Raw genomic sequence first — 57,671 nt, forward strand, 5'->3', positions numbered from 1 at the left:
GCTTTATGGCTTTATGGCTTTATGGCTTTATGGCTTTATGGCTTTATGGCTTTATGGCTTTATAACCGTATGATTTTATCATTTTATAATTTTCTCACTACTCCCCAATGTCACCTCATCTCCATCTTATATACCTTCTGAGGCCGCCCTTTCGTACCATTCTGGCGGTGATAGAGGACTGCCGCCATTCCGTACCGGACCATACTGTCCAGCATCCTGTTGGCGCTTCTCAGGGTGATATGAAGAATTCCGGCCAAATCCTGGGAGGTAAATTCCACGTCGCCCAAAATTTCATTAGCCTTTAAAATTTTCTGGATTGTCAGTGTCGAAAAACCGGTCTGCTCCGCCAGTTCCAGTATCTGCGGGGATACATCCTCCGAAAAAGTCACCAGCTTCCCTTCTCCGAACAGCCCAATTTTTTTGCGCTCCTCATTGATCAGATAACTGGTATAATCCACCGTATTCTGCGCCTCTTTCATCGCGTAAAGACCATTGGAAACGGCATTTTGCAGGCTGTCGCCCATGCCGTAGCCAATGCATACGCGCAAATCGCTTTTATCTTCTATACTCTTCTTCAGGGTACAGGACTTAAAGCCGCAGGTGATTTTCTCCAGGGCATGATAATTCGTAAATACCTGGATATAGCCTTCTTGCTCCTCAATGATAAAATCGCAGAGATTTTTCTTACTGAATGCCATCAGGCTTCGTCTGACCTTCTCCATATTCTCTTCGTTAAACGGATCCGGGCGGATATCGATCACGGCCGGCCTGTTTTTTTCCAGTTTCCTGATTGTAATGTCATGCATCAGCAATTCATAGCTCTTCAGGATGTCGTCATGATTGCAGTTGATAAAACGGCAGTTCACCCCGGCCTTCAGGATATCCGGCACGATCAGGCTGCGCCTGGACAGGGAATATTTGATCTTTCCGCTCTTCCAGAGTTCGATATGCCTGTTTCTCGTCTCTTCCAGGGTCTTCCACATCTCTTCCGGCTGCATATTATCCATATATTCCTGATTTTTAAGAAACCACTCCTCAAAATTGCCTTTTTTCATCATCTCAATCAGGCTTTTTTCATTTTGAGGGCAGAGATAGTCACAAAAATCAAAATATCCGTACCGGAGTTCAAAATCCTGATACTCAAAAATCGCGCGGTTAATTTCCCTGTAGAAATTGCTGATTCCGCATTCAATGTTCCGGATCGGTTTGTGTTCCGGGTAGGCGCCCTGGATAATTCTCATCGGCGCCGTGCCTCCTGCCAGGAAACCGTCATACTGCTCAGAAATCCTTCGGTAAAGGTCCACGATATGTTCGTATGTATAATATGCATAAACATCCGTCACGCAGGAAAGCTCCATCTGTTTCAGCGCTTTTTTATAAAATGGTTCCAGGTATGGCGTTGTCAGTAACGCAATCTTCATTTTTTCCCTCCGTTCACTGCTATTATTATTCTAGCATAGCATTTCCAAATTGTCTATTTAGGCGGTTTTCGTTGTTTTTAGGTTATTTTAGGACATTTTGTAATTTTTATATAAAATACTCTTGATTTATTACTTTTCTTAGGATATAATTCACCTTATTACAAGACGTCTTTAAATAGCCATAAATATTAATTATTCATTTTGTACAGGAGGATACAACATGCAGCTCATCAGTATTGCCATAACTCTGGCAGTCGTGGTTTTTGTTGCCACGATGATTTTAAAAAAATACAAACCACATGCAATACTTCTAGGCGGCGGCATTGTTCTGCTGCTCTGTGCCCAGTTTCTGGGCATCAACAGCATCATCGCCGACGTAGAAAACAGCACCGGTTTCTGGCTGTTCGACGTTTTTGAATTAATGCGGGTTACCCTGCAGAAGGATGCGGGTTCAACCGGAATGATCATCATGGCCGCAGGAGCATACGCCATGTTCATGAATCATGTGGGCGCCAGCTCCGCCATGGTCAAAATCTGCACCAAACCGCTGAAACATCTGGGTTCACCCTACATCGTGCTCGCCCTTACCTACACCGTAGGACAGTTTCTGAATATTTTTGTACCCAGCGCGGCCGGCCTCAGCGTTTTACTGATGGCCACCGTTTATCCGATTCTGATCGCCCTGGGCGTAAGCCCGCTGTCCGCGGCGGCCGTTATCGCCTCCGCAGCCTGCCTGGATCTGGGCCCCGCTTCCGGCGCTTCCAACATGGCCGCACAGGTGGCCGGTCTGGATCCGATGACATATTTTATCAAGTATCAGGTCCCGATCATGATCGTGGTAATTCCACTGGTCACAATCGCCCATTATGTGGTGCAGAAGTATTTTGACAAAAAGGACGGCTTTGTCGTAGAGAAAAAAGAACTGGTTGAGAAAGAGGATGAGGACGGTGTTCCGAAGTTCTATGCCATCCTCCCCCTGTTCCCGCTCGTCCTGCTGCTTCTCTTCAACGACCTTGTCATAAGTACTTTTAAGATGAACGTAGTCACCGCAATGATGATGGGCGTCTGTCTGACAATCCTGCTGGAAATTATCAGGAAGCCGAAGAACATTTTTGATTCCGTTAAAATCATCGATGTGTTTTTCAATGGAATGGGCAAACAGTTCGCCAGCATCATTACCCTGATTATGGCAGGTGAGGTTTTTGCCGAGGGTCTAAAACGGATGGGGATGATCGACCTGATTATCGAAGGCGCCCAGAATATCGGCTTCGGTCCGATTCCCATGACGATTGTTATGGTGGCGATTATCGTTGTCTCCTCCATTATTATGGGTTCCGGAGCGGCGCCCTTCTATGCCTTCATTGCTTTGGCTCCGACCGTCTCCGAATCCTTCGGCATCCATCCGGTCATTATGTGCCTCGCCATGCAGCTTGCCACGGGCATGGGACGCAATATGTCCCCGATTTCGTCCTGTATGGTGGCAACCGCCGGATGTACCAATGATAAAGTGCTGTCAATTGATCTTGTAAAACGCACCATGATCCCGATGTTGGTGGGCACGGTGGGCCTGATTCTGGGCGATGTGATTTTCTTCTTATAATAAACAGATACGGAAAGGAAAGAAAAAATGATATATTTTGATTATAATGAATACATAGAGCAGTTAAAAGAACTTGTTAACATAGACAGCAGCAGCTATGATCCGGAAGGCACCGATCGGGTTGCCGGTCTGATGGCGGCCAAATATGAGGCTCTGGGCCTCACGGTCACCCAAAAACGGTTTGACGGCCGCGCCGGTTACTGTCTGGAGGTGAGAAATTATCCCGGCATCGAGGAAATCGATGTTTTAATGACCGGACATATGGACACCGTTTTTCCAAAAGGAACCGTTGAAAACCGCCCGTTCGCCATGGATGCTGAAAAAGCATACGGCCCCGGTGTCATTGATATGAAATCAGGTCTGTTAAACATGTACTACATTGTGCGGGAGCTTGTCAAAAACAATACCGGCCTGCGCTTATGCCTTGCTCTTAACAGTGATGAGGAAATTTCCTCCCGCTATTCAAGTCCCTGGATCAGCAATCTGGCGAAAAAGGCGAAATGCGGCCTGGTGTTTGAACCGGCCAGAAAAAACGGCGCCATGGTAAGCGATCGGAAGGGACTCGCCCGTTATAATATTGATTTCAAGGGTATTTATGCGCATGCAGGCGTCAACCCCCAGGACGGCGCCAGTGCAATTCATGAAATGGCGGAGTGGATCACCCGTATCGTTCCGCTGAACGACTATGAAAGCGGCACCAGTCTGAATGTCGGCGTCGTGAGCGGCGGCATGGGTGCAAACACCGTGGCCGATAACGCCCGCTGTGAGATTGACATCCGTTTCTCAACCATCGAGGCATGCCGGAAAATCGAGGCCGCCTTCGATCACCTGAAAGAAACGCCTTTTACCCCCGGCGTCAGGGCCACGGTCACCCGCGTCGGTTTCCGTCCTCCCATGGCATCCACCGAAACCTCCAGGCGAATGATGAAATTCATGGAGGAAGAGGGAGCCGCATGCGGTGTCGACGTCCATTTTGTAAGGACCGGAGGCGGTTCTGACGGCAACTTCATTGCATTCGAGGGCTGTCCCGTCATCGATGCCGTGGGACCGGTCGGGGACGGCGCCCATGGGGATAAGGAAATGATATGGCTCAACACAATCCTGCCCAGAACCGAGATGGTATACCGGACAATGATCCGTCTGGAAAAAGAGGGCTGCTTCAACTGACAGACAAAAACCGGGAAGGATATCTTCTGCGATATCCTTCCCGGTTTTGACTATTGCTTTTGACTATTGCTCTACCATATAGATTCTACTTTTCTTGCTCTTACAATTATAATATCGGGAATTTCTTTACTCCCAAAACATTCCTCATAAAAACCATCAATCACAAATCCATTTTTAAAACAGAGATGAAAGATATCCTGCAGGGAACGGTGATAATAGCATTGCTCCCGTGGCTGTCCTTTGATTGCTTCACCGTAATAACCGTGCGGAGTCATATATTGTTCCGTCAGTGTAACAAAACAGGGATGCTGGGTGGCAAAAACAAAAATGCCGTTTTCGGAAATCATCCGATTGACACAGTGAAACAGTTCTGTAACCTCCGGAATATCCATAATTGCCATATTGGAAACCGCCTTGGTAAATGGTTTCTGCCGTTTCAGCGCCATCAGACTGCTTTCACTCGATGCATCTGCAACACAAAATTCAATCTTATCGCAGAAACGCGCCTGCCGTTTTTTTGCCAGCTCAATCATTTTGGGCGAGTAGTCAAAGGCTACGACACTTACCCCGCGTTCCGCCAGATATGCGGAATAATTCCCATTTCCACAGGCTATATCTAAAATAAAATCATCCGGCTGAATCTCCAGCAGCTCATTCACTTTGGGCCGCACTGTTTTTCTGTGAAACTCATTCGAATTGTCTCCCATCGCGGTGTCCCAAAATTCTGCATTTGCTTCCCATGCCTTCAGGCTGTCTTCCAGTGTGTATTTCATCCTTATTTACCTCAAATCCCGTTTTGCTTCAGTATAACACAGATAAAACCGGAAATGAAACACTAAACGGGAGGGGTATCTTTTCAGATATCCCTCCCAGTTTCACATGCTCCTGCCACTCTATTCCCAACTGAAATCATATACATTATAGAATGACCACGGGCTGACGACAACGCCTTTCAGTCCCTTTTTAATTGCAATATTGTTAAATCCGCTCACCGTTGGGATAACCGGCACATCTTCGCTGAGTTTGATGAGCAGTTTTTCATAGATTGCGGCCCTGTCGTCCTCGTTAAGGGTGATGCGGGCCTCTTCCAGATACTGATCAGCCAGCGGATCGGCGTACTTGCTGAAGTTCTGGACTTCAATCTGAGCGGAATGGATGGTCGGATACAATGTTTCATCGACCGTCGGGGCCGTATAGGTGCCGCTGCCTACAATCAGGTTGGCCTCGCCGTTTAAGCAGGCTGCCTCATAGGCGGAACGCTCCATCTGGGAGATTTTCAGCTCTATGCCGATTTCAGCCAGGGAGTTCTGGAGAATCTGGGCAAATTTGGAATCCTGCGGGGAATAAAGGATAGCCGTAAGCGGCTCGCTTCCGTCGATTCCCTCCGCTGCCAGCAGCGTCTTTGCCTTTTCCAGATCGTAAGGATATTTTACCACCTTATCGGTATATCCCAGGTAATTTTCCGTCACAAAGGTATCCATAATCATGCCGTTGCCGTCAAGAATTCCGTCCAGCATTGCTTCTTTATCGATTGCATAGCAGAGGGCCTGACGTGCTTTTACGTTGTCAAACGGCGGCTTTTCCGTATTGACCTGGATAAAGGAAAGACCGAAGGTCGGTCCCTGCAGCATTTCCAGCTTCTCATTTTCCTCGATACGTTTTACGCTGGACTGCTGCACCAGAATATAGGTATCGATGTCCCCCGCCTCCAGGCTCAGAATCGCCGAGTTCGGATCCGTGATCACGCGGTACTGTAAATTCTTAATCGGCGCCGCTCCCAGATGGTAATTCTCATTTGCCACCATTGTAAGCAGTTCGCCGCGCTTCCAGTCAACCACCTTGTATGGCCCGGTCGTTACCGGATTGTTGAAAAATTCACTTTCTCCCTGAGCCTCATATGCCGTCTTGCTGAAAATACCAGCCGTCGGAAGAGCCATGGAGAATAAAAATTCCGGGTACGGTCCGTCCAGCGTCACTTTAACATGACTGTCATCCACTTTATCAACTGCCGTCACGCGGGCAAAGCTCGGCACTGCCAGCGGTTTTGTCATACCTCTCTGAAGAGAGAATACCACATCGTCCACGGTCATATCGCTGCCGTCGGAAAATTTGACCCCCTGCTTAATCTGGAAAACGTATTCCGTTCCGTCATCGGAAATTTCCCATGACTCGGCCAGACACGGCCTTATCTCATATGTCTCATTGTCCATTCTGAGAAGCGGATCATAGAGAACCGTGTTAACGCGCATTCCGTTTCCGTCCAGGTTATTATGTGTGTCAAGGTTGGGCGTATCCCCCGGCTGGCCCATTATAATTGTGTCCTTTGCAGTCCCCTCTTTCACCGCTGCCTCACCGCTGCCCGTTTTTGCCTGGCATCCTGCCAGAGATAATGCCATTGCCGCTGCCAAAACGATTGAAATAGCTTTTTTCATGTCCCTCTCCTTTTCCTGTCACTGTCTCAGTATTGCTTATTAAATTTTCCAGGTTCCCCGTTCCATCAGCACCACGGAGGTTCCATTACCATCCTCGGCCGTCACTTTAAGTTCTTCCGAGCCTATCATGAAATCCACATGAATGCTGCACTGGTTCAGCCCTGCATTTTCCAGCTCCTCCTCCGTCATCGACGAAGCCCCCGGCACACCGCTGGTAAGCGCACGTCCCAGAGCCATATGGCATACCGCGTTCTCATCCAGAATGGTATTATAGTAAATCGTCCCGGTCTGATAAATAGGGGAAGTGACTGCAACCAGAGCCGTTTCCCCAAAATAGCGGGAGCCCTCGTCGGTCTCCAATATCCCCTTTAATGCCTCCAGTCCCGAATCCGCTCCATATTCGACCACTCTTCCGTCTTTGATTACAAGCCGCATCCCCTCAATCAGGGAACCGTTATAATTTAGCGGCATTGTCGCTGCCACCGTTCCGTTGATCCGGTGTTTATGAGGCGCTGCAAACAGTTCTTCCGTAGGAATGTTGGGAATGTATTCCCTCCCCGTCCTCTTGTTCATATCACAGCCGCCGGTCCAGCCGGAATTTTCCGCCAGCTCCACGGTCAGTTCCGTGCCCGGGCCCTCGAACCTGAGTTTTCTGAGGTTCATCGCATCCAGAGCCGTCTTTTTCTCCTGCAGACCGCGCTTATGCTCCTGCCAGGCCTGTACCGGGTCTTCCCTGTCCAGGCGCAGGATCGGGATCAGGGCCTCCCACAGCTTTTGAACCGCTTCCTCTCCCTTTAATCCGGGATATACCGTCTCCGCCCATCCGACGGACGGCAGAGAGCTCTTGACCCAGGTGACTCCCTTTGCCGACCTGGCCTTATTGTAACGGTCCCCCGACCTGGCCCGGAGTTTCCGGACCGACGCCAGCTTTTCCGTCAGCACAGAATCTGCGGCGCCAAATACGGGCGGAAGTAAATCCAGGATCGCCACGCCCTGTTCCGCATAACTGCACATGTAATCCGTCACCCACTCCGGATAGTAATCCAGATATTCTTCCCGCGAATGGAGACACCGCTGCCGGTCTTCCTCCGGATCCACATAATCGCAGCGCACATAGGCTGCGCCCGCCTCATAAGCAGTCTCCGTCACCGTTCTGACAAATTCGCAGTCCCATGGAGCCGCATTGATCACAAGCACTTCCCCCGGCTGCAAATCCAGGGCCGCCCGGATCAATACCCCGGCATATTTTCTGTAATAATCTGTATACAGAATGCTTCCCCCTCTCTTCTCCCGTAGGTTCAGACAGAAAACCTACAGTGTTTCCTCACTGTCTCGTATTATACATACGTGCATGTTTGCATTTTAACATTTCAGTCTTTATTTGTCAATTATTTTCATTCAATATCACAAGTAAACTGTATACATCATTATTTTTCTATATATTTACATGCTTTTTCTGTTTTTTTGTCTTTATATCCGGCCGTTCGTCTTTTAAAGGCAGTTCCGTTTAATAGAAACTCTGAACGCATGGAGATGAAAATGGACACAAAAATGAGAGCGGACGCAAAAAAAGAACGGACGCAAAAAGAGGCATTGTTCACCCAAACAATGCCTCTTTTTATCTATGATCAATTACACTATGTAATTATTTAATCCACGATATTCAGTTTTTAACAGCAGCGCGCCTGCCTGTCCATTCAAATCCCGTTATAACCGCCTCATAACCGGTTATTTCTATATGATTTTACTCTATGTTTTAAGCTCCGGTAAAATACTGGCGCATAATCTCCCCGATGATCTTCATCTCATCGCCATTGAGATTCTTCATCCAGTCCTTGTCGTCCCGGTCTTTTTCCTTGCTCGCCGCTATCTGATCCAGGCTGTGCTTCAGATAGTCGATATCCCTGCGGACGGTATTGTCGCCCTCCCGGTTTCTGGACGGACCTTCGTTATCGCTGTCCCGCATCATACTGTCCCTGTTTCTGCCGCGCAGCGGTACGGTGTCGGCCCTGGATGCGGAGGGCTTGTCCACGGCGGAGTTCTCTTCCTCCTCCGGACGCAGATCATCATCTTTCATATTGCGCACCGTCCTGAGCAGTTCCTCCGCCTTGGAGTTCCTGCCTCTTATATTTCTCGGAGACAGCTGGCGGGGTTCTTCCTCTCTTACCAGACCGTCTTTGATTTCATTTTCACGTGTCAGCCGTTCTCTGCTCTGCGCCGTGGCAGCCGCACGGACCTGTCCGGCCGTCTCTCTGGCCGAGTTATCTCTGGCTGCTCTCACAAATACGGAATTATCCACATATTCCAGTAAAACCGTCTCCAGCTTCTGCTGCTTTCCCGTAATATTAAAACTGCTGTCCATAAATGTAAGTAACAGGCCGCCCAGCGCACCCATTGCCGCATACAGTACAATATAGTAGGAATCCAGTCTGTACCAGTAGGACATAAAGGAACCGGCTCCACCGGCCAAAAGGCCCAGGATCGTCATCTGTAAAGACAGATTGTTCCATGTTTCCAGGGAAATGTGCATAAACTTAAACCCATACAGCTGCTTGTCCAGATACGCCTGGGTATTGACGATATTCTGATTTAAACGGTACGCATTCTCCAACTTCTGCTTCAGTACTTTCAGATTCTTGTTCTTGGTCATTGCCATGTTATCAGTTTCTTTTAATAATCTTTTGTAGAGGCTCCGTGTGATTAATTTACTGACGATTCCTATAATTCCGATCGCCGCAAGCACGGTCAATGCTTTTCCGGTTTGTAATAATTCCAGCATAAAAAGCTCCCCTTTCTTCTCCAGATTGTTCCAGATGACATTTATTATAGCCGCCAGTTCCTGGTTTGGGAAGATGAGAATGGCATAAATCGATCGTCAAATATAGCCACAATTCGATTATTAAGTTAAGAAACCCAGGCCTTATCCCGTTTATAGAAGGCCGGAAAGCGCTGCATATTGCGGGCTAAACTACGCTCTGGACACCATTTCAAGCAGAAGCCGTACCGAATGCCGGATTGCCTGCGCCTCGAATACGGGGTAATCCATTCCTGCGCTGTCGTCGGCTTTATCGGAGATTGCCCTGATTACAAGATACGGAATCTGATTGAGATAGGCCGCCTGCGCGATAGCCGCTCCCTCCATCTCCGTACAGCTTGCGTCAAATGTCTCGATCAGCCATTTCTTCTTATCTTTATCCGAAATAAACTGATCCCCGCTCACAACGCGGCCCTTAAACGCCTGAATATCGGGATTCACTTCCCGGTTACACTGAAGCGCCAGTTCAATCAGTCCCTCATCCGCCTTAAATGCAAAGGTATCGACTCTGGGAATCTGTCCCTTCTTATAACCAAAGCCGCTGGCATCCATATCGTGCTGCACCGCATCGGTGGAAAGTACGATATCGCCGATATTGATCTCGTTCCTCAGGGAACCCGCAATCCCGGTGTTGACAATCGCGTCAACATGGAAGCGGTCGGCCAGAATCTGGCTGCACATGCCCGCATTGACCTTGCCGATACCGGAGCGGACCACTACCGCGTCCTTCCCGTTCAGTTTTCCTTCATAAAAATCCATGCCGGCCACGGTTGTGATCGCGACATCCGTCATCTCTTCTTTGATTTTAGCAACTTCCTCATCCATTGCGCCAATAATTCCAAACATTACAATTCCTCCATCTCGTTCTTATTTACTCCGGTTTTGTACCACAATCTTCATTATATAAGCGCCTGCTTTGTCACAGACGTCTTGTCCTTCGCATATCTGATCATTATAATGTATTTTTACAATCTTGACAATTCCTTTAGCGCGGGGCTATAATCAATTGTTACCGTTCACAACGGATGTATTCGGATGTATTCCGCAAAACGTGCGGCCGAACACGGGGCGAACCATAACACTGATGCGGAGAAACGGATTTTAAAACCGTTCCTTGCTGCACAAACCGGGTTTTTCATTCAATTATGGAAAGATGCCCGCAGAATGCAACCAGGCCTTAGTTATAATCGTAATATACATAATTTCATGCGGCTTTGCATGATTCAGAACGTAAATCGAGCGCGATAGCAACGCGTATTACAGAACATGACTGTGTCTGTTTTGACAGTCTGCAAACACAATATATGGAGGTTAATCAATTATGAATTTTAAAACGCAGGGAGTCTGTTCCCGTGAAATCAGTTTCGATGTGGAAAATAACAAGCTTAAAAATGTACATTTTATCGGCGGATGTTCCGGTAATACCCAGGGTGTGGCCCGTCTCGTGGAAGGCATGGATATCGACGATGTAATTGCCCGCACAGAGGGTATCAACTGTGGATTCCGCCCTACTTCCTGCCCGGATCAGCTCGCCAGGGCATTAAAGCAGTATAAAGCCGAACAGGCCGGACGGTAATCGTTCGTCATAGGGCTGTAAATAATAATATTTTATAGACTCATAATACATTTTCTTCCGTCGGAGACTCGTATTCACAAAGTGAATATGATATAATGGGGATACCTGATACGGCATCGCAAGGACGTATTTTCTTCTGCGACTGCGTTTGGCGGGGCACCCGGCTGGGTATTACCGGGGGAGAATCCGCGGGATTTGTACTCAGTAATTATTATCATATTTGAAGGGAGAAGTAAGAATGAACGATAAGACAATGTTTAAACTGACTTATGGCCTGTTTGTACTGACGGCCAGACAGGATGAGAAGGACAATGGATGTATTATTAATACGGCAGGCCAGGTAACGGCTGTTCCCAACCGAATCAGCGTTGCTGTAAATAAAGCCAACTATACACATGACATGATCAAAGCCACCGGGAAATTCAACGTTTCCATATTAAGTGAGGAAGCTAAATTTTCCACGTTCCAGAGATTCGGATTCCAGTCCGGAAAAGATGTGAACAAGTTTGAAGGTTACGATCAGGTAAAACGCAGTGAGAACGGAATCTATTATGTGACCGAAGGAACCAACGGATTTATCTCCGCCACCGTGGAAAACACCATGGACCTCGGAAGCCACACACTGTTTATCGCCGCTGTCGATGACATGGACGTTCTCAGCGAAGTTCCTTCCACAACCTATAACTTCTATCAGAGTAATATTAAACCAAAACCAGCCGCACCCGCTGTAAAGACAGGAAAGACCATCTGGCGCTGCCGGATCTGCGGATATGAGTATGAGGGTGAAGAGCTTCCGGCCGACTTCGTTTGTCCGATCTGTAAGCATCCTGCATCCGATTTTGAGAAAGTGATTGTTTAAAACCGTATCAATATAACAATGAAGTCCTCCGTATTCAGTCCCGGCTAATGCGGAGGATTTTTCTCTTTCTGCCGGTTGTCCCTCTTCTGTTCCGCTCCCGCCTCATCCACACCGTCCGAATCCGCGCCGCCGTCCGCCCGTTCCCCTGTTTGATCCAGTTCTTTCATTTTAAAACACAGTTCCATAAAATCTTTTGCCGGTTTGTTCAGAAATTTATTCTGATGATAAACGATATAAAATTCCCGTTTCAGGTTCACCCCATTTACATAAAACTGCATGACTTTCCCTGACTTAAGGTATTCTTTTGCCGCCTGATAGGAGATGGCCGCGATTCCCAGGTTCTTTTCGACCGCCTTCAGAATCGCCTGGTAACTTACGCTCTGCCATGCCGTGTGAAACTGTATCTTATTCATCTGAAGCAGATCGTTCAGGAGCTTGCGTTCAAAGGAATCTTTTTCCCTCATAATAAAACTGCAGTCGGCCAGCCGTTTCATTTCCACCGCCTGTCCGGCCCACGGATGCTCCGCCGCACAGATAAAAACAAGGGAATTATCCATGAAAAGCTCACTTTTAATAAAATGGTTGAACACCGGCCCTTCAATGAGGGCAAAATCCAGCTTGCTGTTTAAGATAAGCTGTTCAATCTTCGCGGAATTGTCAACGGTCACCTCAATCTCAATGTCGGGATATATTCCCTTAAAGGCCTTCACACATTGGGGAAGGAAGCTGTTGCCGATCGTCACATTACTTCCGATTCTTAAGGAGCCAAGGCAGTCCCAGTTCTTTATTTCAAATTCCATCTCATCAAACAGAATCACAATCTGTCTCGAATACTCCAGAAAGCGCCGTCCCGCCTCCGTTATCCTGAGCCGGTTGGAAATACGGTCAAATAATTTCTGCCCGTAATAGTGTTCCAGCTCCGCGATGGCAAAACTGACCGCAGGCTGCGCAATATAAAGTTCCCTGGCCGCCGCAGTCGTGCTTCCGGTGTCGCAGACCGCTATGAATATCTTAATGTGTCTCAAAGTCATAAAATCTCCCCGATCCTTCAGGCTTTCTAAATGCCGGTCCCCATACTGTTAGATGCATATCCTGATTCTATCATATTTCCTCACCAAATTAGTATACGGATTCCATATAGTCTGTATACTTTTATATTATTTTACATATAGTCCGTCAAGATATACAATATTTCCATAATTCAACACCTTCGGGAAGGAGACACTTATGGATATCCTGAATCTGGCTTCTGAAGCAGAAAACTATATCATCGGACAGCGCCGGTATTTTCACCGTTTTCCCGAACCGGCCTGGGAAGAGGTGAAGACAACACTGGCAATTGAAAAACAACTGAAAGAGATCGGTCTGGAACCGATCCGATTTGACGATATTTCGGGCGTTTATGCCTATATTCACGGCAAAAAAGCCGGTAAAGACGCTAAAACCATTCTGCTCCGGGCAGATATAGACGGCGTTTCCGTGCAGGAGAAGACCGGCCTCGATTTTACAAGCGAGAATACTGGTATGATGCACGCCTGCGGACGTGACTGCCACATCGCAATGCTGCTCGGAGCCGCAAAGCTCTTAAAGGGACTTGAGGATTCACTGACGGGCCATGTAAAACTCTTTTTCCAGGCCGCCGAGGAGAGCGCCCGCGCCTCCCAGGAATATATCAGGCGCGGGTTCCTGCAGGACGTGGATGCCATCTGTGCCGCCCATGTATACGGCGGACTGGAGGCTCCGTTTATCGATATTTCCCCGGGATACAGAATGGCCAGCGCCGACAAGTTTGATATTGAGGTAACGGGCCTTGCCGCACATGGGAGCCTCCCTCATACCGGGAAGGATGCCATTGTCGCCGCGGCGGCTATTATAAACGGCCTCCAGACCTGCGTCTCCAGGGATAACAATCCTCTGAACCCCCTCGTCATCAATATCGGCACTATCCACGGCGGGACACAGCGCAATATCATCGCCGGTAAGGTAAAAATGGAAGGCACGGTCCGGATGCACTCCGCCGAGAAGAGGAAACAGCTTGAAAAAACGCTGGAAAAAATAGTGACGGACACCGCAAAGGCCCTGGGCTGCGAGGCAAAACTGTCTTATCAGTACATGCTGCCCCCTCTGTATAATTCTCCCGAACTGAGCGTCATTGCCAATAAGGCGCTTCACAAACTTTTTGGCGGTGAGATCAGAAAAGACGTGCCCCCAATGATGGCCAGCGAGGACTTTGCCTGTCTGACGGAACACATTCCGGGCCTTTATATCAATATAGGATGCGCCAATAAACGGCTCGGATACACGGAAAATAACTACAGCAGCCGTTTTATGGTGGATGAAAGTATTCTTAAGAACGGAACCGCCCTCTGCACGCAGATAGCGGTGGATTACCTGGGCGGCGGGTTACCCGAGTGAATGACCGGCTGAAACTACAAGGAGGAAAAAGGATGGCCAGAAGACTAAAGTATTTTAATGAAGTTCAGATAATGAGAAACAACATGGAGCAGGTGAAGGACAATAACGGAGCCGTCCGGGTGGAACCGGAGGAAATCACCGTCGGAGGAAGCGGAACCTTTACCGTAACCTATACGGTTGGGGATGAGCCTATCTATATCGGCGGTGTGCTGCGCTTTACCATTCCGTTCGGCTTTACAAAGCCCCAGATTGCCATGCCCATCTATCCGGGCTACACCACGGCCGCCGTATCGCGGAAGAATGCTTCGGTTAAAACCTTTATCGTGGAAAATGACTGGTGGAAAAGAGGCCCCGACCGCTCCAAGACGGAGAATGTCTCCGAACACGTCGGCTCCCATGTCTGGGTCAGGGTGCTGGGCCATGCACTTACAAAAGGGGATCAGGTGGTTCTCACCTACGGCGACACCTCTTACACCCCTCAGGCCGCCGCCCGGTACTGCCGCACCACCGGACCGGTCCAGTTTGATGTGGCAACCGACCAGAGAGGAACGCTGGAGGCTCCCTACAGCGGCTATTATCTGACCTCGGATTCTCCCACCGTAATGGTGCATCCCGAAGCGGCCTCCTTTTTTGAGGTGTACATCCCATCCGACCTGCAGGCGGGAACAGAGGCCGAGTGTACCGTCGCAGCCATAGATTCATACCGCAATCTGGCCGAACACCATACCGGAGAGCTGAGATGCCGCCTTGAAGATACGGTTATTTATGAAGGGGATTTTGAACCGGATGACTGCGGCATTAAAAAGATAAAATTCACTCCGGATAGAGAGGGCGCCCTGAGGGTATACGCGGAAAACCGGGACGGGAGCCTGTTGGGAGAAAGTAATCCCGGGATCTGTTCTGTACAGGCGGGTAACTGTAAGGTAAACGTACTGTCAGGCGCCCCGGCAAATGAGCCCGCGGGCGGACAGACGAACGGACAGGCCGACAGACCGGCAAATGCTCAGGCGGACGGACAGACGAATGAGCCGGGAAACAGGCCGCTCCGTCATTTCTGGGGGGATATGCACGGACACACAGGAATCCAGTGGGGCCGCGGAAGCGGCCGCTCCTATTATGAGTACGCGAGAGAAGCGGCTGCCGTTGATTTCTGTGCGCTGACCGACCCCGATTCCGGCAGATACACGAACAACAACAAAACCGCCCATCTTTCTCTGAGCTGCTACATGACGGACGCACAGTGGAAAGAGATTCAGGAAATTAATAAGGCATTTTATGAGGAAGGACATTTTGTCCCGATTCTGGGCTATGAGTATCATAACGATGCCCCCAACCCGGAGTTCGGAGGCGACCGCAATGTCTACTATGAGTCATATGACGAGCCAATCCGCCGCTGTGTCGACGAGGGGAGCTACTGCCCGGAAGAACTCTGGGCGCAGCTTAAGAACCAGAATGTCAGGGCAATCACGATTCCGCATCATACCGCCAAGAAGGTGATGCTGGGAAGTTTTGAAATCCACGATGAGGAAATTCAGCGTCTGGTGGAAATCTATTCCTGCTGGGGCAGCTCGGAAGGGGAAGGATGTGAGCGGCCGATCATCGGCGGTTCCGTCTATGAAAACCACTCCGTCCAGTATGCCCTCAGCAAGGGCTACCGTCTCGGCTTTGTGACCGGCAGCGATACGCACGCGGGTAATCCGGGCTATTCCCACTGGGTATTTTCATCCGAACTGATGAGCTACCGGGGAGGCCTGACCTGCATCATGGCGGACCGTCTCGACCGGCACAGCCTGTTTGACGCACTGTGGAACCGGAGAGTCTACGCCACGACGGGTGAGCGCATTATTCTTGATTTTACGGTAAACGGAGCCATGATGGGGCAGGAAATCAACCTGTCGGAAAATCCGGTCCGCACTCTGTCGGTCCGGGTGACAGGAACCGCCGACATCGAATCCGTTGAGATTATTTCAATGGGACATACCGTTTACAGAAAAGAAGGGAGTGGAAGAGAAATCGAATTTAGCTGGCAGGATGGGAACCTGCCCGAAGCCGGATGGCTTTACTATTACGTTCGAGTATACCAGAAAGATAAGGCCATTGCCTGGTCAAGTCCAATCTGGGTAAGTTGATAAGGGGGAAATACAATGGAAAGTGAGAAAAGGAAAAGAACAAGTCAGAAAGAAGAAAGAAAAGAGTTACCTGCGTCCAGGTCGTTAATCATCTTATTAGTGTCCCTGGGAATCCTGTTGTACTGTGTTGCCATCTTAAAGGCAAATCCCGGCGTCAGCCTGATTCTTTCGGCGCTGTCGGCCGTCTATCTGGGCATGGCCTTCGGCTGTCCCTGGAAACAGTTTGAAAATGACATTGGAGACACGTTTAAAACCATGTTCATGGGAATGCTGATCATGATGTTCGTAGGAATTCTCATTGGTTCCTGGATGATCTCCGGCACCGTTCCGCTAATGATGTATTACGGCCTCAAACTGCTCCCGGCTCCCATTTTTCTGGTTGCCAGTTGTCTTCTCTGCTGCCTGATGTCACTGATGACCGGAACCTCATGGGGTACGATGGGAACGGTAGGCGTAGCGCTGATCGGTGTGGCCGAGGGCCTTGGGATCCCGGTGGCTTATGCGGCCGGTTCCATCGTGGTGGGCGCCATCTTCGGGGACAAGCTCTCTCCGCTTTCGGACACGACGATTATGGCTCCCTACGTCTCGGGCGTAGACATTATCGACCATATAAAGTCCATGCTCTATACGACCATCCCCTGCCTGATTATCTCCCTGATCCTCTATGCGGTGCTGGGGATGAAGTTCCAGGGCGGTCACATTGACAGTGAAGCTTATACTCAGATTTTAACGACACTGCAGGGTACTTTTACCTTAAATCCAATCCTTTTGCTCCCTCCGGTCGTCGTGCTGGTCCTCATCTTCCTGAGGAAACCGACGATTCCCGTCTTCGGAATCGGAATTCTCCTTGCGGCGATACTTGCCGTCACCGTACAGGGGAAGGGAATCAAGGAAGTGCTGACCGCCCTCACAAGCGGGCTCGGCATGTCAACCGGAGTTGCCCTGGTGGACTCGATGATTAACCGCGGCGGCCTCCTGAGCATGATGCCGTCGGTAGCCCTGATTATCGGAGCGGCAGTGTTCAGCTCCGCCCTGAAGGCCGCCAATGTATTCCAGATGTTCCTCGACGCCATCCAGAAATACGCCACCGGACGCAAATCGCTGCTGGGCTTCAGCTACCTCCTTCACCTGATCCTGGCATCCTTCACCGGCGTATACCTGGTAACCTTTTCCATCGTCGGACCGATACTGGGGCCGATGTTTGATAAATACGACCTGCACAGAAAGAACCTCTCCCGGATGCTGGAAGACACCGGAACCGCGTTCTCCCCGATCGTGCCATGGAGCAATATCTCCATCTTCATACTGGGCACATTGGGCGTCAGCTCCTTCCAGTACGTTTTATATGCGCCGATTACCTATCTGGGGGTTGTATTTGCGGCTATCTACATATTTACGGGATTCGGGATATTTAACAGTAAGGGGGAGATGCTGATTAAGGAGAGAAAATGACGGCCTGTATGGGGCGGCATGATCGGCAGCGGTGGGAACTTCTCTTAAAAATGCGGTATCTGCGTGTTCGATTTCCCTCTACCTGCAGAGTAGGCGGTTTGTTTTTACTGTGACACAAAGAGATTAGCCGGATAGCATACCGTTTGCTATCCGGCCATTTTGCTTTGCTTATTTGGTAGCAGGGAGCCATTCAGACACCACTGAATTCAATCTTTTTCTTTTGGAAGTACGCAGATGTCTTTTCAAAAGTCAATTGTTGGTTGATAGCCCGAGCATCTTCGTAGCTGTCGCCACTTGTTTCCTTTATCATGTTCAGAATTGCCGCTTGTGATTATCAGTTAGCCCCTCGTTAATAATTTTGCTAATAATTATTAGCAAGCAATAATCAGTAAGATATCAATAGAAACTTTTGTTGTATTTTCAAAAGTTCACCCCTATCACTTTTCCTCCTCACCGATGTTCTCCCCTGCCTGGACACAGGAATGCGCCTGTCGTTTATCTGATTACCTCTTTTCCTTTTTTCCTGAGCACCACGCCGTTTCTTCTTCCGGTGTGTTTTCCCTTTTCAACGGCCAGCTCGCCGCCGACAATAACATATTCAATTCCCTCCGGATACTGTACCGGATCGACGAAGGTTCCCTTATCGATGACCGTCTCCGGATTGAAGATACAGAGATCGGCCTGACAGCCCTCCTTCACCTCTCCCCTGCCTGTCATGTTGAAGGTCGTAGCGGGTTTCTTCGTCATCTTATAAACGGCTTCCTCCAGCGTCAGGGCTTTTTCTTCCCTCACGTATTTTCCGAGGATTCTCGGGAATGCGCCGTATACACGCGGATGCGGTTTCCCGCCTAACAGGCCGTCGGTGCATGCGTTCATCTCGGGACGTTTCATAATGCGGATTACGTGCTCCTCGGTCCCGTAGAAATCCACCATGCCCACGGCATTTTCCTCTTCATAGAGGAGGTCGAAGGTGGCGTCATACGGATCTTTCCCCCTCAGCGTTCCGAGTTCAACCAGGTTAAGGCCGATGGCGTCTTTGTTCTTATCCGTCTTAACACTGGTAACAAAGATTTGATCCAGGCCCGCAAATTCCACGAAGTTATCCCAGCCCGGGATGCCGTGTTCGATATCGTAGACCATCTTTTTTCTCAGCTCCGGATCCGCCAGACGCTCCAACACCTTGTCTGTTCCGCCGTCGTGCACCCACGGCGGGAGAATAACTCCCAGCATCGTGCTGCCCGCCACATAAGGATACTGGTCGAAGGATACGCGGATTCCCTCTTTTTTGGCTTCTTCCAGAAGTTCAATCACCTTGTCGACTTTATCCCAGTTCTTCTTTCCGCAGACCTTAAAATGGGAATAGTGGATTTTCACGCCGGACTCGCGGCCGATTTTAATAACCTCTTCCATGGAGTCCAGGATTGTGTCCGCCTCGCTTCTCTGGTGAATGACGAAAAGTCCGTCGTACTCCGCAACCACCTTGCACATCTCGATTATTTCCTTAGACTCGGAATAAGCGCACGGCATGTAAATGAGTCCTGTGGAAAGTCCTACGGCTCCCGCCTCCATTTCCCGTCTGGTGATGGCGCACATTTTTTCAAGCTCCTCATCGTTTGGAAGACGGTTCTCAAGGCCCATGGCCTCCATTCTGATATTGCCGTGAGGCACGAGATAACATTCATTGAGCCCCGGTTTCACCTCGTCAATCATCTTCAGATAATTTTCCGTTGTCTCATAATTCCAGTCAATCTGGTCACTGTCTCCGTCCAGGCCGGCCAGGTTCTTTCTCCAGGGGCTGATGTACTCCTTGGGAAGCGGGGCCATGGAAATTCCATCCTGTCCCAGGATTTCCGTTGTAATACCCTGCATGACCTTGGGGGCAACCTCAGGTTCTACCAGCACCCGGAGGTCACTGTGGCTGTGAGTATCAATAAAGCCCGGAGCCACGACAAGCCCCTCCGCGTCAATCACCTGCGCCCCTTCGGCCCCAGCCGACGCTGCGTCGATTGTCGGCGCTATTTTCTCAATTATTCCATCATTTAATAAAACATCCGCTTTATATCCCGGATTTCCGCTTCCGTCAGCGATGAATCCGTTCTTAATCAGTTTTTTCACTGTTCTCACCTCTGTTTTTTCATGGTTTCCATCATCTAATCCTGGAATGGGATATCCTGTCCTAATTTCTGGTCATATTTCTTCAGGGTAAAATTCTTCATCAGCACCACATAAATTACCACGCTGATGGCAAGGCCTGCAAAGAAGGAGTAGTCTCCCGCCAGCAGTGACAGGCCGAAGGAAAGGATCATGGTTACCACCGAACTCATATTGAAACCGCTTGTATAATGGTACTGTCCGCCTACATTGTAAAGGTCGTCCACGTTAATTGTACATTTACGTACCAGGAAATAGTCTGCCAGCATGATACCGATAATCGGCCCTAAAAGTGTCGAGAAATTCGACTGGATTACGACCAGAAAGTCTCCGCCCTGCTGTTTCCACGGCATCATCAGAAGACCGATCACGCCCGAGATAATTGTTGTCATCCAGAATTTCATTTTCGGGAAAATATTCAGCAGGATATATGCCGGAGGCATCAGGTTGGCCGCCGTATTGGTTGACCACTGTGCAAATGCAATGGCAATGAAACAGAACACAAGCACCAGCATATTGTTGGAGAACAGGCTGTAAACCACGTTGTTTAAATCCCACTCATGTGTGTAGATACCTGCCGCCATGCCAACCATCATGGCGATGATTCCGACTGCCATAAGGCCGACAAGCTGTCCCACGATGGCATTCTTGTTACGTTTTATAAGCCCTTCATTCTTATAGTTGTCACTGCGTCTGATCTGTCTTGCAAGGTCGGGGCCGTTAAGCGCCATGGTAATCCATCCGCCTGCGATACCGGAAATGGCAAATGCCATGGAATAGTTGCCCGCCGCTTTGACACCCATGATATCGGGGATGGACACCCCGTATTTGTTACATACGGTGACTACGATGGCGGCAAACATGATGCCCAGCATCGGAACCGCGATCCAGTCGAATTTAGCCATGGCCTCCATGCCGAAGAGGGCATTGACAATCTGGAATGCAGCAAAGAGAATCAGCATCAGGGTAACATTGTTAAAGGACGGGAACATGATTCCCATTATCATGTTGAGAGCGTTTGCCCCTACCCATGTCTGGAATCCGAACCAGTAAAAACAAGGGACACACCGGACAAGTCCCGCAAAGAAGGAACCCTTGTATCCAAATGCGGCTCTGCTGTATACGGCAAACGGAACGCCGTATTTTGTTCCGATATCTCCGGCCAGAACGGTCAGAACCGTAACAAGGCCGTAGCCGAGGAAAACTACCAGGACCAGCATCCAGGGGGAGAGCCCGTCTCCACCGTTGAAATACTGTGCGCCTAAACTGAATGCTACAATATTAATCGTCATACCTGCCCAAAGAATCGTATAATCCCACAGGGACAGGGTTCTCTCGCTGTCTTTTGTCGGGAGCAGTTCCGGGCTCCTTAAACTCTGTGACTTTTCGTTCTGCATAAGAAAATAACCTCCACCCATTATTGTTTTAGTTCAGACCGTATCGTTCCAGGTAAGCAGGATTTATCTTTCTCTTAATAAATTCTCCTTTGCCCTTTTCCCCTTTAAATTCCCCATTCTCAACAATGACTCTGCCCTTTGCAATCGTCATTACCGGGTAGCCCTTTACCTTAAATCCTTCATGGAGGCAGTAGCTGATGTTATTGTGAAGCACATCTTTGGAGAGCGTAACCTCCTTGTCCATGTCCACCAGGACAAGATCCGCGTCGGATCCCGGTGCGATAACTCCCTTCTGCGGATAGCAGCCGTAAACCTTCGCAATGTTGGTGCTCGTCAGTTCACAGACTTTATTAATGGAAATGCGTCCCTTGGACACACCCTCGGAGAGCATCAGCGGAAGTCTGATTTCAATGCCGCTCATACCGTTTACAACCTTTGTGAAATCCTGTTTCCAGGTTCCGTCCGGATTTTTTTCAAGGAACAGGGATTTTTCATCCACATCAAAGGTACAGTCGTCGGAACCGGTCAGCAGAATGGTGCCGTCCTTTAATCCCTCCCATAACTCCTCTGCCTCTTTTGGTGTGCGCAGAGGCGGGGAACAGATGGCCAGATGGCCGTTCTCGCCTTTGTAAAGATCATCAAACAGGGTCAGGTAGTGAGGTCCCGTTTCCACGTAAAGCGGAAGTCCCTTGCCATGGGCTCTTCTGGCGGTGCCCAGAGCTTCTCCATTGGTTGTATGTACAACCAGCAGTGCATTTCCTACATACTCCTGAAAATAGACGGCCCGGGCAAAGGCCTCGGCCTCGCAGAGCACCGGTTTGCATTTCGCAAAATTTACCCAGCTTAAGTCGTTTTCCGCCATGCACTTTTCAATGTTGGTCTCGGCAATCGCATTGCTCTCACAGTGGACCATCGGAAGGCCGTTTACGGATTTTGCCTTTTCAAATACTTTAAGCATTGTCTCGTCGTCACTCATGACGCCTTCTTTTTTATAGGTCATGAACATTTTAAAGGTCGGAATTCCGTAGTCGGCCATCTTTTCAATATCGGCAATCGCCTCCGGCGTGGATTCCACAAACTTGCCGTGGACGCTGTAGTCAATGGCGGACTCCTTCATCTCATCGGCCCTTGCAAGCGCCTGTGTATACGGAGAATCGCCTTTTCCCATGTTGGCAAAATCCATATACATCGTCACGCCGCCGTATGCGGCGCTGACACTCTGCTCATAGAAACTGTTGGCGCCAAGGCAGCCCTGGAACGGTGCCTGGCAGTGCATGTGCGCCTCAATGACGCCGGGCAGGACGTATTTTCCTTCTGCGTCAATCACCCGTTTTCCTTCGGACTCATCATATGTTCCAAGGCCGGCAACCGTTTTTCCGTTGACGGCGATATCGCATTTTACTGTGGATGACGGAGATACTACATAACCATTTTTGATAATCAAATCATACATAAAATAACCCTCCTCAATACTCTTCACCTCTGCCTCAAAACTGCAGATTGTACTTTTATTTTAAAAGCGCTTCCATAACCCCATAGTAGCACTCTGTTACTTTTGTAAGCTGTTCAAGTTCAACGTACTCGTTCAGTGTATGGGCCAGATTTTCTTTGGACGGCCCGAGGCCAAATGTTTTAATGCCCGCCTCACCGGCGTAGTGGCTGCCGTTCGTGCAGAAATTGTACTGTGTGATTTCAGGGGTAAATCCCTTTTCCTGCAGCTTTTTATAGACATCCTGAACAAACTCGTCGTCCTTGTCATATAACCAGCCCGGGAAGAACCGCTCGCCCTCGATCTCATTGCCCGTATGGCACTTTTCTTTCCCCAGTGCATAGGAGGCCTTTGCCTTTAACTGCGGGTCTTCCGCCATCAGTTTATCAAGCAGTTCATTGATGGGGGCCAGGACGCTCTCTTTCGTCTCGCCTACGAGAAGACGTCTGTCGTAGGTTGCGCGGCAGTACTCCGGTACTACGGATGCCCCGGGATACGGCGCGGATTTGATATCCGTCAGTTCCAGAATTCCGTCGCCCAATACCGGGTGGTGGGTCGGTGTAAGAGTGCGGATTGCCTCGATGACCTTTGCCATCTTATAGACTGCGTTAATTCCCTTTTCCGGATTGGCCGAATGACACGGTTTTCCGAAGGTTTCAACCACAATCTCGGCTCTTCCCCTCTGTCCGATCTTCAGATTAAGCTCGGACGCCTCACCGATTACTACGTAATCCGGCCGGACGTTTTTACTGATTTCCCTGGCGGCGACGCCCTCAAAACACTCCTCGTGCACCACGCCCGCCACGTATATTTCTCCGGCAAAATCTTTGTCCGTATCCTTCGCGTAACTGGAGGCCGCGCATGTCATTGCCGCCACGGCGCCCTTCATATCGCTGGTTCCTCTGCCGTAAATCTTTCCGTCATGGATTTCCGCTGCAAACGGGGGATGAACCCACTCTGTTTCCTCGGTAACGGGTACCGTATCAATGTGGCCGTCAAATAATATCTTCTTGCCCGGTCTTTTTCCTTTGATGCAGCCGATGATATTGCCGTACTTATCCACCGTCACCTCGTCAAATCCCATCTGCTTCATGTTCTCCGAAAGTACGCTCACCACGCCGCTCTCCTCACCGGAATAACTCTTCTGCTGAACCAGTTTCTGACACAGTGAAATGACCTGCTCTTCTCTCTCTTTATCCATTATCCTGTCCTCCTGCTTTGAATTCTGTTATTGCTTTTGAATGCCGTTATTGGCTTTGAGTACCATTATCGCCTTTGAATGCCGTTATTGCCTTTGAGTACCGTTATTGCCTTTGAATACCATTATTGCCTTTGAATACCGTTATTACCTTTAACAACTGCTACTGACTTTGATTGCCGATACTGTTATGTGTCTTACTTTCTGGGGTATGCTCCGTCCCAGACGATTGATTTATAATTCTCTTTATCCGTATCCCCCTCCGTACTGAAGAATAACACTCTGGAATTCTCATCCAGTTTCAGCTTCGTCCTCAGTTCTGCAAGTGAAGGATCCCTCATAATCTCTGCTACACAGCCAAAAGCGGATGCGCCGCTCTCTCCCGATATCACCTTTGCGTCTCCGGCCTCCGGGTTTCCAAGAAGTCTCATGCCCTGTGCCGCCGTGTAATCGGGGCACGAAATAAAGTTGTCGGCGTAATCTCTCAGGACGTTCCAGCCGATGCTGCACGGTTCTCCGCAGGCCAGCCCCGCCATGATGGTATCCATATCTCCCGTCACAAAATGGAGGGTTCCGTCCGCCGCTTCCGCCGTCCTGAAAATACAGTCGGCCTTATTTGGCTCAACAATTGTGATAATAGGCCTATCCTCGCCGTAAGCCGATGCAAAAAATCCTGCCACCGCCCCGGCCATGGAGCCAACTCCGGCCTGTAAAAAAATGTGGGTTGGTTTTTCGGGAAGCTGTGTGTATGCCTCATATCCCATCGTTCCGTATCCCTGCATAATCCAGCCGGGAATATCCTCATATCCTTCCCATGCCGTATCCTGGACCATTACCCAGCCCTTCTGATCCGCCTGCGTGTTGGCAAGGCGTACCGCTTCGTCATAGTTTAAGTCGGTTATGGATGCGTCTGCGCCCTCCGCCCTGATATTCATCAGGCGTTCCTCCGCGCTGCCCTTCGGCATGTATACAACGGATTTCTGCTGTAACTGTTTTGCGGTCCAGGCAACTCCACGGCCATGGTTGCCGTCTGTCGCCGTCACAAATGTGATGTCGCCCAGTTCTTTTCTGACCTCTTCGGAAATCAGTTTATCATATGGCATTTCAGTAATGCTCTTGCCCAGGCGTTTCGCCAGGTAATTGCCGATGGCGTAGCTGCCGCCCAATACCTTAAATGCATTCAGCCCGAACCGGTAAGATTCGTCCTTAACATATATGCTGCCAAGCCCCATCGCTTTTGCCGTATTCTTCAGTTCTACCAGGGGTGTCTCTCTATATACCGGAAAGCTCGCATGGAAACTTCGTACTTTCTTTGCACTCTCAAGATTCAGGAAATTCAGGTTAAACTTTGGGCCTGCTTTGCGCTCATATTGAACAACTTTAAATTCCTCTCTCATTACATTTCTCTCCTTTGGGTTTATTCACTTTTATTTAAAGCAAACTGCGTGCCAACTTTTACACCAAATCATAACTTTTCCTCCCCTTTCTCTTTACATTTGTGCATAATATCTAAAACTATATTTGAATAATCCACTAAATACGTTGGCCGTTTAGTGAATTTTATCATAAATAAAAACGCACCAAAATCTCGGAATTGATTTTAATGCGTTTTTAATCTATTTCTTTCTTTTTTTGACGCGGATTAAGATAAATTTCTATCCGTTTTTCATTCTCATAATGAGAATTATTTCTCAATTCGAGAATTATAATTTCTCATTCTGAGAATCCCGTTGTGTTACCGCGTTATGGAGCCGTCATTTTTATTGAATCGGAAATTTTATGATTTTATTGTTTTTTATTATTCCAATGCGTTCCATATCGCTCCGGAAAAAATCCTTTGGTTCATTATAATCTTCGAACCCGCTGGGTGAACAAATATCTCTGTTCATCCGCCAGCAGTGCGCCGCCTGAAATTTCCTCTGCTTATCCAGAGATTCCGGTACATAGTACATATATTCAATTGCTTTATTCAATCCTGCCACCGGTTTTCTACCGTGCGTCTTCGTCAATACAGGCGGTCCTGCAATATTGAAGTAGGCGTCTATCTCCTTCATAGAAAAGCCTTCCATATACATTCCGGCTTCAATTCCCTCTTCCACCAGCTTCGGGAGGTTCTTCCACTCCGATGCTTTTATTCCGCTCATAACAATCCCAAACCGGTTATTGGCGTTTACCGCCACCAGAGTGTTGCAGCCCTCATATTTAACCCTATGAACTTCCCAGCAGAAAAACAAATCTTCCGGCTCTCCATATGATTGTTTGGGGAGCTTTAACGTTTTCTGCAATGGTATCGTGATTCCTAACTGCATCTTTCCCCTCCTTAATATTCCGTAACATTCCGTAATTTTCCGTCATCCGGCCAAATACTGATATGCAATTCTCGGACTTCCGTCTTCCATATAAACAATACCGCATTTCTCAAAACCGTTTTTCTCAACCAGGTACTGCATTGTGAGATTATTGTGATGTGTGTCGATTCTCAGGTTAGCAATTTGAGATTTGCAAAAATCGAGGCACTTCTCAAATACCCCTTTTGCCACACCGTCCCCGGCAATGCGGTGAATGGTTCCATAAACCTCGTCGTTGAGCCACGCGCCGTCTTCAATATAAGTATAGGTTGGGTCAGGGCCAATGATGAAGGCAAAAACACCGTGTATTATTTCCGGTTCCTTTATCGAATCCTCTGCCTGAACCTCCCCCTTTTCCATATATACATAAAGTTGGGCCTTTCCAATATCCTCCTCCAGAAGTTGTCTCGGCGGATGATTTTTCCCCCACTGGTCCGGGTTTCCGTTGGCCTCCATATAATTTCTTGCCTCCTGGTAAATTTCCATTATCCTGTTCAAATCATCGTATTTTGCCAGACGTATCATCCATTCCCTCCACTTTCCGGTACAAAGTCGCCAGTCCAATTCCCAGTTTTTTTGCCGCCTGCTTTTTCCCCTCCGTGTCATTGCCGCAGAGTCGCAGAGCCTTCAGAATTTCACTGCGTTCCAGTTCTTTGAGAGGAATCACCGCTTCCTGTAACTCCGTGCTATTCTGTATAACGGTTCCCGCTTTCGTCTGCGGTTCCGAAATATTGGCCGGCAGCGTCCTCATATCCAGAACGCCGTCCTCCTCCATCATATTAATCATAAATTCAACCGTATTTTCCAGCTCGCGGATATTTCCATACCAGGGATACTCATAGAGACGGTCCATTGCCTCCTCGGATATTTTGAAGAGATTCTTATCAAACAGGCTGGCGTAGCGGTTGGCAAAATAGTAAACCAGATCCTTAATGTCCTCTCGCCGTTCCCTTAATGGGGCAATCTTAAGCGGTATAACATTCAGCCGGTAGTAAAGATCCTCCCTGAATTTATTGTTTGCCATCATCTCTTTCAGATCTTTATTGGTCGCCGCAATGATCCTGACATCAATCGGAATCACCTGATTCGAGCCGATACGGATGATTTTGCGTTCCTGGATCACCCGAAGCAGTTTAACCTGAAGATAAAGGGGCATATCCCCTATTTCATCAAGGAAAATGACGCCTCTGTTAGCCAGTTCAAATTTACCCATTCTCCCGTTCGGATCCGCGCCGGTAAACGCGCCTTTCACATACCCGAATAACTCCGACTCCAGAAGAGGTTCCGGAATCGCTCCGCAGTTAATGGCGATAAAGCGGTTTTCCCTCCGGTCGCTCGCCTTCCAGATGGCAGTCGCCACCAGCTCCTTGCCCGTTCCGCTTTCTCCGGTAATCAGGACGGTGGAGGTGCTCCGCGCTATTTTTTTAATCTCTTCCTGCATTTGAAGCGTCTGTGGGCTGGTTCCTATAATATTAAATGTACTGAGAGGATTAACTGTGTTCGTAATTTCATAAAACCTCTCCTGCATTGCCCTGGTGCTCTCAAATATCAGTACCTTGGAATACCGTCTGGGATCCTGATCCAGATCATAGAGATGGCCCATAACAAAATATTCCTTGTCATTTAACAGCACCTTAAATTCATTCTGACGGCTGAAGTTATCACCGGTCGGTGTGACAACCGCCATCTGCCCCTCCGGCATATCGATAGAAAGCTGCCGTTTAGCCGGTTCATTAGCCATCGTAACAACATTATCGCCACCCAGAATTAAAATTCCTTTCTCCACATGGTTAATCACACAGTCCAGTGCATCCAGAAGAACCGCCCTCTTTTTAGACTCCGTCAGTTCCCCCGCCTTCACCGCTATGAAATCCGCAATCTGTTCCAGCAGGTCCAAATACATCTTTTCATTGGAAAGAACACGCTCTTTTTGCTCCAGACTGCTCCCGACCAGCCCAATAACCCCAATAATCTCACCACCCAGCCGGATGGGCATGGAAATCTCGATTTCTTCACTGCAACTGTCCTTCTTCGGACATTTCTGGCACAACCGCTCTTTGCCCGGATTGTAAATAATCTCTACACTTCCCGTACGGAGCAGGTGCTCATAGACATATCCCTCCTGAGCCATATCCTCATTTACATGCTGCTTGAAAAGCCCTGTTCCTGCAACACGGAATAGATTCTTGTCCACAACCTCCACTTCCACCTGGGCGATTTTGGACATGATATCTGCATATTTCATTACTGTTTCCTGGATTTCTAGGAGGATACTTGGCATGTGAGGGGAGTCCTTTCTTGTGGAGTGGGAGATCTATGATGGTTGGTCGGGTAAAAACAGGTGGGTTTTTAGTTTAAAATTAATATCTTTATCTTATTTTCAATAGGATAAAATGTCAATAAACTTTTAAAGACAGATACCCAAAAATGTAATTACTCAGTTTAGTATTATAAATTAATAGTAAAAAACTGCCGCGTTATACTGCGACAGCTTTTATATAGTATTATTAATATTTAGTTACCTGGACACCATTAGTCTTCGAAGAAAATGACTCATATCCTTCTCTGAAATAAACTGCATGTAGTCCTCGGGCTCTATATTTTCCCGGTTCCAAATTTTCAACATCCACACCATTTATCAAATATCTCAACTCTTCATCTGGTTGATTTTCTTGTAACGCTTCAAACTCATATCGGCCCACTTGCTCCCAATCTTCTGCTGATTCACTCCATTTTTGTAATGTTATCGAGTTACATATTTTATCACATTGTATGTGAGCTAAAGTCTCAATCGTTAGAGCAACTTTTCCTTTCCCTTCGTTTTTAATATTGAGTATTCCAGTAGATATGACCTCTCCTCTTGCCTGGCCTGTAGATTGTGTTACTTCTTCTGGCAAAATTACTGATTCTTCACCGGTATCTTGTATTTCCATTCCATTCCAATAGAATACTTCCGATGCGTATGCCGGAATTACATTAAACAATGTGAGTACAGCAACACTAATCAACAATCGTCTCCATTTATTTTTCATTTCTATTGTGACTCCTTTTCTATATAAACATTCTGTATTATTTTAACAAACTCTTCTTTTTCCATGACTCCAGTTAAATAGTAATACGAATTTCCTATAATTATCTCTGAACTGTACTCAATATCTCCTGTTTTCCTCTGTGCTTTTTGAATTTCCACTTCTCTATTCAGCCATTTATTATAAACATCTTCTTTTTCTTTAAATTTTCTATCAGAAATAATGTTTACAGAATTCTCAGAATCTTTAGTTGTTTGCACGATGTCAAAGGAATTACCTTTATAATCAAAAATCATCGTCGCCATTTCACCATTAATTATTGTCTTTTGATAAATTAGCTCTGGTGGTACTTGATCCAACCGTATGACATTTATTCCTGTTTTCTCACTTATCTCATTATAAGCTTCTTCTAATCTGCCAGCATCAGTCTTGTTTTTATCATTATCTATAACTACATCACTCCTAAAACTCGGCCTAACCGTCTTCCTATAAACAAAGTACTTCTTAGCCCCAGCAGTTATAGTCGTCGCCAATAAAATCATCACGACAACTCCCGCCACCATAGCAACTTTAAAAATCGGCTTAAGCCTGCGTATCTTCCTGAATTTCTTTTCAGGAGTGCTATCCCTGGTGTATCTTGGCTCTATTTTTTCCAGCAACCGTTCAAAACCATCTTCTGGTTCCGGAGGTATCTGGCTATCGTCTATTTCAGTCTGTGCGCGCTGAAACCTCTCCAGGAGCGTTTTATCGTCCATTCTAAATGACTCTTTCAGAAGCTGATCCAAATCATATTCTGTTTTGTGTCTGTCCCGGTCCTTGCTCACTGTTTGCCTCCTGCTTAATCATAGCTATATGATAATCTCTATTTTTTTCCATGGCTTTTCCCGCCGCTTTCCCTGGCTTTGGGGTTGACTTTTTGTCATTTAAGTTTACTATACTAATATAAATATTAATTTAGTATAATAGTTTAGTCGTCCTGCGGCCTGTCGCTGCAGACAACATTCCACTGTTCGGAAGTTGCTTATGCCGGACGGTTAAATTTATGGAGGAAAACCCTATGAAAAAAATCATCCTGACCGGAGGCGGTACAGCCGGCCATGTAACCCCCAATCTTGCCCTTCTACCCTCTCTTCAAAAAGAAGAATTTGAAGTGCGTTACGTTGGTTCCTACAATGGGATCGAACGCCGTCTGATTGAGGAAACTGGTATTCCCTATGACGGAATTTCGTCCGGAAAACTCCGCCGTTATTTTGACATCAAAAATTTCTCTGATCCCCTAAGAGTCCTCAAAGGTTATGCAGAGGCCCTGAAAATTATAAAAAAATTCAAACCTGACGTTGTATTTTCAAAAGGGGGGTTTGTAGCCGTCCCCGTAGTCTTAGCCGCCAGGCATCATAAAATCCCCGTGATTATACACGAATCCGATATGACACCCGGCCTGGCCAATAAAATATGTATTCCTTCTGCTAAAAAAGTTTGTTGTAATTTTCCTGAAACATTGAAGTATCTCCCTGAAGACAAAGCTGTGTTAACCGGCTCTCCTATTCGTGAAGAGCTCTTAAGCGGTGATCGCCTGGCTGGGCTGCAATATACCCACCTGTCCTCCAGCCTTCCGATTATTCTGGTAATTGGAGGCAGTCTCGGTTCTGTAACCGTAAATCAGGCGGTCCGCAGCATTCTTCCTGAACTGTTAGAGCATTTCCAGATTATACATATCTGTGGCAAAGGTAATCTGGATGAAAGTCTGATCGGCAAAGAAGGTTATGTTCAGTATGAGTATGTAGATAAACCACTGAGGCATCTCCTTGCTGCTGCTGATCTTGTTCTTTCCAGAGCGGGGGCAAATTCTATCTGTGAAATTCTCGCTCTCAGAAAACCGAATATTCTGATTCCGCTTTCCGCCGCCGCCAGCCGCGGAGATCAAATCCTGAATGCCAATTCCTTTGCAAAACAGGGCTTTAGCACCGTTCTGGAGGAAGAAGCACTGACAGGCGAATCTCTCCTGCAGGCAATTACCGAAACCTATAAAAACCGCCAGGCCTTTATAGACAAAATGGCTGAAAGCCAGCTTAATAACGCGGTTTCTACTATCATCAATCTGGTTGATGAATGTATCAACGCTTAAAATAGCCGTCATCAATCAAACCGGCTTCCAGAATTCTTTTGCGCAACTCTTTTCTGGCTCTTGACAACCGGGTTCGGCAAACCGTTCCCGGTATGTTCAGGATTTCGCATGTCTCCTCTGTCGACAATTCCTGTATTACTCTGAGAAGAATTACATCACGCCAATCCTTCTTCATACCCTCTACAAGTTTCCATATTTCACGGTACATTTCATTATCCATAATATAGGTTAATGTATCAGCTCCAAGCAGTTTGGTCATAAACAGAAATTCCTCGTCCTGAGCGTCGATGCTCGTTACACACCGGGAATTCTTTCTGTAACAATCTCTCCATCTGCTGTATAATATCTTGATAAGTATGGTTGTCTTCAGTTTCGCATCCCAATCCATTGGATAACGATAGTAATATCCCATGATTGTATCATGCACTATATCTTCAATGTCATCATAATGTACGCCTATACTGGCGGCAAACCTTTTCAGTGGAACAGAGTAGTCTTCGTAAAGTTCCTTTAAAAGCCTGCGTTCATCCTGCCGCATACATGTCTCCTATGATTTCATTGCTTCTTTTAAGCTGTTACTAATTTCAGCAAGTTCCGTTGAATCAGCATTCCCCGGTGTCCAGGTAACCATAGCCGGTCCGCCTTCGTATCTTGGAATGATATGCACATGAAAATGAAAAACTGTCTGTCCTGCTGTCTCCCCATTATTCTGCACCACATTAAATCCTGAACATCCCAGAACCTCTTTCATGGCTGCTCCGATTTTACCGGCTAACGGAAGCACCTTTGCTGCGACTGATTCATCCAGTTCACAGAGATCTTTATAATGTTCTTTTGGCAAGATCAGGGCATGTCCCCTGGATGCCGGACCTAGATCCAGAATTACTCTAAAGTCTGAATCCTCGTACACTGTGGCTGATGGTATCTCCCCTCCTGCGATTTTGCAAAAAATGCAATTGTTATCTGTCATTTTCACCACTCCTTATTTTCTGCATTATATATGCATCTTTTATTTTTACTGGGCTTTCTGTAGAATATCATGCCCAGAAAAATACCAATTATCAGGCCGCCCACATGTGCAGCATTGTCTACTCCAACACTTGTAAATCCATGATAAAGTGTTACTGCAACCAGTATCATCAACTGCTGTGTGCTCAGGTCTTCCAGACGTCCCTTGTTTACAGCCACAGCATACACAAGTCCGCCTACAACACCAAAAATAGCCCCCGAGGCTCCAGCCGAGACAACATAAGCCCCTCTACCTATGTTGACAGCCAAAGACACGATATTGGCCCCTACACCACATAACAGGTAAAATATCAGATATTTTACCTTGCCCAACGCCCGTTCCAGGTTGTCCCCAAGAACGAATAAAACCAACATATTATTGATCAGGTGGCCAATTCCAAAATGCATAAAAACAGAAGTGAGCAGTCTGTAATATTCCTTATACCGTAATATAAGAGGTGCGTACATGGCGCCCCGCTCAACCATAAACCCCGTATTTAATGTAGAGCCTGTTATCTCCAGGAAAAGAAAATAAATCACGTTAACCGCTATAATAGTTCCGTTGACATATGCTTTTTTTCTATAATTATTCATATTGGCACATCCTTCAATGGCACTATTATAGCACAGCAATTACCGTTCTTCTATGGTATTTTTGAAAAACTCCGTATTGATGTAAATCGACATTTTTCTACATCTTTTTTAAGTTATCTGTAACGCTTTTTTGACCCTGTTGCATTTCTGCGAACCGGTATTTTACCTCTGCAATTGCAATGATATCGCCGTCACGGATACTCACTGTCTCGTTCGCCTGAAGCTTATATCCCTCCACCGCCGTTCCATTGGTCGAATTTAAATCCGTTACGATGTATACGCCCTCCCTTTTGTCAATCCTCAGATGCAGTCTGCTTACCGTGGGACGAGACAGACAAAAGTCCGCCAGTTCAGCATGTTTCCCAATTACAAATGGCAGGTAGGGTATCTCAATGCTGTTCTCATTCTCCCCCATACTCACAAGAACCGGGCCGGCTGACTGCCCGGTATTCTCCGAAAGAAGGGCCGTCCCCTCCTCCCGGGAATGCTGCTCCTCCCGTTTTCTTTCTTCCATCATTCTCTGACGGTATTCCTCCTCACTTTCAGGGCAAAGGCGGAACTCATTCCCCGCCACTGCATCCTGTTCGTCATACCTAATCTTATCTCCTGCTTTTTCTGTTTTTTTTCCGGTCATCCGGTGAACAGGACTATTATTTAAAATTTTAGAGTGCCCTACCCCCGGCTCTTCTTTAACATGTGCCGACAAAAACTTCATAAGAAAAATAATCATCGCACCTGCTGCAAGCCAAACCCCATATCTTCTAATCCCCTCTGTTCCGGTAAAATACCATACCCCTAGCTCTGCTCCTGATAAAAAAACTAAAATCTGCAGAAAATCTTTTATCCTGATGCGGCCTCGGCCTTGTTCCCGTTTTTCTCCATCCTGCATGTTTTTTTGGTCTTTCTTTACCCGCTCCTGTCTTCCAGTTTTGTTTTTCTTCGTATGGCATTTTTCATTTTCGGGATATCCCGTGCAGAATCCTCTCTGACGGGGTGATGGCATATAGGAATCTTCCATATGAGGTGATTTCGTTTGAGAAGGTTTCATATACGCAGCTTCCGTATAAGGTGTTTCCATATATAGTTCTTCCTCATATGATTTTTCCGGATATGATTTTTTCGCATAGACATTTTCCGTATAAGGTTCTCCCACATAAGATCTTTCTGAAAAAAGTCCTTTTGTATAAAGTCCCTCTATACCTGATTCTTCCTTACCTGAGCCAGCTAAATAAGCTCCTTTCATATAAGTTCCTGCTCCACAAGAACCTCTCATATGTGATGCTTGTGAATATATTTCACTGTCCTGCTTCCGGGCTTCATATTCCTCTGTGTCATGCTCCTCAAAACTGTATTCCGGCAAACAGGCATCTCCATCCCGTCCTGGTTGCCCGGGACCGCCTCTTTTTACCACGCCGCTTTCTCTACATTTTCCAAAAACAGAATCCCCGGTTCCTGTCAGGTGCCTCAGCAGATCCGCCATTCCATAGTTCTCCCGCAGGCTCTCCTGATAAAGGTTGTAAGCCATGACTACGCCTTCCCTGTCCTGGTGATTTATCTTCTCCAGCAGGTATTGTAAAAGTCCAGAAAGAACTTCGGGAAAATTACAGGAATACCCGGGCAGGAGGCAGAGATAGACCGTGAAACTGTCGGGATCAATATAGATAAAGTCCGGATCCAGGAGTAATTGTTCTTCTTTCAGGAGATATTCCTCTATTTTCACCGTTACTGCAGAAATTCCCAGCAAAAGGGAGCGGAGTTCTCCTCCGCTTATTTTTCTCTGTTCCAGCAGCCTTTTTAATGGCTGCTTCGACGTTATCTCATAATAAAATTCCCTTTTTTCCTCATACTGCCTTACTCTGAACTTTAACAGACCTTTAATGGCATTTGCCGCAAGCATGCGGCACTCATATCCCCCTCCCTGGCCGGGGGCATCCAATATCATGTAGTTATGATTTACCTCTCTCTGATAACGAACTTCCACCTGTCATTCCCCCACCTAAACTCCGGCTGCCCTGAGCAGCCGGAGAAAATTCTCAGGATCAAATTTTTTAACCGATATATTTGTCTCTGTTTCCCCCCCTGCCTCACCTTCAAGTCTGTGTCCCGCATCCCTCAAAGCAATGCGGCCCCCTCCGCACCAAAAATAGCCCCGGTAATCCTGCTGTGTCCGGCTCTCCAACTCCCGCTCCGACTGTCCTTCCTCCTCTTCCTCCAAATGGACATACCGTTCCAGCGCTTCCTGTAAAACCATATTTCCAACCACACGCGCATGAATCTCGAATACGCCCGTTAGCAGCGATGCAATGAACAGGAACATGGCTGACATGACCAGGGCCGCTTCCACAGTGAGACTTGCTTCCAGACATAGAATCCCGGTTTCTAATCCTGTATTTTTTATTCTCCCTGCTTTTTTATTTACTTGTTTATTTATTTGTTTATTTATTTGATTCTTTATTCGCTCCTTGTTTTGATTCTTTATTCGCTCCTTGTTTTGATTCATCATTTTATTCTTGTTTTTTACCATAGTATTAACTCCCCCCTTAAGCACCGCCTATCCCACCGCTATCCTGCAAAACATCAGCCACAACCAGGCGGGGATAACAAATGGAATGAACGGCAGGCGCATTTTTCCGGCATTGATGCCGTGGGTAAAACCCCAGGCCGCCATTCCCAGACTGCATGTTCCACAGAACAGAACACTGCAGATAAAAAGTGTAACCGTCTGTGATAAACCAAGATAACAGGCGGACACGATAAAAAAACAGCCGTCCCCGGCTCCGGCGGCCCCTCCTGTACAGACGGTCAGGAGCAGCAGCAAAATACCGGGCAAAAATGCCGCCATTCCTGCCCATCCGTTTTCCGTACCGGAAAACAGGCTCAAGAGTCCCGCGCATCCGAACACACCCAAAGTCCACAAGGGAATCTTTTTTATCTTCAGATCATACCAGGCAGACATCAGTAAAAATATGCTGTATATCAGTTCCATGTACTCATTCCCCCCTATTTTTTCCCACAATAAGAACAGGCCCCCAGATATTCCACCTCGGATAGAGGCACCTTCTGCACATAAAATGCAATTGAAGAACAGTCCTTTCTGCTGTGATAATACTTTCCATTCGGCATTACATAAACAGTCGCTCCCGCTCCGGCCCCCTTTCCGCACACACTGCACGGCTTGTAATGAGTCCCGCTGCTGCTGACCTGTTCTCCGATGCTGTCCCACGGCAATGATGTAATATCGTTCGATATGTAATGACAGTCAGGAGACAGATGATATCTTGTTCTGGTTCTCCCCACATAAACCATAATCTCATTTTGATTCCCCGCTTGATTCCGGTGGGAGTTTCGTCCTCCTTCACTTCCCGTCCATCCTCTCTTAAAACTCCCGGAGGCCGCGGGAACACTGTCCAGTATGAAAACGCTGAATGGCAGCCTGAGCCTGTATTTTGCCTGCAGGCTGATTTCCTCCCCATCTTCTGAGATCGTCGTGCCGGAAAGGTCCAGACTACTGATTCTTCCCTGCCCGGCTGCTTTTCCGATTTTAACGGCAAGCAGCGTTTTCGCCGCGCCCTCTGCAAAAAATCCTGAAATATCCGAAGAATCTTCCCCGTTTTCTGTGTCAGAGATTTCCTCTCCCTTTGAAAGCCGGTAGCGGATATACGCATACTGGCTCATCTCCCTGGCCGTTGTCTCCAATACCATCTGTATTTTTCTCTGCGTATCCAGCAATTCCATCGGCACCGCTAGAAGTATTACGGTAAATATAAATATAGTAAAGCTTAACGCAGCTTCAACGGTCAGGCTGGCCTCAAAGCAGTTTTCATGTGTCTTTTCAGTCACTCTTTTTTCACCCCCCTGCCTTTCCGGGGCGGAGTGCAACACCCTTTTCAGAATCAGACTATAAGGAATATAATATCCATGGCATTCTATATGAAAAGAAGCTCGGAGACTTATCAGGTGTACTTGGAGAGGCACATTTTCTGGGTCTGATTTCTGAAAAGGGCATTGTACTCCGCCCCGTAATGATGCAGCCGACTTCCGGTTCCCCTCTTATCCTAATATGCCTTTACGGTCCGTTTCCTTACAGGTATCAGGACTCCCCGGCCTTTCACCTCCGCCTCCAAACGGCAGGCGCACTTTCTCACCAGAAAATCGGTCTGGACGATTCTTATGTTTTTTTGTATCATATCCATCATCCTGTATTCCTTTTGCGTTCTGCCGGCCAGCAGAAGAAGCAGCTTAAGATATGCCTGATAATCAAATCCCCTCCCTTCTTTGCCGGAATCCTCCGCCTTGCCTAAAACAGCAATACCTTCCCCGGCTAATCCCGACAGAGAAACCTTCCAGTCATCTCTCTGCTTTACAAAAGGGACTTTTCCGCCCCTCAAAAGGATACTTACATCCTCAATGGATTCAGCCAGCGCCCAGACGGTGAGAATAAAGAAGGTTGTGACCGCCACGAGCGGAGCGAGCCCCGACGCACCGGTTATGGCAATCGCCAGTTGTTCCGCCTCAGCCCTTTTCTCTGTATTCCCCAGCAGATATAAGAGATTCATTGCCTCCCTCACCGCCACGATTCTGTTTACGGCCGCCTTCAGGTTCCCTCGGTCCGTATCCTTACCAGACAAAAGGTATTCCTGCTCATATTTCACCGGCCGCTCCTGCTCTGAGAGAAAATTGGTGAAAAACGAGGCGGCGTACTCATGGATCAGCGCCATATCCAGAAGGTTACTTCCTGTCTCCTCCTCACCGTCATGGCCGCCGCGCAGTTCCGTAACCGAAGGAAATTGTGATGTATCCACTCTGTCCCCGGACACCTCTTTTCCTTCCGGCACAACAATTGACAGCAAATCAGTACCTGCCAGACGGCTGAGTGATTCCAGGACATTCAGCTTTTTCCTGTCTTTTATTCCGGTTTTCTCAAACCGTGTATCCACTCTGAATCTGCCGGTAACTGTGAGTACCTTTCTCCAAAGACGTTCTTCATCCAGCTCATCATCATCGTCATCCGGTTCCCAGGAATCTATATACTCCTGAACCTCCTCCGCCTTTTCAATCGCGGCTTTGACGATCTCTTTATTCTCCCCGGCCGTTGTTTCCGTCTGTTTCACTTCCTTCCGTCTGCTTCCCTCACTGTCGGTATAAGAACGGTAACTGTCCATCTCTTCCGTCACCAGTTCCCAGGTCTGGGGCTGAAGATCGTTACGGCGTTTCTCCGCCCTCTGTTCCGTTTCTTTGACCACTGTTTCCAGTTCCTCCGCCTTCTCCTCATATTTGCGGACGAGAGCCGGGATTTTACCCAGCTCCCGTTCCAGCTTTCCGGCCGTACGTATGAATCCGGAACCATTTCCGTCTTCAAGCTGTTCATTTCCTTTCTCCAGGTACTCCCTCTGCCTTTTCAGGTTTTCTCCAATCTCCTCCACAATTCGTTCCAGTTCCAAAAGGCGCCGGCCGTTTTCCTGATATTCCTCCGCAACGGCTCCCAGACTCTCAGCCTCTTTTATTCCATCCGCCATCTCATTCAGCGCACCCGGTTCTTTTTCCATGTTCCAGACTCCGAGCCTCATGTAATCAAGTATCTCCTTCTCGAACCAGCGGCCTTCCTCCTCCGCAATACCCGTGATCTTTGAAACGCTCAGTTCCCTGTCCCCGACCGGATAAAACGGCACAGCATTAAAATAGCCCTCCAGATACGGCTCCATCTCCGCAGCCAGCCCCTCATCATCTTCATATTCCAGCGCAAAGATCCTGTACTGCTCCCACACATCCCTGTGATATTTGCTCATCAGGGAGTCAAGGGAAGAATCGAGTGCCATCTGCACATACCAACCGGTTCCCGCTGTCCTGGCAGACTCAAAAAGTCCTCCCATGAGAGCACAGATACAGGTTAAGGTAAGACTTAAAAATACGGTAATACTTCCATCTGCCGCCCCGGGTATCTTCCCCAAACACGGTTTTCTTATAGTCAAATGCCGCCTGATACAATGCAGCACTAGTAAACCTCCTTCGACTTGTTATTAATCTGTTTGAATATATTGTTGAGCAGTGTATTAATCTGGGTCTTAAAAATCAGGACCAGGCCAATCACCACGACGAGCAGCAGAACTATCTCTATCACGGTTACCCCATTCTCATCGTACCAGAACGCCATTACTTCATTTTTTAATCTCATACATTCTCTCCTCTCCGGTATATCAGATTCCAAAAGTCAAAAAGGCCGGAACCGATATCATCACCATCACAATCATCAGCATCATAAACAAGGGCAGAAGAAGCTTCGTGGAGGCCTCCTCCCCCAGCCTCCTGGCAAGATTCTTTCTTTGTTCAAAAGCATTCTCCATCTCCGTTTCCAGAATTGGCTCAAGGCTCTTAGAGCCGTTTTTCACGTTCTGTTCCAGTATCCCGGCCAGTTTCCTGTAGGGAAGCACTCTGCAGCGGTTGCCAAATTCCGAGTAGGCCCGTATTTCCGGCACTCCTCTCTGCATCTGGTGATAGGCTGCCGCCATTTCTTCATAGGCCGCCCTCTTTCCATTTTCCTCTACCGCCTGCACATAATCCGCCACTATCTTTTCCCAGGCCTTTCTTACCGGAAGACCGGCTCCCAGAAACACCACGAGCCTGGACAGGATCTCGGAATAGTCCATCATCATCTGCCGTTCCCTGTTTTTCTTTTCCTCCTTTTCCTTCTGTCTGTCCTTAAAGGGCAACAGAATCGCCGCCAATACGCCGAGCAGCGGAAATGCCAGGTAATCCCGTCCCTTGTTCACGGTATAGGATATATCCTCCCCATCAAACTGAGCGGGCAGAAGAAATACTTCCGAGTGCTTCTGCTTCTCTTCCTCCTCGGCCAGGAACCGCTTAAAAGCCGCAATCTTTTTCTCTTCCGCCGAGCCTCCCGGCGGAAAAACCGTCAGCCGGAATATGTATTCTTCGGAATACTCTCCCGCCCTCAATCTGGCCGTCAATATCGTCTCCGTGCCGTTCTCAGGACAGTCTCTGTTGAAAACTTCCCCGGATGGGCTGATTAGTTCCGTATCCTCCGGCTGCCACTGTACGGCCACTCCATATTCATCCAGCCAGGAAGCCAGCTTCAGATTACCCCGCACCCGTTCCAGTGATTCATTGTCCCCTGATATTTCTGCGGATAATTCCTCTACGGCTGATTGGATAGCCTGCGCTGCCTCCTCTCCGGTATACTGCCGCTCTCCAATTCTTACGTCCACGGGTGTCTTTTCCGTAAGCAGGCCTTTTACGATAACAATCTGTTCTTTTTCCCCCTGGCCATAGGAATTTCTCCCAATTCCACGTCCTCCGGCTAATCCCGGCTCCTGCCTGTCCACAAAAAAGCAGGCCAGGCCAAGAATTATCCCCAAAATGACACAGATAACCTGTCGTTTTTCCACCTTCATCGTTCCATCTCATCTCCATCTTCTTAAGATCCATTCCCTTTCCCTTTTTGTTCCATTTCTTTTTGTTACACCTCTTTCTGCTTTCTTCTGTTCCCTTTTCGGCTCTTCATTCAAGCCTTTTCCCGGATTTCTTTTCGATTTTTTCGCTCTTTCCCTTTTGTTATTCCGCCTTTATCACTAAAGCTCAATATTCAGTATCTTCAACGCCAGAAAACAGGCGGTCACATACACAATAAGACATCCCGTCATCACCACCCGCCCCGCCGTTGTCACATACATCTGTGAAAAGAAGCCGGGCGATGAAAACTCGATATAGAAAACAATAAAATAAGGAACCAGGTTCATAATCTTCTGTTCAAACTGCTTTTCGGCCGTCATCGTCAGAATCTCCTCCCGGACCTGCAGGCGGTCGCTGATCACATGAACCGTATGGTCGACGACGGAGACAAGTTCTCCCCTGCTCCTCTTGGAAACGGCAAATATCTCGGCAAAGTTCTTTATCTCCTCCAATCCGCTTCTTCCTGCGAACTCGGCCAGCAGCGTTTCTATCGTCCTGTTCATTCTCAACTGGTATGAGATGTAGGAGAATTCCACCGTGATCATCCCTTCCGCCCCATATAGCTCCTCCAGTTCCCGCAGACTTGCGGCAAAAGCATTCTCTACGGAGTAGCCCGCCCCCAGGGAGGAGGACAGAATCAGCACGGCCTCTTTAAACTGCTGCCTGAGCGCCTCCTTTCTCCGCACCGCCAGCTCCTTCCTTTTTATTAACGGATAGAGAATTCCCAGAGGAAGAAAAATCAGAAAAGCCGCTATACTTCTGTAAAATACATACGCCGTTGCGGCACAGGCTGCGGTTCCTCCGGCCGCATACGTAAACCACTCCCGGCCCGAAAGACTGTATCTGTCATATACCGCCTGGCCGCCTGCTTTAATCCGGCGTTCCGGCCGCTCCTGTTTCCGCCTCCCGATAGGTTTACTTATCCAGGCCCGCGGCCCGCAGTTTCTCTCTCCGCCGCAGTTCGCCCACCTTTTCCAGCGTGCCTTCCACCCGCTTCCGGTCCTTTCCCTCTCTCTCCCGGAAGGTAAAGATTGGTTCCAGCATGACTTGTCCCTCCTCACATCCCGTCACCTCCGATATCTCCAGAACTTTTCTGCTCTTATCGCGCAGTCTTCCCACATGTACCATTAACTCCACCGCCGAGGCGATTTGATTTCTCACTGCGGCCAGGGGCAGATCCGCGGCCATCAGGACCATCGTCTCCAGGCGCGTTATCATGTCCTTCGGGCTGTTCCCGTGGCCGGTAGAAACGGAGCCGTCATGGCCCGTATTCATGGCCTGGAGCATCTCCAGGGCCTCCGCTCCCCTGACCTCGCCCACCAGAATCCGGTCCGGCCTCATGCGCAGGCTGGCCTTTATCAAATCTCTGACCGAAATCTCCCTGCTGCCATCCCGGTTCTCAACCCTCGTTTCCAGACGGACCAGATTGGGGATATGGCGTATCTGCAGCTCCGCGGAATCTTCAATCGTGATGATTCTCTCATCTTCCGGTATAAACTCCGACAGGGCGTTTAAAAACGTGGTTTTTCCGGAGCCCGTCCCGCCGCTCACAAAAATGTTGTACCCTGCCCTTACCGCTGTCTTTAAAAACTGCGCCCCCTCCCTGGTGATGCTGCCCAGGCCGATCAGCTTATCCATTGTGATAGGCTCCGGGAACTTCCTGATGGTCAGGACCGGGCCGTCAATTGCCACGGGCGCAAGTACCACATGTACCCTGGAACCGTCCTCCAGCCTGGCGTCCGCGATCGGGGAGGAGAGGTTTACCGTCCGGTTCACCCGGCTGACAATCTGCTGGATCAGGTCTTCAAGCTGCTCCGCCGAGTCGAAAGTCCGTTCGGAGCGGCTGATCCGGCCGCCCTTTTCTACAAATACGTGATCCGTTCCATTAACCATGATTTCCGTTATCTCCGGATCATCCACCAGCTCCTGCAGAATGTCCAGACGTCTGAACGAATCGAACAGTTCTTTCTTCAGTCGGAGCCTTGCTTTCAGGGTCAGATATGTCTCCTCGGCCTCCTTGAGGACAGCGCTGTCAATCATCTCGCGCAGCTCCTCATCCTCCACCTGCATCCTCCCTTCCAGTTCGGCCATCATCTTTGCCCTGAGCCTGTTTTTCCGCTCCTTTTCCTCTGTTATAACCGCCGTGTCTATGGCTGTCTCCTGCCCCCTCTCAAAAGCTGTCTCACATAGTCTCCCAGTTCTCCCCATAAAAGCTGTTCCAGATAATTCTCCCTCCGCCCGAAGCTGCTGTGATAGGGGAGTCTCAGCTTCCTGATTTTGTCTTTCACCGCCTCATTCCCGGATACGTCCAGGTAGTGTTCGAATTCCTCCAGCTTGGCAAGGGATACGCTGTCCTCCTTGATCGGCATATAGATAACGGAGCACAGTTCCATCAGGCCGGAGGCAAACTTCCCCAGGCTCCCGATATCCAGGATAATGCTCTCGTAGCCGCTTTCGCATGCTATCTTCTCAATCAGTCCGGCCACCTGCTCCGTATCGGTCTGGGCAAGGTCCTCCGGGTAACGCACGGGAGGCACGTAGTCTAACGCATTGATGGAATGTACCACGCTGTTCAGCCGGAGAAGGTTATAACTGCCCTGGGTGTAAAAATACAGCAGATCCGATAAATCCTCCCTGTATTCCTCCCTGGTCAGAACGGACAGGCCGGAACACTCCTCCAGGTTCAGGTACAGGGTCCGCCCCTCCTGGGCCAGAAGCTGCCCCATCGTGAGCGCCAGGGAGGTCTTCAGGCATCGGCCCACCGGTGAATAAATCCCCAGTATCTTTGCCGCCGTCCCCAGGGCCGGGCCGACCGGAAGATCCGTCTCCTTCTCACAGTAGCAGGCCATCACCTCCCGGATAATATTCTCACTGGACTGATACTTGTAAACACTCGGATACTCCATATCGGCCTGCACCGTCTCCCCGTCCGCCAGCCGGATCACCCTGCCCGCGCCGAGCGCCTCCGCCTCCTCACGGCTGACCGCGCTGCTGAGTAAAAGCAGCTCCACCGGATTGTCCTTTGCATAGCTTCTCAGCCTGTCGAAAGAGGAGAAGGCAAGCACCTCAAAGGGAATCTTCTCTTTCTGGTTCACCACATCCGCAAACCTCGCCGCATAGAGCGGGTCTACGTCATAAATTGCCATAACATGTCTCATACCATGCCTCCGTTCACCGCCAGCCAGAGACAGTACCCGCACCACAGGAAGGGGACGAAGCAGAGTCCCGCTCCATCCTGCCCGCATGCGCAGTAATAGGGTAGAATGCACTCTGTCCGGAATATATTTTTCATGTAATTCAGGAAATATCTGATACGATTTAAAAGAATGCGCTTTCGCAGCATATAGATGAAAGACCACGCGGCCGCGGCCGCCAGACCATAGAATATAATTTGAAACCCTCTGTCCATGCCCAGGTATCCGGCCGTCACCGCCATCACCTTAATATCCCCGGCCCCCATCATCCTGAACAGAAAGAGCGGAAAGAGCACACCGGCCGTAAACAGGATCCGGGCAAAAAACAGAATAAAAACCGTCCCTGTCTCCCGGACTCCATACCCGGAGGACGGCCCCCTGATAAAAACGGCAATTCCAAATGACGCAACACCAAGCAGCACTAAAACATTCGGAATCTTTCCCGTCTTCAGATCGGATAAAGCACAGCCCGACAGAAAAAACAGTAACACAAAATCTCCCACCCAATCCCTCCTTCCGAAGCGGCGGTAACGCACCTGCAGCCTGTAATATCAAACGGCAGCCAATAACACAAAATAGCAATCAAACCGGAAAATAAGTGAAAAACAAATGATATAGATAACAATAAAAGATAAACCACGCTGCGAGACGCAGCAAGAATATTTGTTACAGGATAGCCTCTGCTAAACTGTGAAGAATGTTTTTTTATTATGAACACTTTTGTCCAAAAAGTCAACTCCCTTTTTCAAAAAAAATCACCAAAAAACAGGTAAGAATTTTATTCATTTATTCCTCCGGTCCCCGCAGCCTTTACGTTGACTGGCTTTCCTAAAAATGATAAAATAGTATTAGTTCAAATTTTTAAACCAAAGGAGGAAACGCCTTGCCCGACGTATTGGAACTGAAAAATTTATTCCACGACTGCATGCCTCTGTTTATCGCGCTCGGCGATGAGATACGGCTGTCCATTATCGAGTCCCTGACCGATGCGGCCTACAGAACGTGCGGCGGAGATTTCTCGTTGGAAAACTTAAGCCGCCACGGTATGAATGTGCGGGAAATCACCGAAAAAACCAGCCTGTCGCGTCCGGCTGTTTCCCATCATTTAAAACTTTTAAAGGATGCCGGGCTGATTTCCATCCGCCGTGAAGGCACCTGTAATTATTACTATCTGTCCATCGTCGACAGCACCAGACAGCTCACAAGACTGGGCACAAACCTTCAGTCATTTCTGGGCATGGATGCATAAACTTTCCATTCCTGTATATACTAATTACAGCATCCATAAACTGCTGACAAAGCGCATATTTGTCACTGTCCAGCCCCGCGTGTTTGACAATTCATTCCCGCCATCTGCACGCCCACGGCCGGACCATTGCACGGATTATACAGGAGTGAAATAATTATGAGATTATCAAGACAGGCAAAACGCAGTATGAAAGCCCGCAGGCTGGATCCGGAACTTCTGGAAGAGCTTAGGCAGGCTATGGGGACCATTGACACCGCCATCAACCGGTTTGAACAGGTCGTGGATCCCACATTGATCGATTGTTATATTTATGAATTAAAAGCTGCGCAGCTTCGCTATCAGTTCCTTCTCCGAAGCATTAAGGAGCAGGAAACTTACGCATAGCACACGCTGCCTGGGGAGGACAAGCATGGCACACAATAAACACACCTGGTATGAGGAGGCCGTCTTTTATCACATGTACCCGCTGGGTATGACGGGCGCGCCCAAGCAGAATACGGAAACCGCGGCCGCAGACCGTTTTACCGAACTGGATCTTTGGATTCCGCATATTAAAAGTTTAAACTGCAGCGCAGTCTATATCGGACCGCTGTTCGAATCTTCTACCCATGGCTATGACACCAGGGATTTCAGGGCCGTGGACCGCCGTCTCGGCACGAATGAAGACTTCATAAATTTTGTTAACCTCTGCCATGAGAACGGCATACGCGTCGTCGTTGACGGGGTTTTTAACCACACGGGACGTGAATTTTTTGCATTTCAGGATATCTGCAGCAACCGGGAGGCATCTCCATACCGGGACTGGTATAAGGGCGTGAATTTCGACTTTAACAGTCCCATGGGAGATTCCTTTGGATATGAGGCATGGCACGGTATCTGGGAACTTCCCTGCCTGAATCTGTATCATCAGGATGTGAAAAACTATCTCCTGGATACGGTCAGGTTCTGGGTCAGTGAATTCGGCATTGACGGCATCCGCCTGGACTGTGCCAATGTCCTGGATTTTCAGTTTATGAAAGAGCTGCGGCAGGTTTCAAACGCCGTTAAACCGGATTTCTGGCTGATGGGAGAAGTCATCCACGGAGAATATTCCCGCTGGGTCAATGATGAGATGCTCCATTCGGTGACAAATTACGAGATGCACAAGAGCATTTACTCCGCCCACAACGACCACAATTATTTTGAACTGGCCCATAATGTCCGCAGGCTGGAGGCCGTGGCCAGGGATCTTTATACTTTTGTCGACAACCACGATGAGGATCGAATTGCCAGCAAATTAAACAGTAAGGCGCACCTGAAACCAGTCTATGCGTTGCTGTTTACCCTGCCCGGAATCCCTTCCATCTACTACGGCGGCGAATGGGGTACGGAGGGACGCAGGACCCCGCACTCGGACGACGAACTCCGTCCTGCGATCGCCATTTCGGAGGCGGCTTCGCGGTCCTGTGAACTGACGGAACTGATTCGTAAGCTGGGGCAGATTCACCTGGCCGAAGAGGCCTATCACGGCGGACCTTATAAGGAGCTGCTGCTGACCAACCGTCAGTATGCTTTTGCCCGTCTATCGGAGGGCGTTTCGATGATTACAGCCGTGAACAACGACGAAAATCCTGCATCGGTGAATATACCCTTTAACACCGGCGCGGATGTTTGCACAGATCTATTAACCGGACGGACATTTACCATTGAAAGCGGCCGGATTCAAATAGAATTAGAGGGTAACGACGCAGTTATTCTCAGAATAACGGAGGGTTAACATTATGACGGGAAGCAAGAACACCGGCAGAACAACCAGGAAAACACCTGCTGCCAAATCAAAGATGTCCGGTCTTGGAGTGATCGGTGAGCTGGATCGCTATCTTTACGGCGAGGGACGCCATTACAAACTCTTTGACAAGCTGGGGGCCCATCCGTTTACATATCAGGGAAAAGACGGGTACTATTTTGCCGTGTGGGCGCCGCACAGCGAATCCGTCAGCGTGGTGGGCGATTTTAACGGATGGAATCTGGACTCTACACCGATGAAACAGGTGGAAAACAGCGGTATCTATGAGGCGTTTGTCCCCGGCCTCGGCTCGGGCCAGCTCTACAAGTTCGCCATCACAACCACCAGCGGAAAAATCCTCTTCAAAGCGGATCCCTATGCATTTGCTGCCGAATACCGGCCCGGGACGGCATCCGTCACTACGGATATCAGGAATTTCGGCTGGAGCGATTCTTCCTGGATGACGAAGCGCCGGGAATCCGATCCTGTAAAATCCCCGATGTCCATCTACGAAGTACATATTGGTTCCTGGAAGAAGAAAAACCGCCAGGAGAAGGACGGATATTACACCTACATGGAGGCTGCGCACGAACTGGCCGACTATGTGAAAATGATGGGCTACACCCATGTGGAACTGATGGGCATTGCCGAACATCCCTATGACGGTTCCTGGGGTTACCAGGTTACCGGCTATTTCGCCCCGACTTCGCGTTACGGAACTCCCAAAGAGTTCATGTATTTTGTTAATTACCTGCACAAAAAAGGCATCGGCGTCATACTGGACTGGGTGCCCGCCCATTTTCCAAAAGATGCCCACGGCCTTGCCGACTTCGACGGCCAGCCGCTCTATGAATATGCGGATCCCAGGAAAGGAGAGCATCCCGACTGGGGCACCAAAGTATTTGACTACGGCAAACACGAAGTTGCCAATTTCCTGATTGCCAACGCGCTTTACTGGATCGAGAATTACCACATCGACGGACTGAGAGTGGATGCCGTCGCGTCCATGCTCTACCTGGACTACGGCCGTCAGGACGGCCAGTGGGTTCCCAATAAATACGGAGAAAATAAAAACCTGGAGGCCGTTGAGTTCTTCAAGCACTTAAACAGCGTAATTACCGGCCGGAAGGACGGATCTATCATCATTGCGGAAGAATCCACGGCATGGCCCAATGTGACGAAACGGCCCGAGGATGACGGACTCGGCTTCACCTTTAAGTGGAATATGGGATGGATGCACGACTTCCTGGAATATATGAAACTGGATCCTTATTTCCGAAAACCCAACCACAATAAGATGACCTTCGGCATCACATACAACACCAGCGAAAACTTTATCCTGGTTCTTTCCCATGATGAAGTTGTGCACCTGAAGTGTTCCATGCTTAATAAGATGCCCGGTGAGTATGAAGATAAATTTGCCAACCTGAAGGCAGGCTATACCTTTATGCTGGGCCATCCCGGCAAAAAGCTCCTGTTTATGGGGCAGGACTTTGGACAGCTCCACGAGTGGGATGAAAAAGTGGCGCTGGACTGGTATCTGGCCGACGAACCTCTCCACGAAGATTTACAGAAATACGTCCGCGGCCTCCTCACCCTCTACAGGAAATATCCTGCACTTTACCGCCTGGACGGCGACTTTTCCGGATTTGAATGGATCAATGCCAACGATGCCGAAAGAAGCATTTTCAGCTTTGTCCGCCGTGACGAGACGAAAAAGAAAAATCTGCTCTTTATCTGTAACTTCACCCCGGTCGCCCGCGAAGATTACCGGGTCGGTGTTCCGAAGCGGGGCAATTTCACACTGCTCCTGGACAATGAGCACGGCCTTTATGAGCGCGGTGAAGAGCAGAAGGTATTTAAATCCGCCAAAGGAGAGTGTGATGGCCAGCCGTATTCCTTCTCCTATCCGCTTCCGGCTTATGGAACCGCCATATTCCGGTTCTAACGGTCCGCCGGAATTAAAAGAGAGATTTATCATTTAAAATAATTGCATTTGAGGTCTTAAAACCGTCCAAAAAGCCGGACTGTCTGAAATTTTCCCGACAGTCCGGCTTTTTTATTGGGTGGCAATGAAAAGTTCGAGAAGCGCGCTTTCACACGCCTTTTCTATCTGCATATACTGTTAAAAAAGGGATTCGGCATGAACGAACATTATAAATTTGTCAACTATCCCCTCCCCTATGCCTATAACGCAATGGAGCCGTACATCGATGAAAAAACCATGAGACTTCATCACGATAAGCATTTACAGACCTACATCGACAATCTGAACGCCGCCTTAAGCAAGTATCCCCAGTTCCAGAACTGGACATTGGTACAGCTTATCATGAACGTCCCCAGTCTCCCCGATGACATCCAGACTGCCGTCGGAAACAACGGCGGCGGTGTGTTTAACCATCAGTTCTACTTCTCCAACCTGGCCAATCCGGCCCCATCACGCCCTGCCGGTATTCTTGCGGATGCCATCACCAGCGAATTCGGCAGTTATGAAGCTTTCCAGAAAAAATTTAAAGAGGCAGCTCTCTCCGTTTTCGGCTCCGGCTATGCCTGGCTTGTCGTAGACGCCGCCGGAAAACTGAAAATCATAACAACGAAAAACCAGGATACCCCGCTCCCCCTTGGTATGTGTCCCGTACTGAACCTGGATGTCTGGGAACACGCCTATTACCTGAAGCACTATAATGTGAGGGCGGATTATATCGACGACTGGTTCCACGTAATAAACTGGGACAGCGCCAACCGGTACTATCTGAACTGTTTCGGCATGCAGCCGTAATCTAGCGTTCTTCTTTCTCCGGCATGGCAAAGCTTTTCACTGCCGCAGCCGCCTCCCTGCAGATCTCAACCATGGCGGTAAGTTCTTCAAAATCGATCGTCTTTCCCTGGATTTCCACTCCAAGCGTTCTGTTTCTGAAGACCTGGACCGCATGCAGGTTACGCTCCTTGGCAACCGGCTCCACCTTGATCCGGAATGCCTTGGTCTGCAGAAGTAAATCCGCCAGGCGGCTGCCGGGGAGTATCAACTTCGTAAAGGCGGGTTCATCGCTCTTGATCAGATACTTCGAATCCAGATCGCGGTATCTCACCTTGATATCAGCCTTGGCAATCAGCTCCATCCCCTTTTTGAAAAAAGTCATCGGCACAATATCCAGATGATAAGGATATTTAAGCTCCGCCTGTGTCATCGCCGCGCAGGTTACTCCATAACCATAGTTGGACTGGGAAGTCACTACCGGGAGCACCGACACCGGCGCGCTGTCCATATCAAGAATCAACTGGCAGTGAGGATACTGTCCCGCGTACGGATTCCCCAGAAAGTATCCGCCGTTCTCCCTGTAATACTGGTATATCACCCTGTCGATCTCATTGTCCGCATAATAGGAATCCTCGTACATGAACCTCTCCTTTGTATTCTACTCTCCGTCTTCCAGAAGCTGCTGGTAGACATCCCTCTTACTGATTCCCCTGTCCTTTGCCACCAGCTTCATCGACTCTTTCTTATCCTTCCCCTGGGAAAGATAATGTTCCATGTGTTCGGCAAGCGGCATCTCTTTCCAGTCCTCCTGCCCCTCTGTCTTAAGCTCTTCGATCGTCCGTCCTTCCAGCACAATCACGCACTCGCCCTTTGGGTCATTCTCAGTGTAATGGGTAATCGCCCCGCTGAGCGTCGTCCGGAGTGCCGTCTCGTATTTCTTGGTAAGCTCCCGGCATACGGCCACGCGCCGGTCCCCCAGCGCCTCATAAAGCTCACCCAGCGTCCTGAGAAGATGATGGGGCGCCTCATAGAGGACAATCGTCCTGGTTTCCGTCTTAAGCTCTTCCAGAATCCACTGTTTTTCCTTCTTATCCGTCGGCAGGAATGCCTCGAAGCAGAACCTTCTTGTCGCCATCCCGGAGATGGTCAGCGCCGTAACGCAGGCCGCAGGCCCGGGAAGGGAGGTCAGTTCGACTCCCGCCTCATAACACTGCTTCACCAGCTCCTCCCCGGGATCCGAGATTCCCGGCGTTCCCGCGTCGGTAATCAGGGCCACATTCAGGCCCTCTTTCATCTTGTCCACCAGATATCTCGCCTTATCGATTTTGTTATATTCATGATAACTGGTCATCGGGGTCTTTATGTCAAAATGGTTCAGCAGTTTGATGCTGTGTCTGGTATCCTCCGCAGCTATCAAATCCACGGTTTTGAGTGTGTTAAGCACACGAAGCGTTATGTCGTCCAGATTTCCAATCGGTGTGGCACACAAATATAATTTTCCCTGCATATTATTCTCCCTGCGGCTCTCCGCCAATCGCCAAAATGATTAGTTGCCAATCCTCCAAACCTGCGGTTTAATACCCATAGATATCGTAAATCTCATCGGTGTAAACGCCCGGTTCTTTATAAACAATCAGCGGTTTTTCCACCTTAATCATGGACCTGCCTCCCCTGACCGCCTCGATCAGGACCATATTGGCCTCCTTGTCCACAAAGGGATGCACCATCTTCATCCGCTTCGGCTCCAGCCGGTATCTGGTGAGGGCCGTAATGATCTCGATCAGCCTGTGGGGCCGGTGCACCATATAGAAACGGCCCCCCGGCCGAAGTACACGCGCTCCCTCCCTCACCACATCGTCCAGCGTGCACAGCACCTCGTGGCGGGCTATCGCCTTGGGAAGTTCCGGGTTTTTAAGACCGTGGCTGTCGTTCATATAGGGCGGATTTGTCGTCACTACATCAAAAGAGGCCCCGCCGAAGATCCGGCCCGCCTCTTTGATATCGCCTGTTATGATGTCTATTTTTTCTTCAAGTCCGTTGAGCTTTACGCTCCGCGATGCCATCTCGGCCATCTCTTCCTGGATTTCCAGCCCGGTAAAATGGTTCCCCTCCGTCTTGGCCTCCAGAAGAATCGGAATAATCCCGGTTCCGGTTCCCAGATCCAGTGCTTTCTCCCCCGGCTTCACAGAGGCGAAACCGGACAGGAGCACCGCATCCATACCAAAGCAGAACGCGTTCTCCCTCTGGATGATGCGGTAACCGTTCCGGTGCAGCTCATCGATTCTCTCATGTTCCTTCAGGTCAATTGTCATCTAACTTCGATTTCCCTTCCTTGCGCTCCAGAGCTTCCAGCGCCTTCAGTTCCGCATCGTTGACATTGACGCGCTCACGTCTGCGCTTCGGCCTGAACTTAAGCTGTTCCACCTTGTATTCCCTGATTTCCTTCTCATCCCTGTCCACAATTACGACTACCTTGACAAGCTGGCGCAGTACGCTCACGCTGTGGACTTCGCCCTTCAGGCCGTCGTCCGTCGTCACATAGTCTCCGATATTCGGCAGTTTGCTGTTCAGATCCTCGTAGGTTTCTTCCTCATTCTTCAGACAGCACATAAGGCGTCCGCAGACACCCGAAATCTTGGTCGGGTTCAGGGACAGGTTCTGCTCCTTCGCCATCTTGATGGATACGGGTATGAACTCAGACAGGTAAGAATGACAGCAGAGAGCCCTGCCGCAAATTCCCACGCCGCCCATAATCTTCGTCTCATCGCGCACGCCGATCTGACGAAGTTCAATCCTCGTCTTAAACACGGCCGCCAAATCCTTTACCAGCTCACGGAAATCGATTCTTCCGTCCGCTGTAAAGTAAAACAGCACTTTATTATTGTCAAAGGTATATTCCGCGTCGATCAGCTTCATCTGAAGATCGTGTTTCTTAATCTTCTCAAGGCAGATCTTAAACGCCTCTTTTTCCTTCTCTTTATTCTTTCTCTCCACCTCTTCGTCCGCACGGGTGGCCATCCTGATAACCGATTTCAGCGGCTGTACCACCTTCTTGTCCTCCACCTCGCGGTTCCCTAGAACCACATGGCCGAACTCGATACCGCGCGCAGTCTCCACGATCACGTGATCGCCGGTCTTTATCTCCATACCGGCCGGGTCGAAGAAATAAACCTTACCGGCCTTACGGAACCTGACTCCGATAACTTTTGTCATAGATTAATTCTCCTTCATTGTTAACAGCATAAGCTCCAGGGCCAGCTCCGTATTGACATTCGCATTCAGCCTGGCCTTCGCTTTCTCTATTGCGTTTAAAATCAGCTCCAGGCCTTCATAAGAACTCTTCTGGCACAGATTGCTGACCGTTGTATATTCATCCTTAAACACCAGTGTATTGATGTCTTTTGTCACCTTAAACATCAGGATATCCCGGTACCAGAGCTGCATGAAATCAAGGCATTCAAACAGATCCAGGTTGTCCTCCTGCAGCTTTTTAATGTAATCAAGCAGCATGGGAATGTCCATCTCTTTTATATTCTTAAGCAATGTCAGCACTTCTTTATAAAGCAGGGAAAATTCCTCCGAGGAAGCCAGGTGAATGGCCTTTCCCAGATTTCCCCTTGCAAATGCCGCATAGATATCCGCTTTGCTCTCCGGTATCTCCATCATCTCCTCCAGGTAATCACTTATTACATGATCCTTCAGTGGACGCAGCTTCAGCTGGATGCACCTTGAAAGGATCGTCGGCAGGAACACCTCCTGGTTCGTTGTCATCAGAATGATGACCGCATAGGAAGGCGGTTCCTCTATTGTCTTTAAAAGCGCGTTCTGCGCCTGTACCGTCATCTTTTCGGCCTCGTCGACCATGTAGATCTTATAACTGCTGCTGTACGGCTTCACCATAATCGAGTCATTGATCTGGACACGGATATCGTCAACTCCGATACTGGCCGGTTTCTCGTGCGTCACCCAGATGACATCCGGATGATTGCCCGACATGATCTGTTTACAGGAGTGGCACTGCATGCATGGTTCCTTATCACTTTTTTCACAGAGAAGCGTCATGGCAAATGCCTTGGCGAGCGTCTTTCTGCCCATCCCCTCTTCGCCCGATAAAATATAGGCGTGGGATACCTTGTGATACTCGATTGCTTTCTGTAAATGATCCTTCACCATGTCATGTCCGATTATATCATGAAAACCTGCCATATCTTCCTCCTGAAACGGCGTAACTCCCCACCGCACACAAAATTGTCTCATATAGTATAACACAAGATTAAAATGCTGCCTAGTAGGGAATCCGAGGTTAATCCAGGGTTTTGGTTAGTGTTGTTATCGTCTCCGCGATTTCAGAAAGGCACTGATCCATCTCTGAATTGGCGTACCGTTTCTCAATTCCCGCCTCTTCAAGCTTCTCTTCGCTGAAATCTTCCTCGTCCGCCAGAAAGCGGCGGCACAGTTCCGCGTATTTGGGCTGTTTCTGCTGTTTTTCCCTCTCCAGGGCACGGGTCAGCCGTTCCCCGTCCTCTACCTGGATATAAAGGGGCACCAGTTTATCCGCGCCGAAATATTCCCTTGTGCTCCGGTAGGATTCAAGCGTCCCAATCATCAGATAATTATCCTCCGCAAGGTTGATCTGGCCGTCGTTTACCGTGCTGTAGCTCCACGGCCCAAACACCGTATCATACGTCCTGATCTCAATCAGCTTTCCTTCCCTCTGAAACTGTTCTAACTGTCCGGCCGTGGTAAAATGGTACTCCACGCCCTCCGTCTCCCCGTCCCGTATCGGCCTTGTCGTATAAGTGACAACCGTCTTAAGCCCGGGCAGGCGCTCCATCAGCTTTTTATAGATTGTGTCCTTCCCGGACGCGCTTTTTCCCATTACATAGAATATTTTTCCCATGACTCCATACCTCTGTTATCTGTTTAAATTCCCGCCGTTCCTGCGGTATTGTTTCCCCTCTGTATTACGTCTGAAACGGCAATGGTTCCGTCCTCCGCGATTCCCTCCACGGTCAGGCCAATCTCCCGGTTTTTCCGTATCAGCTCCACGGCTTCCTCCGAAATCAGCTCCCCCGGGACAATCATCGGCACGCCGGGCGGATATACGGTAATGAAACCTCCGCTGACGGTTCCGGCAGCATCTTTAAGGGGTATGTGCTTCAGCTTTTGTCCCCATGCATCGGAGATCTTCATAACCTTCCGGATTCCGGCCAGCCAGGTGCGCGCCGGGCCATCCCCTAACTGCCCTGTCTCCGCCGTTTTCCCGCCGTTTTCTTTTTCCTCAGTGCCGTTTTCTTTTTCCTCCGTACCGCTCCCCCCGCCGCCAGCCAGTTTATCCAGGCAGCAAAGCGCCTCATATAACCTTCTGAATCCGTCTTCCGTATCCATCAAAGACGTCATCAGAATTAAGTAGCTGCCGCAGGCCATCTCGGGTTCCAGATGAAAGCGGCTGCGCAGCAGATCCGCTGCCTCGGCTCCGTTCATGCCGCATTCCTTTGTGGAGATCACAATTTTTGATGCGTCCCTGTCTTTTATATGGAAACGGCCGCAGATACCGTCATCCGCCAGCCGCAGATGTTTGAATTTCCTTCCGCACTCCATCAGCCTTTGCAGGGAAGCGGCGTAACGCTCCATCCGCGCTCTTCCCTCCCCGTCCATATAACGGATGCAGTTTTCTATGGATGCCAGAAACACATAAGAAGGGCTGGAGCTCTGGAAGACGGACAGATACCGCTCCACCCCCGCTCTATCGGCAAACCCGTCCTTTATATGCATCACGGCCGTCTGGGTCAGGGACGGCAGCGTCTTATGGAGGCTCTGGATTACGATGTCCGCCCCGCATTCCAGAGCGGAGCAGGGAAAATGCGCCCCAAACGGGAAATGCGCCCCGTGGGCCTCATCCACAATCAGCGGCACGCCGTGACGGTGGGCAATCCCTGCAATGGCCCCGATGTCCGAAACCATTCCCTCATAGGTCGGCGATGTGATAAACACCGCCTGGATTCCGTTCCCGTCCTCCCCTGTCCCGGAGGGCATACCCGCCATCTTATCCGTTTTCTTATCCGTTTTCTTATTCGTGTTTTCAAAGGCGGCTTCAACCGCCGCAGGGTCAATGCCGCCCTGGATTCCGTAGTCATCTGCATAGTCGGGGTAGACATACACCGGATCCAGATGACCGAGCAGCACCGCATGATAGGCGGCTTTATGGCTGTTTCTGGCCATAATGATCTTCCCGCCAGGGGAAGTCACCCCGCTGATGGCGCTCAGGATTCCCCCGGTGCTGCCGTTTACCATATAGTAGGTCCGGTCCGCCCCGTAGACGGCGGCGGCCCGATCCATGGATTCGCGCAGTATTTCCTCCGCATGGTGCAGGTTGTCAAATCCGTCAATCTCCGTGATATCCACAGAAAAGGGATTTGGAAAAGAAGTTATCCCCAATTCCACCTGCCGTTTGTGTCCGGGCATGTGGAAAGGGTAACAGTCCGACTCACCGTATCTGATTAGCTGTTCCAGCAGGGGATTCTTCCACTCCCCCGTATTATCCTTATTCATCCTCGGCTCCATTCTGGATTTCTGTTCCGTTTAATCTTATTTCCAGCGGCTTTGTCGTCTCCCAGGCCATCTGCCCGGAGTCACTGTCATAGCTGCATCTGTGATACAGGCAGTAGATCTTGTCTCCCTCGGCCATGACCATCTCTAACATATCACTGCCATCCGGTTCCGGCCGCACTCCCGTATCATTGACCGGTTCAATTCCGCCGCCCAGGGAAATCACCGAGATCTCCCCGTGGATATCCTCCGGATCCGCCACCGATGGGATGTACTCGCCAAAAATAGCCCGGACATTGTCAAAGTAATACATGTTCCTCATATATCCCCTGAATGGAGCGCCCGATTTCTCCAGGGTCATGGTCTCTAAATTAAGGCGGTAAATCTGACTGTCGCACTCGGCCCCGTACTGCTCCGTTCTGGCGCTGTAGTACAGCCAGTCACCCGCTATACAGAAACTGTCCGCCACCAGCCCTTCCTGCCGTATCAGCCCTCTTGTACCGGCTCCGTCCTTCCAGTAAATCTTCTTATCCGTACCCGCATCATCGATGTAGTATGTGACGTCTCCGTCTTTTCTGGGAGCCGGGCTTACCGATTTGATCACGCCTTCCTCCAGCCGGTAGATTCTGTCTCCGGCACGCACTTCGCCGCTGCCTTCCTCCACAACCGGATTTCCCGACGCATCAAACAGGGACAGAACCAGCCCCTGCTCCTTCAGCTCGATCCGGTATCCGGCCTCTGTGCCCGAATATTCCACTCCCTGTGACACACTTTCAAGAGTCCTGTCTTTCATGTAATAAGCCGTATCTTCCCAGGCAAAATAATGTTCCACATCCGAGGCCAGGGATTCCGTGTTGCCGGTGCTCAGTTCTTTCCGGTACAGAGTTCCGTCGGACAGGTAATAAAGCCATCTGGATGTGACCTGAAAACTCTCCGACGGAGGGGTGCTGTCCGTCGTATAAATCTCCTCCTGCTTTCCTCCCTCCGGTTCGGCCCTGTAGAGCGTTGTCTTTACCTGTGAAGAATTGGGGATCTGATATTGGCTGATATACCACAGATACCCGCACCTTACGTCGGCCTGGGTCACATGGCCGTTCATCACAACGCGTGTCTCCTCCCCCGTATCGGGATCTTTTATATAAATATCACCGGATTTCACCTCATAACGCGTTGTTTCATCAAAGGACAGGTTCATATTCTCCACCACGTCCTTATTGCTTCCGATCATGGTCAGCTCGCCGTTCCTGGAAAATGTCAGGATCTGTTTTCCCAGCGCAACGGGTCCGTCGGCCAGTCTTCCTTCTTTTGTCGTATAATAAAGCTTTCCATCCGGCTTCTGCTCCCAGCCCGGGTTCAGCCGTTCTCCCTCTATGACAACCGGAGCCTCGCTGCTTGCCGCCGCCGTCTCCATCACAACAGCGGGGATCTCCTCCCCCTTCCTGCTGCCGCGGAACCACCTCAGGCCTTTGTAAAAGACCGCCACC

Annotated in this window: 52 protein-coding genes (1 of these 52 running past the window's edge); 13 read left to right on the forward strand and 39 right to left on the reverse strand. The window is 49.0% G+C overall.

Annotation, left to right across the window (positions count from 1 at the left end; genetic code table 11):
* Positions 1–110 precede the first annotated feature (110 nt).
* The gene (locus QZT18_RS08100) at positions 111–1,421 is read right to left on the reverse strand and encodes a hypothetical protein (RefSeq protein ID WP_294146414.1); all 1,311 of its coding nucleotides are present in this window, start codon (positions 1,419–1,421) and stop codon (positions 111–113) included.
* A 220-nt stretch (positions 1,422–1,641) separates the two neighbouring features.
* Here QZT18_RS08100 and dcuC point away from each other — a divergent pair, with 220 nt between their 5' ends.
* Both dcuC and QZT18_RS08110 read left to right on the forward strand, forming a co-directional pair.
* Positions 1,642–3,021 carry a C4-dicarboxylate transporter DcuC gene (dcuC, locus tag QZT18_RS08105; protein WP_294146418.1) on the forward strand — a complete coding sequence of 460 codons (1,380 nt, stop codon included), beginning with the start codon at positions 1,642–1,644 and terminating at the stop codon, positions 3,019–3,021.
* 27 nt (positions 3,022–3,048) lie between these two features.
* Positions 3,049–4,188, forward strand: coding sequence for a M20 family metallopeptidase (locus tag QZT18_RS08110; protein WP_294146420.1), 1,140 nt, complete (start codon positions 3,049–3,051; stop codon positions 4,186–4,188).
* A 71-nt stretch (positions 4,189–4,259) separates the two neighbouring features.
* Here QZT18_RS08110 and QZT18_RS08115 read toward each other — a convergent pair whose 3' ends face one another.
* The 5 genes from QZT18_RS08115 to QZT18_RS08135 all read right to left on the reverse strand — a co-directional run bounded on the left by QZT18_RS08115 (position 4,260) and on the right by QZT18_RS08135 (position 10,281).
* A complete protein-coding gene (locus QZT18_RS08115; protein WP_294146422.1) occupies positions 4,260–4,961 on the reverse strand; it encodes a class I SAM-dependent methyltransferase in 702 nt (233 codons plus the stop codon).
* A 120-nt stretch (positions 4,962–5,081) separates the two neighbouring features.
* Complete coding sequence (locus tag QZT18_RS08120) at positions 5,082–6,620, reverse strand: ABC transporter substrate-binding protein (protein WP_294146424.1); 1,539 nt, start codon at positions 6,618–6,620, stop codon at positions 5,082–5,084.
* Between the two features lie 39 nt (positions 6,621–6,659).
* Positions 6,660–7,922, reverse strand: coding sequence for an aminopeptidase (locus QZT18_RS08125; protein ID WP_366925826.1), 1,263 nt, complete (start codon positions 7,920–7,922; stop codon positions 6,660–6,662).
* A 454-nt stretch (positions 7,923–8,376) separates the two neighbouring features.
* Complete coding sequence (locus QZT18_RS08130) at positions 8,377–9,399, reverse strand: hypothetical protein (protein ID WP_294146426.1); 1,023 nt, start codon at positions 9,397–9,399, stop codon at positions 8,377–8,379.
* Positions 9,400–9,588: 189 nt separating this feature from the next.
* Entirely contained in the window at positions 9,589–10,281 is a 693-nt protein-coding gene (locus QZT18_RS08135; RefSeq protein ID WP_294146428.1) for a 5'-methylthioadenosine/adenosylhomocysteine nucleosidase, read from the reverse strand.
* A gap of 475 nt (positions 10,282–10,756) precedes the next feature.
* Here QZT18_RS08135 and QZT18_RS08140 point away from each other — a divergent pair, with 475 nt between their 5' ends.
* Positions 10,757–11,011, forward strand: a complete 255-nt coding sequence (locus tag QZT18_RS08140; RefSeq protein ID WP_294146430.1) for a TIGR03905 family TSCPD domain-containing protein — start codon at positions 10,757–10,759, stop codon at positions 11,009–11,011.
* 238 nt (positions 11,012–11,249) lie between these two features.
* The gene (locus QZT18_RS08145; RefSeq protein WP_125141422.1) at positions 11,250–11,870 is read left to right on the forward strand and encodes a flavin reductase; all 621 of its coding nucleotides are present in this window, start codon (positions 11,250–11,252) and stop codon (positions 11,868–11,870) included.
* A 44-nt stretch (positions 11,871–11,914) separates the two neighbouring features.
* Here the strand turns inward: QZT18_RS08145 and QZT18_RS08150 are convergent, their stop codons facing one another.
* Positions 11,915–12,901, reverse strand: a complete 987-nt coding sequence (locus QZT18_RS08150) for a LysR family transcriptional regulator (RefSeq protein ID WP_294146433.1) — start codon at positions 12,899–12,901, stop codon at positions 11,915–11,917.
* A gap of 196 nt (positions 12,902–13,097) precedes the next feature.
* Here QZT18_RS08150 and QZT18_RS08155 point away from each other — a divergent pair, with 196 nt between their 5' ends.
* The 3 genes from QZT18_RS08155 to nhaC are packed head-to-tail and all read left to right on the forward strand — an operon-like array spanning position 13,098 to position 17,866.
* Complete coding sequence (locus tag QZT18_RS08155; protein ID WP_294146438.1) at positions 13,098–14,285, forward strand: amidohydrolase; 1,188 nt, start codon at positions 13,098–13,100, stop codon at positions 14,283–14,285.
* A gap of 32 nt (positions 14,286–14,317) precedes the next feature.
* A complete protein-coding gene (locus tag QZT18_RS08160; RefSeq protein ID WP_294146442.1) occupies positions 14,318–16,414 on the forward strand; it encodes a DUF3604 domain-containing protein in 2,097 nt (698 codons plus the stop codon).
* A gap of 15 nt (positions 16,415–16,429) precedes the next feature.
* A complete protein-coding gene (nhaC, locus tag QZT18_RS08165) occupies positions 16,430–17,866 on the forward strand; it encodes a Na+/H+ antiporter NhaC (protein ID WP_294146448.1) in 1,437 nt (478 codons plus the stop codon).
* Between the two features lie 495 nt (positions 17,867–18,361).
* Here nhaC and QZT18_RS08170 read toward each other — a convergent pair whose 3' ends face one another.
* The 10 genes from QZT18_RS08170 to QZT18_RS08215 all read right to left on the reverse strand — a co-directional run bounded on the left by QZT18_RS08170 (position 18,362) and on the right by QZT18_RS08215 (position 30,302).
* The gene (locus tag QZT18_RS08170; RefSeq protein WP_294146454.1) at positions 18,362–19,981 is read right to left on the reverse strand and encodes an amidohydrolase family protein; all 1,620 of its coding nucleotides are present in this window, start codon (positions 19,979–19,981) and stop codon (positions 18,362–18,364) included.
* Positions 19,982–20,016: 35 nt separating this feature from the next.
* Positions 20,017–21,414, reverse strand: coding sequence for a cytosine permease (locus tag QZT18_RS08175; protein WP_294146472.1), 1,398 nt, complete (start codon positions 21,412–21,414; stop codon positions 20,017–20,019).
* A 28-nt stretch (positions 21,415–21,442) separates the two neighbouring features.
* Positions 21,443–22,867 carry a dihydropyrimidinase gene (gene hydA / locus QZT18_RS08180; RefSeq protein WP_294146474.1) on the reverse strand — a complete coding sequence of 475 codons (1,425 nt, stop codon included), beginning with the start codon at positions 22,865–22,867 and terminating at the stop codon, positions 21,443–21,445.
* Between the two features lie 55 nt (positions 22,868–22,922).
* Complete coding sequence (locus QZT18_RS08185) at positions 22,923–24,107, reverse strand: YgeY family selenium metabolism-linked hydrolase (protein WP_366925827.1); 1,185 nt, start codon at positions 24,105–24,107, stop codon at positions 22,923–22,925.
* 191 nt (positions 24,108–24,298) lie between these two features.
* Positions 24,299–25,498, reverse strand: coding sequence for a diaminopropionate ammonia-lyase (dpaL, locus tag QZT18_RS08190; protein WP_294146478.1), 1,200 nt, complete (start codon positions 25,496–25,498; stop codon positions 24,299–24,301).
* Positions 25,499–25,861: 363 nt separating this feature from the next.
* Positions 25,862–26,410, reverse strand: a complete 549-nt coding sequence (locus QZT18_RS08195; RefSeq protein ID WP_294146480.1) for a DUF6933 domain-containing protein — start codon at positions 26,408–26,410, stop codon at positions 25,862–25,864.
* Between the two features lie 42 nt (positions 26,411–26,452).
* Positions 26,453–26,974, reverse strand: coding sequence for an N-acetyltransferase (locus QZT18_RS08200; RefSeq protein ID WP_294146482.1), 522 nt, complete (start codon positions 26,972–26,974; stop codon positions 26,453–26,455).
* Entirely contained in the window at positions 26,949–28,730 is a 1,782-nt protein-coding gene (locus QZT18_RS08205; protein ID WP_294146486.1) for a sigma 54-interacting transcriptional regulator, read from the reverse strand. Before QZT18_RS08205 ends, QZT18_RS08200 begins: the two co-directional genes overlap by 26 nt.
* Before the next feature lie 226 nt (positions 28,731–28,956).
* A complete protein-coding gene (locus QZT18_RS08210; protein WP_294146488.1) occupies positions 28,957–29,481 on the reverse strand; it encodes a DUF6147 family protein in 525 nt (174 codons plus the stop codon).
* Between the two features lie 2 nt (positions 29,482–29,483).
* Entirely contained in the window at positions 29,484–30,302 is an 819-nt protein-coding gene (locus tag QZT18_RS08215) for a hypothetical protein (RefSeq protein ID WP_294146491.1), read from the reverse strand.
* A gap of 233 nt (positions 30,303–30,535) precedes the next feature.
* Between QZT18_RS08215 and QZT18_RS08220 the strand changes: the two genes are divergently transcribed.
* Positions 30,536–31,603, forward strand: a complete 1,068-nt coding sequence (locus QZT18_RS08220) for an undecaprenyldiphospho-muramoylpentapeptide beta-N-acetylglucosaminyltransferase (protein WP_294146497.1) — start codon at positions 30,536–30,538, stop codon at positions 31,601–31,603.
* On the opposite strand, the gene QZT18_RS08225 is transcribed toward QZT18_RS08220, so the two are convergent.
* From QZT18_RS08225 to QZT18_RS08290, 14 genes are all read right to left on the reverse strand, one after another.
* A complete protein-coding gene (locus QZT18_RS08225) occupies positions 31,593–32,141 on the reverse strand; it encodes an RNA polymerase sigma factor (protein WP_125141438.1) in 549 nt (182 codons plus the stop codon). The genes QZT18_RS08220 and QZT18_RS08225 overlap by 11 nt on opposite strands.
* Before the next feature lie 9 nt (positions 32,142–32,150).
* Entirely contained in the window at positions 32,151–32,573 is a 423-nt protein-coding gene (locus tag QZT18_RS08230; RefSeq protein WP_294146507.1) for an HIT family protein, read from the reverse strand.
* 2 nt (positions 32,574–32,575) lie between these two features.
* On the reverse strand, positions 32,576–33,205 hold the full coding sequence (locus QZT18_RS08235; RefSeq protein WP_294146509.1) for a rhomboid family intramembrane serine protease: 630 nt from the start codon (positions 33,203–33,205) through the stop codon (positions 32,576–32,578).
* A 97-nt stretch (positions 33,206–33,302) separates the two neighbouring features.
* A complete protein-coding gene (locus QZT18_RS08240; RefSeq protein WP_294146511.1) occupies positions 33,303–35,186 on the reverse strand; it encodes a DUF6382 domain-containing protein in 1,884 nt (627 codons plus the stop codon).
* Positions 35,187–35,201: 15 nt separating this feature from the next.
* Positions 35,202–35,549, reverse strand: a complete 348-nt coding sequence (locus QZT18_RS08245; RefSeq protein WP_294146513.1) for a hypothetical protein — start codon at positions 35,547–35,549, stop codon at positions 35,202–35,204.
* A gap of 207 nt (positions 35,550–35,756) precedes the next feature.
* Complete coding sequence (locus QZT18_RS08250; protein ID WP_294146515.1) at positions 35,757–36,191, reverse strand: hypothetical protein; 435 nt, start codon at positions 36,189–36,191, stop codon at positions 35,757–35,759.
* A 14-nt stretch (positions 36,192–36,205) separates the two neighbouring features.
* On the reverse strand, positions 36,206–37,045 hold the full coding sequence (locus QZT18_RS08255; protein WP_294146517.1) for a hypothetical protein: 840 nt from the start codon (positions 37,043–37,045) through the stop codon (positions 36,206–36,208).
* 215 nt (positions 37,046–37,260) lie between these two features.
* Positions 37,261–39,153, reverse strand: coding sequence for a DUF5702 domain-containing protein (locus QZT18_RS08260; protein WP_294146519.1), 1,893 nt, complete (start codon positions 39,151–39,153; stop codon positions 37,261–37,263).
* A gap of 44 nt (positions 39,154–39,197) precedes the next feature.
* Positions 39,198–39,377 (reverse strand): Flp1 family type IVb pilin, encoded by a 180-nt coding sequence (locus tag QZT18_RS08265; RefSeq protein WP_125141444.1) that lies wholly within the window; start codon positions 39,375–39,377, stop codon positions 39,198–39,200.
* A 22-nt stretch (positions 39,378–39,399) separates the two neighbouring features.
* A complete protein-coding gene (locus QZT18_RS08270) occupies positions 39,400–40,614 on the reverse strand; it encodes an immunoglobulin-like domain-containing protein (protein WP_294146521.1) in 1,215 nt (404 codons plus the stop codon).
* 177 nt (positions 40,615–40,791) lie between these two features.
* Positions 40,792–41,358, reverse strand: a complete 567-nt coding sequence (locus QZT18_RS08275; protein WP_294146523.1) for a type II secretion system F family protein — start codon at positions 41,356–41,358, stop codon at positions 40,792–40,794.
* A gap of 229 nt (positions 41,359–41,587) precedes the next feature.
* Positions 41,588–42,766, reverse strand: a complete 1,179-nt coding sequence (locus QZT18_RS08280) for a CpaF family protein (RefSeq protein WP_366925828.1) — start codon at positions 42,764–42,766, stop codon at positions 41,588–41,590.
* 53 nt (positions 42,767–42,819) lie between these two features.
* Positions 42,820–43,830 (reverse strand): hypothetical protein, encoded by a 1,011-nt coding sequence (locus QZT18_RS08285; RefSeq protein WP_294146525.1) that lies wholly within the window; start codon positions 43,828–43,830, stop codon positions 42,820–42,822.
* The gene (locus QZT18_RS08290; protein WP_294146527.1) at positions 43,827–44,369 is read right to left on the reverse strand and encodes a prepilin peptidase; all 543 of its coding nucleotides are present in this window, start codon (positions 44,367–44,369) and stop codon (positions 43,827–43,829) included. Before QZT18_RS08290 ends, QZT18_RS08285 begins: the two co-directional genes overlap by 4 nt.
* Before the next feature lie 380 nt (positions 44,370–44,749).
* Here QZT18_RS08290 and QZT18_RS08295 point away from each other — a divergent pair, with 380 nt between their 5' ends.
* From QZT18_RS08295 to QZT18_RS08315, 5 genes are all read left to right on the forward strand, one after another.
* Positions 44,750–45,115 (forward strand): metalloregulator ArsR/SmtB family transcription factor, encoded by a 366-nt coding sequence (locus QZT18_RS08295; protein ID WP_366925824.1) that lies wholly within the window; start codon positions 44,750–44,752, stop codon positions 45,113–45,115.
* Positions 45,116–45,271: 156 nt separating this feature from the next.
* Entirely contained in the window at positions 45,272–45,499 is a 228-nt protein-coding gene (locus QZT18_RS08300; RefSeq protein ID WP_294146529.1) for a YaaL family protein, read from the forward strand.
* 25 nt (positions 45,500–45,524) lie between these two features.
* A complete protein-coding gene (locus tag QZT18_RS08305; RefSeq protein WP_294146531.1) occupies positions 45,525–46,871 on the forward strand; it encodes an alpha-amylase family glycosyl hydrolase in 1,347 nt (448 codons plus the stop codon).
* 4 nt (positions 46,872–46,875) lie between these two features.
* Positions 46,876–48,828 (forward strand): 1,4-alpha-glucan branching protein GlgB, encoded by a 1,953-nt coding sequence (gene glgB / locus QZT18_RS08310; RefSeq protein WP_366925825.1) that lies wholly within the window; start codon positions 46,876–46,878, stop codon positions 48,826–48,828.
* A 195-nt stretch (positions 48,829–49,023) separates the two neighbouring features.
* Positions 49,024–49,659 carry a superoxide dismutase gene (locus QZT18_RS08315; protein ID WP_294146533.1) on the forward strand — a complete coding sequence of 212 codons (636 nt, stop codon included), beginning with the start codon at positions 49,024–49,026 and terminating at the stop codon, positions 49,657–49,659.
* Between the two features lies 1 nt (position 49,660).
* Here the strand turns inward: QZT18_RS08315 and QZT18_RS08320 are convergent, their stop codons facing one another.
* The 8 genes from QZT18_RS08320 to QZT18_RS08355 all read right to left on the reverse strand — a co-directional run.
* Positions 49,661–50,278 carry a hypothetical protein gene (locus QZT18_RS08320; protein WP_294146535.1) on the reverse strand — a complete coding sequence of 206 codons (618 nt, stop codon included), beginning with the start codon at positions 50,276–50,278 and terminating at the stop codon, positions 49,661–49,663.
* An 18-nt stretch (positions 50,279–50,296) separates the two neighbouring features.
* Positions 50,297–51,145: a 16S rRNA (cytidine(1402)-2'-O)-methyltransferase gene (rsmI, locus tag QZT18_RS08325; protein ID WP_294146537.1), complete on the reverse strand. Its 849-nt coding sequence runs from the start codon at positions 51,143–51,145 to the stop codon at positions 50,297–50,299.
* Positions 51,146–51,212: 67 nt separating this feature from the next.
* Positions 51,213–51,950 carry a tRNA1(Val) (adenine(37)-N6)-methyltransferase gene (locus QZT18_RS08330; protein ID WP_294146539.1) on the reverse strand — a complete coding sequence of 246 codons (738 nt, stop codon included), beginning with the start codon at positions 51,948–51,950 and terminating at the stop codon, positions 51,213–51,215.
* Entirely contained in the window at positions 51,940–52,851 is a 912-nt protein-coding gene (locus QZT18_RS08335) for a stage 0 sporulation family protein (RefSeq protein ID WP_125141455.1), read from the reverse strand. The genes QZT18_RS08330 and QZT18_RS08335 overlap by 11 nt, the downstream gene beginning before the upstream one ends.
* A gap of 3 nt (positions 52,852–52,854) precedes the next feature.
* Entirely contained in the window at positions 52,855–53,844 is a 990-nt protein-coding gene (gene holB / locus QZT18_RS08340) for a DNA polymerase III subunit delta' (protein WP_125141456.1), read from the reverse strand.
* A 97-nt stretch (positions 53,845–53,941) separates the two neighbouring features.
* Positions 53,942–54,538 (reverse strand): guanylate kinase, encoded by a 597-nt coding sequence (locus QZT18_RS08345; RefSeq protein ID WP_294146541.1) that lies wholly within the window; start codon positions 54,536–54,538, stop codon positions 53,942–53,944.
* 23 nt (positions 54,539–54,561) lie between these two features.
* Positions 54,562–56,190, reverse strand: coding sequence for an aminotransferase class I/II-fold pyridoxal phosphate-dependent enzyme (locus tag QZT18_RS08350; RefSeq protein ID WP_294146543.1), 1,629 nt, complete (start codon positions 56,188–56,190; stop codon positions 54,562–54,564).
* Positions 56,183–57,671, reverse strand: partial view of a hypothetical protein gene (locus QZT18_RS08355; RefSeq protein ID WP_294146545.1) — the 3' portion only. 461 nt of this gene lie beyond the right edge of the window; 1,489 of the gene's 1,950 nt are visible here — the last part of the coding sequence; its start codon lies beyond the right edge, outside the window — the gene reads right to left on this strand; it ends in the stop codon at positions 56,183–56,185. Before QZT18_RS08355 ends, QZT18_RS08350 begins: the two co-directional genes overlap by 8 nt.

This window comes from uncultured Clostridium sp. (assembly GCF_900547735.1).
Taxonomy (GTDB): Bacteria; Bacillota; Clostridia; order Lachnospirales; family Lachnospiraceae; genus Otoolea.

What these genes read in the sequence shown, in the direction of transcription:
- QZT18_RS08315 (WP_294146533.1), top strand. Translation starts at nt 49,024, where the DNA reads ATGAACGAACATTATAAATTTGTCAACTATCCCCTCCCCTATGCCTAT.
- holB (WP_125141456.1), bottom strand. Translation starts at nt 53,844, where the DNA reads ATGGCAGGTTTTCATGATATAATCGGACATGACATGGTGAAGGATCAT.
- QZT18_RS08300 (WP_294146529.1), top strand. Translation starts at nt 45,272, where the DNA reads ATGAGATTATCAAGACAGGCAAAACGCAGTATGAAAGCCCGCAGGCTG.
- QZT18_RS08335 (WP_125141455.1), bottom strand. Translation starts at nt 52,851, where the DNA reads ATGACAAAAGTTATCGGAGTCAGGTTCCGTAAGGCCGGTAAGGTTTAT.
- QZT18_RS08235 (WP_294146509.1), bottom strand. Translation starts at nt 33,205, where the DNA reads ATGAATAATTATAGAAAAAAAGCATATGTCAACGGAACTATTATAGCG.
- QZT18_RS08305 (WP_294146531.1), top strand. Translation starts at nt 45,525, where the DNA reads ATGGCACACAATAAACACACCTGGTATGAGGAGGCCGTCTTTTATCAC.
- QZT18_RS08155 (WP_294146438.1), top strand. Translation starts at nt 13,098, where the DNA reads ATGGATATCCTGAATCTGGCTTCTGAAGCAGAAAACTATATCATCGGA.
- QZT18_RS08160 (WP_294146442.1), top strand. Translation starts at nt 14,318, where the DNA reads ATGGCCAGAAGACTAAAGTATTTTAATGAAGTTCAGATAATGAGAAAC.
- QZT18_RS08135 (WP_294146428.1), bottom strand. Translation starts at nt 10,281, where the DNA reads ATGTTTGGAATTATTGGCGCAATGGATGAGGAAGTTGCTAAAATCAAA.
- QZT18_RS08250 (WP_294146515.1), bottom strand. Translation starts at nt 36,191, where the DNA reads ATGGAACTGATATACAGCATATTTTTACTGATGTCTGCCTGGTATGAT.
- QZT18_RS08150 (WP_294146433.1), bottom strand. Translation starts at nt 12,901, where the DNA reads ATGACTTTGAGACACATTAAGATATTCATAGCGGTCTGCGACACCGGA.
- QZT18_RS08120 (WP_294146424.1), bottom strand. Translation starts at nt 6,620, where the DNA reads ATGAAAAAAGCTATTTCAATCGTTTTGGCAGCGGCAATGGCATTATCT.
- QZT18_RS08285 (WP_294146525.1), bottom strand. Translation starts at nt 43,830, where the DNA reads ATGAGACATGTTATGGCAATTTATGACGTAGACCCGCTCTATGCGGCG.
- QZT18_RS08265 (WP_125141444.1), bottom strand. Translation starts at nt 39,377, where the DNA reads ATGAGATTAAAAAATGAAGTAATGGCGTTCTGGTACGATGAGAATGGG.
- QZT18_RS08345 (WP_294146541.1), bottom strand. Translation starts at nt 54,538, where the DNA reads ATGGGAAAAATATTCTATGTAATGGGAAAAAGCGCGTCCGGGAAGGAC.
- QZT18_RS08270 (WP_294146521.1), bottom strand. Translation starts at nt 40,614, where the DNA reads ATGAAGGTGGAAAAACGACAGGTTATCTGTGTCATTTTGGGGATAATT.
- QZT18_RS08130 (WP_294146426.1), bottom strand. Translation starts at nt 9,399, where the DNA reads ATGCTGGAATTATTACAAACCGGAAAAGCATTGACCGTGCTTGCGGCG.
- QZT18_RS08350 (WP_294146543.1), bottom strand. Translation starts at nt 56,190, where the DNA reads ATGAATAAGGATAATACGGGGGAGTGGAAGAATCCCCTGCTGGAACAG.
- QZT18_RS08205 (WP_294146486.1), bottom strand. Translation starts at nt 28,730, where the DNA reads ATGCCAAGTATCCTCCTAGAAATCCAGGAAACAGTAATGAAATATGCA.
- QZT18_RS08175 (WP_294146472.1), bottom strand. Translation starts at nt 21,414, where the DNA reads ATGCAGAACGAAAAGTCACAGAGTTTAAGGAGCCCGGAACTGCTCCCG.
- QZT18_RS08100 (WP_294146414.1), bottom strand. Translation starts at nt 1,421, where the DNA reads ATGAAGATTGCGTTACTGACAACGCCATACCTGGAACCATTTTATAAA.
- rsmI (WP_294146537.1), bottom strand. Translation starts at nt 51,145, where the DNA reads ATGCAGGGAAAATTATATTTGTGTGCCACACCGATTGGAAATCTGGAC.
- nhaC (WP_294146448.1), top strand. Translation starts at nt 16,430, where the DNA reads ATGGAAAGTGAGAAAAGGAAAAGAACAAGTCAGAAAGAAGAAAGAAAA.
- QZT18_RS08140 (WP_294146430.1), top strand. Translation starts at nt 10,757, where the DNA reads ATGAATTTTAAAACGCAGGGAGTCTGTTCCCGTGAAATCAGTTTCGAT.
- hydA (WP_294146474.1), bottom strand. Translation starts at nt 22,867, where the DNA reads ATGTATGATTTGATTATCAAAAATGGTTATGTAGTATCTCCGTCATCC.
- QZT18_RS08110 (WP_294146420.1), top strand. Translation starts at nt 3,049, where the DNA reads ATGATATATTTTGATTATAATGAATACATAGAGCAGTTAAAAGAACTT.
- dcuC (WP_294146418.1), top strand. Translation starts at nt 1,642, where the DNA reads ATGCAGCTCATCAGTATTGCCATAACTCTGGCAGTCGTGGTTTTTGTT.
- QZT18_RS08195 (WP_294146480.1), bottom strand. Translation starts at nt 26,410, where the DNA reads ATGCAGTTAGGAATCACGATACCATTGCAGAAAACGTTAAAGCTCCCC.
- QZT18_RS08200 (WP_294146482.1), bottom strand. Translation starts at nt 26,974, where the DNA reads ATGATACGTCTGGCAAAATACGATGATTTGAACAGGATAATGGAAATT.
- QZT18_RS08230 (WP_294146507.1), bottom strand. Translation starts at nt 32,573, where the DNA reads ATGACAGATAACAATTGCATTTTTTGCAAAATCGCAGGAGGGGAGATA.
- QZT18_RS08220 (WP_294146497.1), top strand. Translation starts at nt 30,536, where the DNA reads ATGAAAAAAATCATCCTGACCGGAGGCGGTACAGCCGGCCATGTAACC.
- QZT18_RS08225 (WP_125141438.1), bottom strand. Translation starts at nt 32,141, where the DNA reads ATGCGGCAGGATGAACGCAGGCTTTTAAAGGAACTTTACGAAGACTAC.
- QZT18_RS08145 (WP_125141422.1), top strand. Translation starts at nt 11,250, where the DNA reads ATGAACGATAAGACAATGTTTAAACTGACTTATGGCCTGTTTGTACTG.
- QZT18_RS08210 (WP_294146488.1), bottom strand. Translation starts at nt 29,481, where the DNA reads ATGAAAAATAAATGGAGACGATTGTTGATTAGTGTTGCTGTACTCACA.
- QZT18_RS08320 (WP_294146535.1), bottom strand. Translation starts at nt 50,278, where the DNA reads ATGTACGAGGATTCCTATTATGCGGACAATGAGATCGACAGGGTGATA.
- QZT18_RS08330 (WP_294146539.1), bottom strand. Translation starts at nt 51,950, where the DNA reads ATGACAATTGACCTGAAGGAACATGAGAGAATCGATGAGCTGCACCGG.
- QZT18_RS08280 (WP_366925828.1), bottom strand. Translation starts at nt 42,766, where the DNA reads ATGATGGCCGAACTGGAAGGGAGGATGCAGGTGGAGGATGAGGAGCTG.
- dpaL (WP_294146478.1), bottom strand. Translation starts at nt 25,498, where the DNA reads ATGAGAGAGGAATTTAAAGTTGTTCAATATGAGCGCAAAGCAGGCCCA.
- glgB (WP_366925825.1), top strand. Translation starts at nt 46,876, where the DNA reads ATGACGGGAAGCAAGAACACCGGCAGAACAACCAGGAAAACACCTGCT.
- QZT18_RS08115 (WP_294146422.1), bottom strand. Translation starts at nt 4,961, where the DNA reads ATGAAATACACACTGGAAGACAGCCTGAAGGCATGGGAAGCAAATGCA.